We start from the raw sequence: 55,459 nt of genomic DNA on the forward strand, positions 1-55,459 counted from the left end.
AAGAACGTCGCGGCGGAGGCGAGCAACTTCCTGATGGGCCGGACCTTCCTCGACATCGACATGGCGCGCGCCGCCGACCTGCTCGGCATGGAGCGCCGCCAGGCCGAATCGATTCGCGATCTCTCACGCGGCACGTTCCTTGGCCTCGGCCCCGCCATCGCGCGCCGGCCGGTGATGGTGAAGATCGGCGCGGTCGAGACCAGCGCGCGCAGCTCGAGCCCGGTGCTGACCCCGCTGCCCCAGGCCCCGTCCGACGACATGATGACCTTCCTGCGCGAAGGCATCGAGGAGCCGCCCAGCACGCTGTTCCCGCTGTTGCCGCCCGGCGTGTCGCCCGCGCCGCGCACGCCGCCGGCCGCGCAACTGTTGCAGGATCTCGCCGCGACGCCGCCGCGCGAACATGACAGCGCGCCGGAACAGTCGCTCGAGGAGTTGGAGGAGGTGATCGTCCAGGTGCTTCGCGCGATCATGGACGATCCCGAGGCGACGCTGCGCACGGCCGCCGTGCTGTTCCAGGATTTCCAGGTCCGCTGCCGCATGGCGGGGGTGAAGCGTTCACCGCTTGACCCGTCGGCCTTCGCTCGCCGCCTCGCCGCGGCGCGCGCGGGCATTTTCGACCGGCTCGACGAGGAATGGCAACAGGCGCTCGAACAGGCGAACGACCTGCCTGATGACATGCTCGGCGCGTTCCTGCTGGTCGCCCGCGCAGCGCGCGAGGGCGAACCCTGCCCAAGCGATGAGGATGTGGCGCGCACTTACGGCACGAGCTCGCTGGGCCGTGCGCGACGGGTGATGAGCTATATCGAGGGGCGCAATATCTTCGTCACGCGGGTGGATCTGTCGGGGAAACGCTCGATCACCATCCCCGGCCTTGGCTGGACGACCGCCGCGGCCGAGGTGGGGTGAGGAGAGTTTCGTCGAGCCGCTCTTGAAGGGCGAGATCGGCAGCCCCGCGCACCAGTCGCTGGCGTATCAGGTATCAGATGCCGGCACGACATATTCGTTCGTTCCGAATAGCCATCGTGCCTGCCGAGATGGCGTATCGAGCGACGCAGGTTTCGCGCACTGCCTCTGCTCCGATATTGGCCGCCGATCCGGCTTGTCTGCTTGGTCACGACTGTTTGCGGACGACGGCTGATGGTGCCGATTCCAGTCGTGCTGCTTTGAAAATCCTGCCAGCATCACGCGCTCTCCTGCTCTCGCATCATGACATTTTTGTCATGTTGCCGTCACCGCCGCGGCGAGCCCCTCCGCATAGCCTCCCCTGCAGCCGACTGTATCGGCGGGAGAAAATGCCATGATCCGTACATCGTTGTTTGCCCTTGCCTCGCTCGCATTGCTCACTGGCACGCCGGGCCTCGCCGCGTCCTGCAAGGATGCCAAGGGCAAGTTCGTGAAATGTCCGACCGCCGTCGCCGCACCGGCCGTCGTCGCCGCCGGCGTGACCAAGGACGCGAAGGGCAAATGCCACATCGCATCGGGTCCGAAAAAGGGCCAGTTCACCAAGTGCAAATAAGCGGGGCGGTTTAAAGCCCTTCGCGCGCCACGCCCGGGTTGGCCCCGGTGCGTGGCGTTTTCGCGTCTATCGCTTCTTCTTCTCCGTGCAGCGCACCACGGTATAGTCCATCTTCAGCCGGCTCGGCCCGTTCGCGCAATCGGGCGGGCTGTCGAGGTGGAGCAGCATCACTCCCTTGTCGGCCGGCAACGGTGCGGCGCCGGGTGCGAGCAGCTTGCGCAGCGCCGCGCGGCCCTCAGGCGTGGCGACATAGGTGCTGTGCCCGATCGGCGTTCCCGGAATGTCGGTCCCGTCGATCACGGTCAACTCGCCGGGTGCGCCGCGCGGGACGGGATAGCAGCGTGGCTGGGCGATGGCCGGGCCCCTGCGGCGCTGCAGGCGGAAGGCACAGCCGACATCGCCCGCGCGGGGATTGCCGTGCACCGCCCAGCTGCTGCGCAATGCCAGATCATGCCCGGAGGCGAACAATGCGATACGCCGCCCCGGCCGGACGATATCGGGCGACACGTCGCGATCGAACAATTCCCGGTCCATGTCGGGCGCGGCGAGCACGACGGTGCGGACCCGCGCCGCCAGATCGGGCGCGCTCGCCTGGAGGTGGCGCAGCCCGTCGATCGCAATGCGGCCGCCCATCGAGTGCGACACCAGCACGACATCCGGCGCGATCCGCGCCAGATCGGCCAGCGCCGCGTCGAATGATGGCTGGGTCCAGCGGGCATTCTCCTCGTCCCAGCCATATTTGGCCAGGGCATGCTGCGACGGCCAGAGGAACGCGACCACCGGCCCGTCGAAATGCGCCGCCATGGCGACCTGGTCAGCCATCGACAGCGCACGCGCGGGCGTGGTGTTGTAGCCATGGACGTAAAGCAGCACCCGGCCCTTTGCACCATTCCCTGCCGTCTGCAGATCGCGCCGCAGCCGATCCTGCCACGCAGTCGCGGTCGACAGGGCAAGCACTGGCAGAGTCGGGGTGCCGTGGGTCGCCACGCCGTAGCGGACGGGATCGGGCGGTGTCTCGCCATAGGGGTGGAAACTGCCCCGCAGAACGCTCAGCGACAGGGGCGTGTCGGCGGCGCAATCGGGCATGCCGGTGGCGACGAAATAGACCGGGTCCTTCGTCGCCGCGGGATCATTGGTCTGCCCGGCGCAGGTGCCGGCGGCCGGGCCATAGGCCGGCGGGATGGTGATGCAGGCGGAAAGGGGCAGGGCGCCGAGGATCGTCGCCAGCGTCAGAAATCGCTTCGTCATGTCTTCGTTCTCACCGCGCACGCCGTCCGGCCGTGCTTTGACATTCATTCGCCCCTCGGTGAAGGGGCCCCGGGGAGGAGAAGGCGCCGATCCCGCCATCATGGCTGCGCCACACGCTGACGGCGGACTGGACAGGATCGAGTGCTGCTCTCATCTTCCGATCCATGTCGGATATGGGCGAAGTGGTTGGCTTTGTGGTGGAGGTTGCGGGTGAGGCCGTTGTTGACTTCTGCACGGACCCGTCTGTCGATCGAAAGCGAAAGCGCGGTGACCTGTTCCCCGCATTGCTTGCGGTATTTGCCGTCGTCGCGGTGGTGATCGTGCTGGCGGTGTGGTGGTATAGGTAGACGAAAACCTCTGATCTGGTTGCATCCGTTGCCAGCGCAGCTCAGCTCTTGAAGCAGTGCTCGCGATGCCACTGCAGGAAATGTGGGTGCGGCCGATCGGCCGGGCGAAGCGGCGGCAGGGCATGGCCGCTCTTGTTGATCATCGCATTCACGCCGTCCGGATCGTTTATCTGGCGGGAGACGAGGATCTTCAGGTCATCGTCCAGGCCGATCAGCCCGCGATCGAACATCCAGTGCACGGTGCCGGAAAGGGCGAGCCCGTTGTTGATGATGTCCGGCCCGCTCGCCTCGACCGGCCGGATATGCGCCGCTTGCACCTCGGCACGGCCGCCGCCGTTGATCAGCTTCAGGCCGGTGATGGCACAACGCTCGTCATAGGCGCGCAGCACGACGCGGCGGAAGATTTGCTTCCGCACGATGCGCGATCCGTAATAGCTGATGCGATCGCGTTCCTGCTCGAACGGGAAGGGCGCCCGTTCATCCTGCACGAAATTGTCGGAAGGTGGGGAAAGGGCGGCATCGTCGTCGCGCGGCAGCAGCCTGTCGTCCCCGCCAAGCCCAAGCTCGATGATGCGATTGAAATCGGCCGCGGAGAGCGGCCGAACCGCCGATTGCGCGCGGCCGGATATGGCGCCGGCCTCGTTCAACAGGCCGCGCTCGACCGGATCGCCGGGGCTGCCGAAGGGCACGGGATCGGCGAAATCGAGGTAGCTGCCCGGCTCGATCAGCGCGATGTACATGCCCGGCGCACCGGGGTCCGGAATGATCTGCTTGACCTTGGCGACAGCGAAATAGCCGCGTGTCCCCCGCACCTTGCGCGGCTCGTAATAGACAATCCAGTCGCCGACGGTCTGCTGGGCGCGGGTCAGATAGGGGCGGGGGAATTGATAGCGTTCTGCGGGGCTGTCTTCGTAGATCGAGTCTGCTCGGTGGATGAAGACGCCGAAGGCCATCCCCGAGCTATAGAGTGGAACTTCGCGAGACCAAGCGTTCGCTGGTTTCCACGGTGAAATCTCCGCGAGATCGGCATCTCCGTGCATATGATATGTACGTTTGTGCACGTTGACTCGGCAAAATATGCACGATAGTGCGCGTTTATGACGATAGAGGTTCCACTCGCCCGCAGAGATGATATCGCGGCCCGGCTCGCCGCCGGGCAGCCGGTGTCGGCTCAGGCGCTCGCCGTTGAGTTCGACGTTTCGGAGGACGCCGTCCGACGCGATCTTCGGGCGCTCGCCGCCCAGGGCCTGTGCCGGCGCGTATATGGCGGCGCATTGCCGATATCCCCAGGCGCTGTGCCGATGTCCGCCCGTGCTGTCGCTGACCAGGAAGTAAAACGGCTTCTCGCGGGCGCGGCGGCGAAAACGGTTCAGCCCGGCGAGTTTCTCTTCCTCGACAGCGGGAGCACCAACCTCGCGCTGGTCGAGTTCCTGCCCGAGGATGCGGACCTTACCGTCGCGACCAATTCAGTGGACATCGCCGCCGCGATTCTCCGTCGCCAGGATATCCGCCTCATCGTGATCGGCGGCATGGCCGACCCGGTGGTGGGCGGATGTATCGACGCTGTCGCCGTGCAGGCGCTTGTCCGGATGAGGTTCGACCGCGCCTTCATCGGCGCCTGCGCCATTTCGGACGATGGCGTCGGTGCCGAGCATTTCGAGGACGCCAGCTTCAAGCGGGTTGTCCTCGCGTCGTCGGCACGCTCGCTCATATTGGTTACGAACGACAAGATCGGCAAAGTCGCGGCGCACCTTGTCACTTCCGCTGAACAGATCGACATGGTGGTCATCGAATCCAGCGCGACACCCGGGCAACGCGCTGCACTCGATGCCGCCGGCTGCCGCAACATCCTTGTCGCTGGCCGAGCCTGATCCGGGCCGGGAGCGATGTCGATGATTTCTGCCGATCGACCGGCCACTCGGCTGGCAACCCGCCTTGCTTTCCTGGTGGCTGGCTTCGGCATCGCCTGCTGGGCGCCACTGGTGCCGTTCGCGAAGCAGCGACTGGCGGTGGATGACGCGACGCTCGGGCTGCTCCTTCTTTGCATCGGGGCAGGCTCGGTCGCGGCGATGATCGCCACTGGTCCGCTCAGCGCCCGGTACGGCAGCAAGCCGGTGATCGTCGGTAGTGGAATGGCGCTTGCCTGTGTCCTGCCGTTCCTCTCGGTCGCGGCAACGCCATTGGAACTCGGCGTCGTCCTGCTGCTGTTCGGCGGCGCGCTCGGCTCACTCGACGTGGCAATGAACATTCATGCGGTCGAAGTGGAAAGCGCCGCGCAGCGACCCCTCATGTCGGGCTTCCACTCACTGTTCAGCATCGGCGGCTTCGCTGGTTCAGCGACGATGACATTGTTGCTGTCATTGAAGATCGCGGCGCTGGTCGGCAGCCTGATCTGCTCGGCCCTGATGGCCGTCGCGATGCTGATTGCCTGGCCGCGCCTGCTCTCGTCCGCCCGTGTCGACGAAGGGCCGCTGTTCGTGCGCCCTCACGGCATCGTGCTGTTGCTGGCGGTGCTTGCGATGGTCACGTTCCTCGCCGAAGGGGCGATGCTCGATTGGAGTGCGTTGCTGATCACGCAGGCCTCGCTGGTCGACACCCGCATGGGCGGTGTCGGCTACATCCTGTTCTCGATCACGATGACGGCCGGCCGGCTGTTCGGCGATCGCCTGACCGCCCGGCTTGGCGACTATCGTACGCTGATGGGTGGCGGCTTGCTGGCCGCTCTGGGGTTGGTTCTGATTCTCGCTTCACCCGTCGCCCCCGCGGCGCTTGCGGGGTTCCTGCTGATCGGGTTGGGCGCGTCCAATATCGTGCCGGTCCTGTTCCGTCTCGCCGGCTCGCAAAAGAGCATGCCACCCGCACACGCGATCGGGGCGCTGACGACCTTGGGTTATGCGGGCATTCTTGTCGGGCCGGCCGCCATCGGGTTCGTCGCAAAGGCTGTTGGCCTGCCCGTCGCCTTCTGGGTCCTGGCCGTGCTCCTGCTTCTCGTGCCCGCGAACGCGCGACGCGTGACGCGGAAATAGCCTGCCTCATGCCGTGACCTTTGGGAGTTCGGCCGGAATAGGGCGGGCGGGATAAAGAAAGCGGCGCGGGGTGATCGTTCTTCCAGTGGATGGCCAATTGTTTGGACAAATCCTGACGTAAAAATCAACCGGTTCGGATGTTAAATACGGTATCAATATCACCGTGCTTGTCTAGATGGCCCTGCAACGGGAGGAGAGTGGTGCGCTGCGGCCAGTCAACTGCTGAAAGTGGTGCAACATTTCATAGCGAGTGAGTTTTCGATTGTTGTAATGGTGACGGCGCGCTGGTGAGTATCAATGTCGCCAACAGATGATCCATTTGACATGATGGAGAGAGTTTTCGGTTGGATAGCCGCATGCGCGGGGGCAGCCATTCTCGTTGCCATGTCGATCGGGTGCGCGTCGGCCCAGGCGCAGGAGGTGCCGCCCCCCAGTTCCGGCCATTCGGACATCATCGTCACAGGCCGCCGTCCGCCAAATGCGCCAGGCTCAGTCGAGGATCGATACGCCGCCGACAGCATCCGGACGTTGGGCGCCATGACGATCGGCGAGGTTATCGAACGCCTTGAGCGCCGCAACGGCGGACGCCCCTTTTCGATCATCGTGAACGGCCGCAGGCTTGCCGACATCTCGGATCTTCGCGACGTTCCCCCGGAGGCGCTGGCCGAGATTCAGATCCTCTCGAACAGGAGCGCCGGAAACTATGGCTTCACGCCGGAGAACAAGGTCCTGAACCTTGTCCTCAAGCCCCGTTTCGCCTCAACGACCGCCGACCTTGGAGTGCGCTTGCCCACGGAGGGTGGGGGCGACGACGTGACCGCTGCCCTGCGGCACATCAAGATCGACCAGGAGAGGCGTTTCAACGCTTCTGTATCCCTGCAGGGAAATACCGGACTGGACGGCCGCGACCGCATCGCCCTGCTCGAAGGTGGAGCGAACGATGCGTTGACCCCCTATCGCACCTTGCTGCCGTCGAGCAGAGCGGCCTCCCTAACAGGCGGGCTGGCGCTGCCCCTGGGTTCCACCAGCGTGACAATATCCGCGGCGCTTTCGGATTCGCTGTCGCGGCAGCTTGCCAGGTTCACGCTGGCGGAGCCCGGGGAAGGGAATGTCGGGACCGACGGCAATGCAGCGCAATCCATCACGGCACGCGGCGTGATCGATGCGTCGCGTACGCGTTTCTACCAGATCGGCCTCAGCGCCTCCGGTGCGCTGAAGCGCATCACCTGGACGGGCGAACTTACCGGCTCCGTCACGGTCTCCCGGACAGGCAGCCAGCTTTCCCGGCGGGAAATCCCCGGCCTTTCGGCTGATGGGGATCTGGCGGCTCTTCCTGGGAGCTATGTGCCGCTCGCCATCTCGTCCAGCAGCGGCACCCTGGGGGCCGCCCTGAGCGCGAATGCGCCCCTGGTGTCGCTGCCTGCCGGCGACCTGACCGCCAATATGAGGCTGAGCGGCTCGCTCCAGCGCCTCGTGTCGACGAACGGCGGGGGCCAGCCGTCACGGCAGGTAGCCGGACAGGGGCGGTATCGGGGGCATCTCGGGTTTGACGTGCCGGTCGTCGGCCCGGGCGTGCCCCTTGGCGGTTTCCTGGGGCGGGTCGCGCTGTCGGCGAGCGTCGATTCCGAATGGGTAAGTTCCGCCGGCCGATACCCGAGCTATGATGCCAGCGTCGAATGGCAACCGGCCGATTTCCTCTCGTTCAGCCTGGGCCGGAGCCGCGCCGAGACGCCGCCCGTCCTCAACCGGAGCCGGGATGCGGTTGTCTATACGCCCGGTGTGCTGGTGGTCGACACGCTGACCGGCGACTATGTTCTGGTGACGCGCATATCCGGGGGCGAAACCCGCCTGCGCGCCGTGTCGGAGGATATGTCGACGCTCCGCCTCAGCCTGAGCAAGGCCGTCGGGCCGACCAATATCTCCGCCACGACTGAATATATATCGTCAAGGATCGCCAACCCGGTCGTCTATACCGGCTATGCGAGCGCGCTGTTTCAGCGCGTATTCCCCGGCCGGTTCATAAGAGATGGTGCCGGTCAGCTCGTCTCCATAGATGTGCGCCCGTTCAACGCGTCCGAGGAACGGCGCAACATCCTGAAATCCAATCTGCACCTCACCGGCATCGTGGGCGCGACAGGTGGTGGCGCACCCGCTTTGGCGGACAATCGCGCAATCACCTGGGATTTCAGCGTCACGCACGAATGGACATTGCAGGACACGCTGAGCCCTTCCGCCGGCGCGGCTGGCATCGATCTGCTGAAGACCCCCCTTGATGGCGTCCAGGGCACGCCGCGACACAGGATCAACATCGAGGTCGATGCCTCTTATCGGGCCTTCACATTCCAGCTCGGTGCGCGGTGGAGATCGGGGGCTCGCGTGGAGGATATTTCGGCCTTGGCTCCCTATTCGATCCGATACGCTGCTTTTGGCACCGCGGATGCTGGGATGTCCTGGACGCTTCCGCAGAAGGATTCGAAGCCGGGCCACTCGAAACCGCTTCGTCTGTGGCTGACAGTCGAGAACCTGCTCGACAAGCGGTTCTCGGTGCGTGATTCCAACGGGCAAGTCCCTGCCGCATTCAGCCCTGCGTTCCTTGACCCGACAGGTCGTGTCATCGTCATTCGGGCAAGCCGGGCATTGTGACTGCGTGGCGGGGGCGTCATCCGGCCAGGGTGCGGCGCGGGTGGCAACCGGTCTTTTCGAATTGCTTCCGTAACAAGATTTCCGGGATTTCCATTTTCTCAAAGCATTATTCTGGACAATTTAGATCAGTTTTGGCCGTAAAAATTATTATCTCCACATTGGTTTATATAATTTCTGCAATATTTATCAGCGTTGACTCCAATTTGGTAGCGATATCCTCCACTGTCGTCCCAAAAAAATCGAAATGAGTGTTTTCAATGGAGATCGTCTCTGGCATTTATTTGGCTGCTATTGCAGCATAACCGAGAGGATATTCACCATGAAGACTTTGTCTGTCGTTGCCGGTATTGTCGCCCTGTTGTCGAGCGCGCCTGCATTCGCTTCGTCCGTGTCGATGACATTCCAGAATGTCGGGACGGCTACGATGGTGCCGAACGGCGTGAACACCTGTGGCGTCTTTGCGCCGACACCCGCGAACATCCTTGCTGGTGCTACCTCGCCCACCTCCAGCACGAATTGCGGCACTACCTCGGCCGCGCACGTGACCTACAATATCGGTACGAAGCAGTGCGTCTTCCATATCTCGACCATCTACACGCCGGCGAATCCGCTGACCGGCGCATCGGCCTACTGGACCCCGAACGCCTCGACGACGGCGAGCGGCAGCGCGACCTGCAAGGTCGTCAGCCAGGATATCTCGCAGATCTTCACGAACGGCAATTTCGCGGCGGTCTTTTCAATGAAGTAAGTCGAATGGGGCGTGCCGGCGCGCGCCCCATTCACTTCTTTTTATGGAGATCGGCTTAGTATTTTGTTTCGGTAATGGCCTATGGACAAGTGCAGGCGGAGGGCGCGTGAGTATTTCAACGACCGGCGTCGGATTCAATCGCTCAGGCATCGCGCTGGGTACGACCGCCGCCAAATACGCCGCGCTTGCGCCGTCGCCGTCGAGAACCGCCGACGCGGCGAAAACATCCGCCATGAATACCGGCGACGTCGTGCAGATCTCCGACGCTGCGAAGGCGGCCGCGGCGGCGCTTCAGAAACCCAGCCCGGCTGACAATGCAATTGCGGCCCGCAGCAAGCTGGATGCGTTGTACGCGGATGCCAAATCGGACGGCACCTTCATCACCTTCGACACGGCAAAGGGCGGTCGCCAGCTCGATATGAGCGCGCTCAGCGATGAGGAACTGGCAGCGATCGCTGTCGATCATGGCGGTTCCTTCTCGCAAGACGAATCGAACGATGCGGCCGGCTGGCTCAACCTGCGCCTGGCGAAGACCCTCCAGCCGTTCCAGAACGCTACGATGAACGGCGATCGCCGTGCTCATGCGATGACACTCAACGCGCTCTACGACAGTGCCAGCCAGGATGTGCGGGACGCGCTTGGCTGGACGCCGGCGATGCGCAGCGAGGGCGACACCCTGCTGTCCGGCGACACCGCGCGCTTCGGCAGGCTGGACTGGCCGTCGATCTTCAGCAATCTTCGGGACGCCTCGAACAACGGCGGCATGGCTTATAAAGGGTGAGCGTGCGGCCTGGACCGAGGCTTCATTCCAAAAAACTTCAGTTCCGGATGCACGGCCCGATATAAAAACGGCGCAGGGTCTCCCCTGCGCCGCTTCATCGATCAGCCCGTCGGCTTGATCAGTTCCTCCTCTTTTTCTTCTTGCCCGTGTCCGCCGGCTCGTCGGTGGGCGTGCTGGCGGTGGTTGCCGACGGATCGGTCGGCGCTGTGGCTGTCGTGCTGTCCGGTGCGGGCGCGGGCGTCGTCGCTTCGGGGGCCGGGTTCGCCGGCGGCTGGCTCATCGGATCGGCCGTTGGCGCGTTGGTCGTCGGCGGGCTGCTTGGTGGAACCTGCTGCGCGGTGGCGGGCAGGGCGATGGCAAGCGCGGCACCGGTGACGGCGGTACTCAAGATCCTGATATTCATGGCTGTTATCCTCTCGGTATAGGGCCCCTGTACCGATGGACATGGGGCAGGCCTTTACGCGTTTCGACCCTGAGTCGGTGGAGCGAGCCTCTTGCGGGGCGTGCGGAATTCACCGGATCGGTTCGTCCTGTACCTCGGCTCAGTTCGTCGCACGACGCCGCGGCGTCAGCGCAGGTCGCGGTAGAGGTCCTCCGCCGACTCCTCCGCCTCGCGCCGAATCCGGCGCAGATCCTCCCAGGCCTCCAGCTTCATCGACCGGAAATTCGCCAGGCACACCGCGTCGCCGGCATCGGGTGAACGGCCGAGCATCGCCTTCATCTCGTCCTTCGACCGTACCAGGATGCCCCGTGCCGTCACGCTCCAGTGATAGGCCGCCAGGTCGGCGCGCAACGTCGTATCGTCGGGCAGCGCGATCGGGTCGGGCCCTTGCGGGTCGAGCGCCTCGCGCAGGCGCCACACCATCTCGGCGCGCATATTGGCGAATTTCAGGCGGCCGTCCGCTGTTCCGGTGGCGCTGGCGGCGGCGGCGTTGACCGCGACTGTCTGCACGCCATTCTCGGTGAGGAAATTGGCGGTGGTCAGGCCCCATCCGATCACGTCGACATGCACCACGGCCCGGTCGCGCCGGTGGCGGATGACATGGCCGGCGGTGACGGGCCCGCCAGCTTCCTGCGGGATCTCACGCCCCGGAATGCGGATCAGCGGGGCGAACCAGCCGCCATGCCGGCACGCGATGACGAAAGCGTCGCGGCCGCCCACCGCGACGTCGACGCCTATCGAGTCCATTGCCGGCATCGGGTCGCGTGGGCGCCAGCGCGCCATTGCAGCGTCGATCCAGGCGGTGGGGATGACCTGCCAGTCGTCATCCTCAACCCCGGCCGCGAAATCGCCGTTGAGCATCTGCGAGCGAAGCGGTTCGGGCATCGCCTGGAGCGTGTCGATGTAACCGGTACGCAGATAGAAGAAATTGTCCGTCACCCGGCTCGGCACGAAGGTGCGCGATCGCGGCGTGATGATCTTCTCCGCGCCGAAATCGGCCGGGTCGAAATCATAGAGCGGCTGGTGCCGGAAGATCACGAAGGGTTCGGCGCGCGGCATCTCCACGTCCCGCCCGCGGATGGTGGTGAACCAGCGAAGCTCGCCTGGTTCGGCCGGGTTGGAATGGTTCCTGTCGAGCCAGGGCCCGAAGAAATCGAGCACCCAACGGCCCTCCGCGCTGGTCGGCGGGTTGAACGTCATCAGCACCCGGGCGCGCTGGCCCGGGTCGCTGGTCCGTGCCCAGCCCATGGTGAAGCGCACCTGCGCCTCGCGCATCTCGGTCACCTCGTCATAGGCGATCAGGTCATGTGCGCGGCCCTGCCATTTGTGGTGATCGCCCGGATTGTCGAGCCCGCCGAACTCGATCAGGCGGCCGCCGTCTGGGGCCGGAATCTTCCACACCGATTTCTGCGCGGCATAGCCCCTGGTCGAGCCTAGGATCTCCCCGATGCGCTGGACGATGCCGTCGGTCTGCGCTTTCTCCCGCCGCAGGATCAGCGACCGGCGGTGCCGGGTGAGCGCCAGCCCGGCGACCAGATCGGATTTGCCGCCGCCCGCCGCGCCGCCATAGCCGGTGATGTCGGCCGCGCTCTCGAGCGCGCGCATCTGGGCGCCGGGCTGCGGCCGCCACGGGCAGGCCCGGGCATCGGCGGCGAGCAGTGTGGCGATCTCGGCCCGTTCCTCCGGTGTGGCGCGGGCGAGCAGGCCGTCGAGCGCGGCGGGATCAGTCGGGATCATCGATGTCGCCGCCATGTCCGATCAGGTCGGGCTCGCGCGCGCTGATGGTGGTGAGAAGCGAGGCGAGCCGCGCGGCGATCGCGACCGGCTCTGCCGCCGTCTGGCTGCCGCCTTCGCCGCCGCCGTCGCGCGCGGTCATTCCGGCGATGCCGCCGGCAGCCGCGCTCCCGGCCGCGCCATAGCGCCGGGGGTCCCAATGCGCGAGCACCCGCAAGCGCGTATCGATGCGCAGCTTGGACCGGGCGATACTGTCCGGGTTGCGGACCGGCGGGTCCTTCTCCTCGGCGTCAGCTCGCATCACCCAGTCGTTGCGGCTGTCATCGGCGATCTCGAGCATCTCCTCCGCGATCGCATCGAAGCCGATCGCGCGTGCCCAGGCCATGCGGTGCGCGAAATCCTCGTCCTTCATCCAGTCATAGACGGTGGACCGGCCCACCTGCAGTGCCCGGCACAGCTCCCGCAAGGTGCGGCCACCGGCGATGCCGGTCAGCAACTTCTCCTCCATGCTCGCGCTGCGCCTCGTCATCGCCCGTGGTTAGGGGAGGACGTCGCAGGATTGAATCGAGGGGCTTGCGAAACGTTGAGGGAAGTTGTTGCGATGGTCAGGCCATATCGCCTGGGTTAACGGACATGGTGGGCACGGGCAGGTGAGGTGCGTCGGGTTGCGGATCTCCGGTGCGGCGGCTTTCAGCGGAATCCCGGAAGTGCGCGTCGCACGAAGATCTTTTCGGTGCCGAAACCGGGGCCGCTCACTGACACACGATATTCCTGTCCCGCTTCCATCTTCGCCTTGACGAGCCTTGGTAGTGCGGAGGAATCTCGGGGTAGACGATCTTGCTTCTGCAATTCTCGGCATCTTCCACCTCGAGTTGTAGGGAGATCATCCAAACATCGGGGATGGCAAAACCGGATTTTCCGGGAGCTACGTGCGATTATCGATACTTTTGATACAGGGCGGGTGCTTGCTCCCATCGTCCGTTTCGATGCTTATCGGGCCATCGCCGAACTGCCGAACGACGATATCTACGGCAAGCTGGCAGGACGAAAGGCACAAAAGGCTGCTCCGGAAAGCAGCGAAAGCCCAGGATGTCTAAAAGCCATATATGCCCGACCCTTTCAGACGCGCTTCAAGCCGGCGCCGTTCAGCCAATGTTGATGGATTGTTGGCCGCGCGCAATGCCGCATAATCACCGGCCGTCTGGGCTTGCCCTCCGATGGTCTCCTTATCGATGACCCCGTCTCACGATCGTCGTGCCCGCACCGTAACTGGCACCGTAGATATCGATGACATATCGATGGCCGGGCACCAGTGCCTCGTCGGATTCGCCGTGATAATGAGCCGGGATTTCGGGGTAGATGATCTTATTTTTGCATTTGTCATCGTCCAGCCCCGAGTCGCGATTCACTGTCCAAATGTGCGGCGAGTCGATTTCGTCTTTTCCGTCTACAAGCTTGATGATGTTGACAGTGTAGATGCACGGCGGGTGGTCTGTCCCGTCGGCTGATGCGATTACGATGCGGCCATCGTCCAGTTGCGTGACGGTGATTTTCACCGCAAACTGGCAGGACGAAAGGCATAAAAGGGCTGCTCCGGAAAGCAGCGAAAGCCCAGGATGTCTAAAAGCCATATATGCCCGACCCTTTCAGACGCGCTTCAAGCCGGCGCCGTTCAGCCAATGTTGATGGATTGTTGGCCGCGCGCAATGCCGCATAATCACCGGCCGTCTGGGCTTGCTCTTCGATGGTCTCGTTGTCGAATGTACGGCTCCGCTTATCATATCTGTATACCGCATCCCGATCAAAACCCTGATCGAGGGATGGGCCGAACACCAGTTCATCGGTGACGTACCGATCGCCAAAATTCTTGAAGCCAAGGCGCTGATTTTGCGCGACATGGTAAAATTCGTGTATGAGGGTCTTTAGGCTTCGGTCAGTCTTTGAAAAATCGCTACGATAATGCCATAATAAAGCGCTTATTGCACGTGTCGCGTTACTTGTATTTCGCGGCTTCGATTCAGTCCATCAATGGAAAATAAAATAAACGATCTTAATTTGAAATATACTGATGCCTGGATATCGATTATTTATCACACAATCTGGTGTCGGAATAACGGTGTCGGGGGTGTTTAAATTCACCATTTTGTGCATTATTGTCGATTCGTCGTTGTCACTTGGTGAATCTGATAGGATCTGTGCCCGGGTCACTTGGTCCGGATTTGCGCGCAGAATCCGAACAGCGACGGTTCGCGATCGACTTCACGACATCGTCGACCCTAAGACCGCGTGGGGCGAGGATGCCGCTCTTCCTCACCACGCCCCACGGATGGGCTTCAGTCGCGATGCTGCCGTCTGCACGGGTTTCCAAGTCGGACGATTGTAACCACCAGGCATCCGCGGCGTCATAGCGGATCGGACGCAATAGCTTCTCGTAATCGGGGGGCGGGTTGAGATCGTCGGCCTCGGGGGGCGGAGCGAATGGCGCTGTCACCGGGATGACGAAGCTGCCATCCCTGCTACGCACGAGGCTATCGGACATCTCGACGATACGGTATCCGCCCGATCCGTCCGACTTGAGATAGAACAGGAAATATCGGATGCGGCTATTGTAGCGGGTATGCAGCCCCGTGTTGATGGTGACGGTCGATCCGGCCAACCGTCCGGCCATCACTTCTTCAACATCGAAAGTAATGCGAACCGGCGAGCGAAGAATGATGCCTTCCCCATCGGGGACTGGGAGCCAGTGGTATCGTGGCGCACTGGCAACCAGCGCCACGTCGAAGCATGGCAGGGTCCCTGCATCAGTGGACGGCGCTGCCCGCGGTTTGACGGGCTCGGATAGGCTAGCCTGCTGGAGCGCCTTGCCAGAAGCTTGGGGAGCTGCCCAGGCTGCCAGGGTCAACCCCAAGATAATCGCTATTCCCGCCGGCTTGCGCATCTTAATGTGTTTCCTGCTTCGCTTTCTTGACCTTCGGGGTGAGGTATTTCTCTTGGGCCGACGTCAGATTGTGCCGGATAGTCGAAGCTTGCGATTTGGTGGCTACCGCTAAGGGGCGCCGTGAAAATCAATTGACCGTCGATCATTTCATGTCACCCGTTGGTGCTATGATAAATCTTCGCCATCTGGATGCTATATCTTCACAGCGCCTTAGTATATCCCATCCCTCCCCAGCCGAAACATCGTCTAGCATCCCGTCGTTTCCTTTGGTCCCCTTTTCTCGGGTTACATATGACCGTGCATGCCAAAGATCGGAATGTCAGGTCCCGATGGCTGGCCCCGGCCCCGCCATCTGTCCGATCGGCGTGAGCAGTTCGCCGGGTATCGTAATGCCAGTGGTGAGCGTGTGGGATGACGGTGCCGGGGGCAACGGCCCCTGATCCCCGGGGGCCCATCCTTTGCCGCCCGCTCTCATCAGTGGTTAAAAACGGCGCGGCGGGCGCTTTTCGTCTTTTGCAAAGGATGACGGCCGCTCGATCGTCAGTTCCCGGATCATCCGGCGCATCTCATCGTCGAGCCGCTCCGCGCACCGCGGGACCGGGTAGGCCGTGCAATCCGCCGTGCGGATCGCCTCCCAGCGTCGGGTCGCCTCCCGCGTTGATATCAAGTTGCTGATCGACTCACGCAGATCCGGTGTCCGGTCGATCCAGTCGAACAGGCCCCGCTCGCCCCGAACGGGCTTGCGCGGCGGCGGCACTTTGGCAACGCTGGTCAATATCTCGGCACGGCGGCGCGCAAAATCGGCATAGGTGGAAACGGCGCCAACCACGTCCGCGCGGGAATAATTTGCGTAATAGGCACGGTCCGCATTCTGCGCTTCCTGAAAGGCAGGGATCATCGCGGCGAGGAAACTGTCGCGACGCGTGCCGGTACGAGCGCGCGGCAGGAGCTTGTTATAGGCGTCGATCGCAGTGTCATCGCACGCCTCGAAAAGTTGCGGCGAATAGCCGCGCGTCTTGCAGTCCCCCCGACGGGTACCGATAGCCGTGATGGCCCGCTTCGCGCGCGCTATCGAAGGTGCGCTGGCGATCCTTGCCTTCGCAGCGGAAGCCACCGCCGCGACGGGTGAGAGGGTGATCGACACTGCAGCGGCAATGGCGACACAAACAAGGGTTCGTGTCCCTCTCCAGCGCTTCATCGATCCCGCTCCCGACCTATATCGTCTCCACGACAAGTGATCTCTTTTTGTTCTGGTTGAGTCAATAGCCGGGCGAGCCGTTCCGACAGCGTGCCGCGACCCTATTTCGGCCGTCCGTACAAGTTGCTCGTCGGGGGAGTCGTCACCTTTTCCGGATCGTACATATAGTCCGTCACGTTGATGAGATCGTCGGTATATTTGTGCATGAAGGCACGGTACGCAGTGCTGAGATCCGGGCCGTAATAAGTGAGCCAATACTGCCTTTCGTCGGGCGGCACATTCTGCTTCCAGTGCGATGCGCTCAGCGGTTTGCCCTGAAGAAAGTCAGTCGCACCCTCCAATCCCTCATGATGGGCAAGATAGGCATAACGCGCGAGCGCAGCGGGGGATTCGTCCAGTAACACCCCTCGCTTTCTCAGCCTGGCGAGATTGAATGCGGCATAATCGGCAGAGGGCGTTGATGGAATGATCGGCGTCGAAGCGGAGAGCAAGAAACGCCTGCTCATGCGTCGCCGCGATCTTGCCTTTCTTGTCGAGATAGCCGAGCCCGGTTGCAAGGTTCCAGTGACAGTGCATTCATCTCGACTTGGGGTCGCCCACAGCCAGAGCTATGAAATGCACTGTTACCGGAAGTCCTTGTCACCGGAAGTCTTTGAATCGACTCTGCCCCGCGAGCCGTCCGATCGACGCCAGCAAATCGTCGCGCATCGCCATGCCGGTGGAGATAACGGCGACACCTGCAACAGTCCTAATTCTCCCCGCTCTCCCTCATCAAGAGGTCAATGCCTGTTCGGCCCCCCGATTGCCTTTTTCGTAGCGCCAGTTCTGCAAGCGCGGGGCTTGGTTTTGTCGAGTGATGCCAGTTTCTTCATCATCTCGCGCATCGCTTCGTCCATCCGTAGCGTCACTTTATCTCCTCGACGATCACAGGTCCGTCGTTACAGGCGAGATGGTCGAGCCTCCGCCATTTCTCCACCTCCATGTCGGCACGCGTGATCATTACATCCGCATACACATCCGTCTCGGTGGCAACGCCAGGACGGACAATAACCCACACCTCCCGGATATGCGCCATCCGGGGACAGCCACTATGGCGCGTATTTTCAAGCGCCTGCGTCAACCATTCGCGAGACCGGGGCCAATGCGGAAACAGATAGTTCATGGCCTGAAAGAAGGCGGGGGGAACCTCTACCCTAATCCTCGTCACTGCGTCCTCGGCGAAGTTGAACAGGATAGGATTCATCTCCATCCGATCGATTGGCGCTGGGGAGACTTCCGGCTCGATCTCGAAAATCAGGCAGTCCGGTCTTTGGTTCGTTCCATTGAGGCACGGGTTCATGCTTCGCAAAGCGGCATGCAACATGGTGGCTGGCCTGTCGATCCCGGGTGTCGCTGCGGCACTCTGTTTCGTCGGAACGAATGTCAAGGCGACGGACAACAGGGCAGCGCAAAGAGTCACAAAAATTGCAGGCTGGGTTGTGGAACGCATAAATCGTCTCGCTCGTCAGAATACACTAGGCGTAAGGTCGCCTCCGAATCCTTCAGTCACCAGGCGGCCTGATTGCGCGATGAGAAGCATGGTCTCTTTTTGTTCTCATTTGGTCAAGGAATATCTCTCAAATGCGAGCGGTGTCCTAAAAACCTTTCAGTCCGAAGGAGTGCCATCTCAACGGCGATATGAAAGCTTGGGGGATTTCTTTCCGTGTCTTCCACGCCTGTTCAGCTTCGCGGAACTCCTTTTTGCGCGCGTTGAAGTGCTGGACGAACAGCGCGAGGAGGTCATTGAAGCGCACCGGAGTACGTTGGCGAGGAGGATTCGTGATGGGCCCGGCATCGGGTGCTCCCTTGCCGCCTGAATAGTAACTATAGTCCTTTTCCGAATTCATCGGGATAGAAGCAAAAATCCTGGCAGCTATGCTGAAGGCGCCGCTCAGATTCCCCTTGAGGAGTTCGTCGATCGCTCCCTTCTGGGCAAGCTGCGTTATCGCGATGAGATCTTGGGTTGTCGGAGAAAAATCCTTGCGTGACCAAAGGTTGCCGCCAAAGTTCTCCCAATTGGGTTTCGTGATTTGATATCTGCCGATCGGTACGCGGCCATGGAATGTCGTGAGATCCGGTAGCTTTTCCTTGTTGGGGTAATGGGTCCGATAATACCCGTCGTCCTCCGTATCCTCGGTGCGAGCAAACACGTCGAGCAAAGCCTTCACTTCCGGAAGTGTATAAAGATAGCCAGCATTCTCTCTGATCTCTACCCTTACCTTGGACGAGGTTTGTTCGGCACCTGGCGACCCGTCGGGGTAGGCGATATCGGGGCCAGCGAGAGGCTTAGGCTCCATTAACCAGGCTCGTTCTTCCGGTGTCGTCCGATAGTCACCATTGACGCCCCGGCCCGGCCCGCCAAAGCCGGTGTCGTAGGTCGATAAATTGGTGCCGAGCGGTGCCGCCGGCCGGTCATCGGCCTGTTTGGCCGCCGGGCGCATACGCCTTGCGGCGGCGCGCGCGCCTGCTGATTCGTTTATCCTTATTGGTGTAAGGCCTGTCGTGAACCCGCCAATCGACCCGTCATCCTCAACCGGAGCGGCGGCATCGAACGGGGTTGGTTTCGTGGTGAAATGGACAGCCGGACTTGGCCGCGTCGAAGCATCGCCCCCATGATCGACCATGAACGCGGCGTTAGCAAGGTGCGGTGCACCCGCCGACCGCGTGCTACGGATATTCGCCTGCGCCGGATCGATCCCGTCGTCGATCGGCATCCCATTGAAATTGATGTCGGCGGACGATTCGGGCGTTATAGCACCTTGCGCTCCCGATACGTCGTCCGGGGTGGCATCGTTGGTCATCGATGTTGTGGCTGGTGCGCTCGCCGCCAGCGACGGTCCGGACACGCTTTCAGGTGACGATCCGAGCACCTTGCATCCACCCGATTTCCACCACCGGATCGCCTGGTCGGCGGTGTAGGTGAACGGCACCAGCCCCTCGGCGATCAGCGCATGGCCGAGATACTTATCGACCTCCTCATAGGTCGCGGCACGCTCGCCTTTGGTCACTTCATCGAGGTCGTCCATCGTGCGCGACATCAGCGCCATTGCCATATAGCCGCCCTTGGGATGCCGCATGCTCAGATGGTCGGGCACCTTCCAGGTCGAAGGCGGTCCGTCCCAGGGTGAGGGCGGCGGGGCAGGCGGGCGCTCCGGGCGCGGGCGGGCGAGGTGCGCGTTCTCCTCGATGAAGCGATGCATCCATTGCTCGTCCGTCTCCTCCTCCGGTGCTGGCGGAGCATCGGGCGGGCGGTTCAACTCCGCCTCGCCCGGCGCGGTAACGGCGTCGGATGTGGCTGTAGCAAGGTCGTCCTGCGGGTCGGTCGGGATCATGCGGTGCCTCCTGGAACGGGAGGTCAATTGCGCATGGTCGCGGCCGGTTTTGAATCGATCCTACCCCGCCAGCCGCCCGATCGACGCGAGGAGTTCGTCGCGCATCGCCATGCCGGTGGTCGGCGTGGGCAGGCCGGGGCCGGCCGCGAGCTTTGCGAACACCACTCGCCGCTTGGCCCCGCCGTCGGCCTTGTCCGCCCAGCCGACGAACCAGCCGAGCGGCTGAGTCCTGTCCTGATGCCCGTCCGGGGCGTTCAGCCAGCCGCTCCCGGTCTTGCCTTTGACGCGCCAGCCACCGCTGCCCTCGAACACCGGCAGGATCTCCTCGGTCAGCGCCGATTCCGGTGACAGTGCATTCATCTTGACTTGTGGTCGCTCACGGCCAGAGCTATTAAATGCACGGTCATCGAAAGTCCCCGGTGTGTTTGGCCCCATGGATAACGGGGGATGGCGGTGCACGCCAATCTTGCACCTGTCATCGTTTCCTGAATGTTGCGGGATATCACGGGCTTGAGATCAATTTTCTCTCGGGTCTTTCTTGTCTCGAACCAGCCCAGGATAGTGCATCTCCATATAGTCATCATCCAGGAACAGGCCGTTGTCTTTCTTGCACGCTGAAAGCGACCCCGCCCATGATCCCTTTTTGTAGATTCCCTTCAGCATCAGCCATTTGCCTTTCAGGTCGCGCCGCCTGTGCTGAAAGAAACGGGACGGGCCGATATTCAGGCAATTGGTGAGATCCTTGGGCGACTGCCGAACATGATCGCTCCACCAGTGCGACGTCGCCCAGACATAACCGCCGACATAGATGGTCTTGCCGTCATACAGATCCGGACTGGCGTCGAATGTCTCGGGCGTTTTCGCACGGTCCGGGCGATCGGCGTTCGCCAGATCATGCTGCCCCACGCAGCCCGCGGCGATCAGGCACAATGCGAGCAGGGCTGGTCTGTTCATGTCAATTTCTCCCGTCCGGCGGTGCCTCTGTCAAAAACAATTGCTGGGACCTATCAAGATTGCCCTGCAGTGACCGTCTTTGCTGAGCGGACACTATTTCTTGTGGCGCCGTGAAGATCAATTGCCCCTCGACCATTTCGTGCCAGCCGATCTTGCCGTTGTAGACGGTTGCCATCGGAATGCTGCGCTTGAACAGTGCATCGGTGTCGCCATAACCGTCATTTTCCGAGGGGGCATCGACCATGCCATCGGATCCGTCGCCGGACGGATGGCCGTGTATGCCGAAAAGCACCTTGCCTGGGCCGGATGGTCGGCCCCTATATGTCAGGTTGCCGGCCTTTCCCCTGGCCACACGTACTTCGATCCTGCCGTCAGGCATCAGATAGCCGAACGCTAGGATTTCTTCTTCGCCCGCATTGACTTTCAGATTCCCGATATTGGCCTCAGCGGCGGTTTTCATCTCGGGTGTGGCGACGATGGTCCTGCGCGCGAGACGAGGCAGGTCTTTGGCTTCGACCTTGGCTGCTATGACCCATTCGCCCCTCGTCCTGAGCGTGGTTTGAACGCGAGGGTAAGCGCGCGGGATCTCCGCTTTCGGCAACAATTTGTGGGAAGCCTGTTCTTCCAGATAGTCCTCAAGGTTGGTTCCTTGAACGACCCTCCGATAGGCATCGCTCCCTGCGCCGCCATCGCTCACAGGTGCCCGGTCGTTGTGCGGGATGGATGCCGCGTCAGTTTGCTGTGCGTTGCCTGTCGGGGCTCGTCCTTGCACCATATGCGTGTCGGGGGCGGCCTGTGCGGGATCGATCTGATCGTCGATTGCCATGCCATTGGCATTCATGTCGACCGACGATCCGGTCGCGCCGCCTTGAATGCTTGATACTTCGTCCAGCGCGGAATCGTTGGTCGTGATCGTCTCGCCGGACGCGCGCCTGAGGAACAGAGCCGGACTCGGCTGCGACACAGCCTGACCGTCCGGACCAACCATGAACGCGGCATTCGAAAGATGCGGCGCACCAGCGGGGCCGTCGTTGTGAAGATTGGGGTCAAGATTCTGACTAGCGTCCGATGGCATCGGCAGGGGGCTGACAGACGCGCCACCCAGCACCTTGTACCCGCCCGATTTCCACCAGTGGATCGCCTCGTCGGCGGTATAGGTGAACGGGACCAGCCCTTCGGCGATCAGCGCATGGCCGAAATACTTGTCCACCTCCTCATAGGTCGCGGCGCGTTCACCCTTGGTCACCTCGTCAAGGTCGGCCATCGTCCGGGACATCAGCGCCATCGCCATATAGCCGCCCTCGGGATGCCGCATGCTCAGCTGGTCGGGCACCTTCCAGCTTGAGACCGGCCCGTCCCAGGGTGAAGGCGGTGGGGCTGGTGGCCGTTCCGGGCGCGGGCGGGCGAGGTGCTGGTTCTCCTCCAGGAACCGCAGGATCCATTGCTCGTCCGTTTCCTTCTCCGGCGCTGGCTGCGTCTGCGCGTCGGGCGGGCGGTTCGGGTCCACCTCGTCCGGCGCGGCGATGGCGTCGGGCATGGCAGTGGCAAGGTCGTCCTGCGGGTCGGTCGGGATCATGTGGTGCCTCCTCGATCAGAAGGCCATCTGCGCAGGATCGCGCCGCTTTTGAATCGATCCTACCCCGCCAGCCGCCCGATCGACGCCAGCAGATCGTCGCGCATCGCCATGCCGGTGGTGGGCGTGGGCAGGCCGGGCCCCGCCGCGAGCTTTGCGAACACCACCCGGCGCTTGCCCCCGGGGCCGGCCTTGTCCGCCCAGCCGACGAACCAGCCGAGCGGCTGTGTCCTGTCCTGATGCCCGTCCGGGGCGTTCAACCAGCCGCTCCCCGTCTTGCCGTGTACGCGCCAGCCGCCGCTACCCTCGAACACCGGCAGGATCTCCTCGGTCAGCGTGCAGGCCTGCGCCGAGAGCAGTTTCCCCGCGAGCAGCCGCCGCAGCAAGGCGACCTGCTCGTCGGGCGAGATGGCGAGCGAGGACATCAGCCAGGCATTGATCAGCCCGTCCTGCTTGCCCGGATTGCCGCTGACGTCGCGATTGCCATAGCCCAGCCGGTCGACATAGGCCTTGAACCGCGCCGCCCCGAGCCGCTTGGTGATTTCGCGCGAATACCAGATCACTGAATTCAGCTCCCAGCTCGTCGGGTCGGTGCGCTGCTTTTCGACCGCGCGGCTCGCCTCGTGAATGGCCGGGTCATAGTCCCAGGCGGGGGTGCGCGCGTCCTTCAGGATGCCGGCGTCATACCCCATCAAGGCCAAGGGAATCTTGAAGGTCGAACAGGGCGAGAAACGTGTTCCACACTGGCCCGACCGGTGCAGCACCTTGCCCGTCGCCTCGTCGACCAGCAGGGTCGCGCGCGCCGGTTGCGTGATGATCGCCTCCGCAGCTACCGGGAATCCGACGATTCCGGCGCCCGCGCCAAGCAGCAATCGTGTCGTGAAGGTCCGCCGGTCGATCGCCATGTCCATTCTCCTCTGTCCCGATGACCTGCAGGCTAGGGTGGGCAGGGGCCCGCGCACAAAGGATCAAAGCTGGCACGAGCCCCTAGATTAACTTATGGCGCCGCGATGGTCCGCCCGCATCTGCCGCTCAATGCACTGCGCGCATTCGAAGCGTCCGCGCGGCATCTTTCCTTCACCCGCGCCGCGATCGAATTGTGCGTGACGCAGGCTGCGGTCAGCCACCAGGTGAAGGGGCTTGAGGCCCGCCTGGGCGTCCAGCTGTTCCGCCGCCTGCCGCGCGGCCTGGCGCTCACCGATGAAGGGCTGGCGCTGCTCCCCGCACTCGCCGACAGCTTCGATCGCATCGCCGAACTGGTCGAGGGCATCGGCGGCGGCATGACGGTTCAGGTCCTGTCGGTCGCCGCGGTCGGCACTTTCGCAACCGGCTGGCTGCTGCCGCGGCTGCCGATGTTTCGCGCGGCCCATCCGCGCATCGACCTGCGTCTGTTCACCAACAACAACCGGGTCGACATCGCGGGCGAAGGCCTGGATTTCGCGATCCGCTTCGGCGACGGCGCGTGGCACGGGACGGAGAGTGTCGCGCTGATGGAAACGCCGCTGACCCCGCTCTGTACTCCCGCCATCGCCCGCACCCTGGCCGAACCGCGCGACCTGCTCGCCGCCACCTTGCTCCGCTCCTATCGCGCCGACGAATGGCCGCGCTGGTTCGCCGCGGCCGGTGTGGCTGCGCCGCCGCTGCACGGCCCGGTCTTCGACAGTTCGGTGACGATGGCCGAGGCGGCGATGCAGGGTGTGGGCGTGGCGCTCGCCCCACCAGCGATGCTCGCCCGTCCGATCGAACATGGCGCGCTGGTCAGGCCTTTTGCACAGCAGGTTGCAACCGGGCGCTACTGGCTCACCTGGCTCAAGTCGCGCACGCCCAATCCGGCGATGCTGTCGTTCCGGGACTGGTTGCTGGCGACGGTGGCCGGTTAGGGCGGGCGGGTCGACGCAATGGGCATCGGCGCCGGATTCGTCATCCGGCACATCGCTTATCGGCGCGTCTGGCCCGCCCGGTAACCGCCCCGGCGACCTTTATCGTTTCGGCCTGCATCCGGATTGCCTCCTCGTTCGTAGCTGGCGCGCAGCGCCAAGCGGGAGGCAGGATGACCGAACTGGATAAAATCACCGACAGCATCGTGGTGCTGCGCGCATTACTGGTGCTCGACATGGATGCGCTGGACATTGCTGAAAGGCGTCTGTTGCGGGCTCATGTCGAACATTGCATCCTCGATCTGCAACGCCTGTTGTCGCGCCTCATCGCGGCGCCGGACGCCGTGCTCGACGGCGCCTGGGACAGGGAGGCGAGCGCCGGACACGATCAGCCCATAATGAACCATATAGGCGTAAAGCCTGAAGGCTAGGGAACCGGTCGCAATATTTCCTGGCACCGCGCGTCGAATGCCGTCGCCAGCGTCGCCAGGCTCACCATGCCCAGCCGGGCGATCAGCAGCGCCTCGGCCTCGTGCAGTGCATCGTCGAGGGCGGCATTGACCACCTGTTCGACCGCGCAGTCGGGATTGTCGCTCTCATTGCCGATCGCGAAGAGAGTGGGGCCGCCCACCGCGCGGTGAATGTCGAGCAGCGAGACTGAGCCCAGGTCGCACGCGATCGACCAGCCGCCGCCATGCCCCTTCTCCGACCGGACATAGCCGGCCTCGCGCAGGCCGGCCATCGTGCGGCGCACCACCACCGGGTTCGTCCCCAGCATCTTTGCGATCGTCTCCGACGTGGCGGGCCCTTCGTGCCGCGCCATGTGGAGCAGCACGTGGAGCATGCGCGAAAGGCGGCTGTCCTGTCTCATGCTCCCTGTGTCGTGATTGCGCGCGCCGATGGCAAGTCACGACAATACTCGACACATTATAAGTTGCGTGACATCAGGTGCACTCACCAAAAGCGGTGCCGTCCGCCGATCGCGAGGGAAGAATGATGAGCGCAAACCTGAACGACCCGGGTTTCTGGGACAGCCAGTCAGAATATCAGAAAATGGCTCATGCCTTCACCTCGGTCTATGCGAGGGAGGCGTGGCGGCAGGCGGGCCTGCCCGCCGGAGCGACGGTGCTCGACATCGCCTGCGGGGCCGGCGCGCTGGCCCTGGTGGCGGCGGGCGGCGGGGCGCAGGTGCTGGCGACCGATTTTTCGGCGGGCATGGTCTCCGCGGTGCTGTCGCATGGCCTGCCCAATATCGACGCGCTGGTGATGGACGGCCAGGCGCTCGATCTGCCCGATGCTTGCTTCGACGCCGCCTTCTCGATCTTCGGCATCATGCTCTTTCCGGACTGGCGCCGCGGGCTGGTGGAGATGGCGCGGGTGGTGCGGCCCGGCGGGCTCGGTTGCGTGGCGAGCTGGACTCATCCGGGCGGGGCCGCGTCGAACCTGTTGCTGGCTGATCGTGTCGCCGCATTGTTTCCCGATGTCGTTCAGCCCAGGCCGATCGAGGGCATGAACGAATTCAGCGACCCCGCCCGGTTCGAGGCGGCGATGGTCGCCGTTGGCTTTGCGGATGTGCGGATCGTCGAGACGACCAACGATTTCATGCTGGACATGGCGGCAATCGCCGAGCCCGGCCGGATATTCCAGTTCAGTCCCATCTGGGCGGTGCTCGACGAGGAGCAGCAAGGAATGGCGTTCGCCTCGATCCGCGCCAGCGTGGAGGAGGCAGGCGGCAGCTTGCCGATTCCATCACCGGCGTTGATCGCGACCGCACGGCGGATGTAGCGCGCCGCTACGGGGGGCAGGCGGACGGCGCGACCCGCCCCGCTGCCGCATTTCCGCGATTGGCCCGAAAGCCGCCCGCGTACGTTCTCGCGCCAGATGAACGGAACCAGCCCAGCCAACACGCCCCGGATCCGCAGCGCGGCGATGGTCGTCAACGCGCGGTCGCGCCGGGGCAAGGCGTTGTTCGACCGGGCCTGCGTGCGGTGCGCTGACCTGCCTTACCCGGTCGACGCGCACGCCGTGGATGATCCCGCGCAACTCGGCGCGGTAGTGAAACGGGCGTTGGCGAAGAAGCCTGACTTGCTGATCCTCGGGGGTGGAGACGGCACCATCAGCGGGCTGGTCGATTATCTGGTCGGCACGGAAACGGTGCTGGCGGTGCTGCCGCTCGGCACCGCGAACAGCTTCGTGCGCACGCTCGGCATTCCGGTCGACATCGACGGCGCACTTGACGTCATTGCTGGCGGACGGCGGCGACGCATCGACCTCGGCATGATCGACGATGATTATTTCGCGAACGGCGCCGCGATCGGCATCGCACCGCGCATCGCCCAGTCGGTGCCGCACGCGCTCAAGAAATATCTCGGCCGCGCCGGCTATCTCGGCTGGGCTGCCTGGGAATTCCTTCACTTCCGCCCTTTCACCCTGATCGTGGGCGAGGGCGCGGCGGCGGAACGGCTGGCGGTGGTCGAAGTGCGCATCTCGAACGGCCCTTATCATGGCGGGACGGAACTCAATGAGCAGGCCGCGGTGGATAATGGCGCGATCGTCGTCCAGGCTGTGACCGGGCACGCCAGGACCCGGCTGATCAGAAACTGGGTCACGAGCATCCTGCGCCTGGATGCGCGGCACGAGACGGTGCGGCATTTCTCCGGCACTGAACTCCGCATTGCGACTGAGCCGCCGATGGCGATCTCGATCGACGGCGAGCTTCTGGCCAGGACGCCGGTGACGGCGCGGGTCGCGGCAGGGGTGATTGAGGTGCTGGTGCCTTGATGCGCGATATTTTCTTCAGGATCTCGGGTTTGCAATACGCTTCGTCGACAGGTTGGTCGATCGCTCGCGTCACTGTTTGGTGCCGTTATCTCGTCACTATTGTCCCGCTCCCCCCCGCCCGATTTCCACCACCGGATCGCCTGGCCGGCGGTGTAGGTGAACGGCACCAGGCCCTCGGCGATCAGCGCATGGCCGAGATATTTGTCCACCTCCTCATAGGTCGCGGCGCGCTCGCCCCTGGTCACTTCATCGAGGTCGTCCATCGTGCGCGACATCAGTGCCATCGCATATAGCCGCCCTTGGGATGCCGCATGCTCAGATGGTCGGGCACCTTCCAGCTTGAGTGGGGTCCGTCCCAGGGCGAGGGCGGCGGGGCAGGCGGCCGCTCCGGGCGCGGACGGGCGGTTCAACTCCACATCGTCCGGCGCGGCGACGGCGTCGGGCTGCGGCATGTCGACCGTCGGCGGTCGGTTGGTATTCGGTGGCTAGAAGGGATCGATAGCGTCAACCATTGGGGGCTCTCCCTGATGTCGCACCCGCCCTGGCGCGGATGCGGGCAATGTTGAATCAAGCAGCGACGCCTCAGCGCAGCGCCGCCACCCGCGCTGCGAACGCCTCTTCGCGCGATTGCCAGCCGGCCCAGACCAGCTCGGCGACAAAATCATCCAGCCCCATTCCTTCGCGCCGCGCGGCCTTGATGATCGCCATCGTCATGTCGGGGTCGCGCGCCTTCAGCGCGTGCAGCGAGGCTGAAGGCATCCGGCCGGGCCGCTTCTTCGTGCGCCAGTGCGGTGTCTTGTTGGCCACGGGCGCGGTCGCCTTGCCGGTCGCCAGCACGGTGATGCGCCGGGTACGCTGATAGCGCTCGACCTGGATCAGTCCCTTGCGCTCCAGCCGCTGGACAAGGTTGACGGTGGTGCTGATGGAATCGCAGCCGCAGCGTTCCTGCAGCTCGTCGCCGGTCGGCGCGGTCCGCCCGGCCTCGGCCGCCTCGGTCACGCAGGCAAGCACTTCGCGCTCCCAGGGGGAAAGGGTGATGTCGTCCATATCGGTTTCCTTCAGGCGGAAAGCGGCGCGGTGATCAGCGCCAGGCGCGCGCGTTGTGCTGCGGTCAGGGGTTCGGTTGCGGGCGACGGGCCGCCGGGCTGCCAGTGGCGGTCGTGCGTCGCGATCAGCATGCGGATGCGCGACAATTCCCAGCGCCGCACCGCCATCCCGGTGCAACGCTCGCGGATCTCGGCGACCGCGGGGAAGAACCGGCATTCCCGCAGAGCTCGCGCGCAGGCGGCGCCCAATATGTCGGCGGGGATATCGCCCAGCCCCTCGGCATAGAGTTCAAGCCGGGCCTCGGCTTCAAGGTCGCTCGCCTTGCCGGCGGGAAAGCCAAGCGCGAGCTTGCCGATCATCCGCCTGATCTCGCGCGGCGCTGCCGGGGTCAGCGCAGCTTCGGTCGCTACCGCCAGTGCGGCCAGCCCGCTGCGCTCCTCGGGCGTGCAGACATGGCTAAAAGCCGGTGCCTCCGCCACCAGCGCCGCGAGCCTCGGATCGCAGCACGGCGCGGACGAGAGGGTTTTGCGGCTCGCCCGGGTCACGGGTGGTTGCGGATCGGGATGGGGGGCGGTTGCCATGGCGGCTGGCTCCTCTGGGGTCGTCACGGGGATCGAAGATCTGCGCCCAGCCCTTCTCGGCGGCATGGGCGAGCAGCCTGCCCGGCGGCCAGTCGTCGTCGGCCTGTGCCGCGAGATCGCGGATCAGCTTGCGGTACGCGGCATCGGTCATCGCCAGCCGCTTGGTCCGGCGATTGGCGAGCAGGTCGCGCCAGTCGTTCGGGTCGCAGCCGTCCGGGCAGGGAAACCGCCGGGCGGTGCCCGCCCCTCGCGCGGGTGCCCCCACGGGTACGCGGGGGTTGGGATTAATTTTTGGGGTCTGGGGGCTTTTATCAAGGGAAGGGGGGATGGTGCCCGTCACGGCCGACGGTGCGTCATGTGACGCGTTACCGGCGTTATCGTGTGGGGCCGCAATCTCCCTCTCCCCTCCGGGAAAAGGGTCGGGGAGAGGGGCAGTACAGCGCGGCGAGGCCAGCGTGTCCCACTGCCCCTCTCCCGCGCTTCGCTCCGCTCGCTTGCCCTCTCCTTTGGGGGGAGAAGGAAAAGAAGCCGCATCCCTCCCTTCCGTCACCCCGGACTTGTTCCGGGGTCCACCGTCCCTCGAACTCAACGGCGGTGAGGCTTGTGGAGCAGTGGATGCCGGAACAAGTCCGGCATGACGAAGGGGAGAGTCCGGCGAGCTGGTCCCGCAAGAATCTGCGCAATCGGAAGTCACATCGCCCCCGCCTGCCTCAACCGCGTCGAACAGATCGCCCGTCTCGTCCCCATGCAGCCGGTCGCGATAGCGTTGCTGCCGCCGGGCATTGCCGGCGCGCTGCGCTTCGCGCCGTGCATCCTCGCGCGCCGCATCGGCCTTCACCGCGGCGACGATCACCTCGGCCGAGGCGCCCGCCGCGAGCATCGCGTCCAGGATGGCGGAATCGATCATGCGCGCTCCCGCACCGGACGGGCGTCGCGGGCGGCGGAGGTGTCATGGTCGTCGCGGGGGTTCGCGAACGGGCACCCCGCCATCTGGCAGTTCCGCGCTTCCGGATGCCAATCCGATATGCCGCACGGCGCGCACCGCCCCGGATTCAACATGGCGCCCATGCGCATAGGATCCGGCAGGCTTGCTTGCTGGTTCACGACTCGCTCCCGCTGTTTGTTCCTTTTATGTTCTCATAGGAAATTTCCTACATTGCAAGCGCGCAATTGATTCAAGAGAGTCATCCGCCCGGTTAGCGCCTCCGGAACAGGAGGTACCGATGGCCATGACTATTCCGCCAATTGAGGATGCGAACGCCTTTCCGACGTCCGAACCCGCCCAAGGTCCGCCGATGCCGGATACCGCCCGGAATGCTGCCACCCCACCACAGGCACCGCAGCCAGCACCGGAGGAGGAGACGGACGAGCAATGGATGCATCGCTTCCTGGAGGAGAACGCGCACCTCGCCCGCCCGCGCCCGGAGCGGCCGCCTGCCCCGCCGCCCTCACCCTGGGACGGACCTCCCTCAAGCTGGAAGGTGCCGATCACCTGAGCATGCGGCATCCCAAGGGCGGCTATATGGCAATGGCACTGATGTCGCGGACGATGGACGATCTCGATGAAGTGACCAAAGGCGAGCGCGCCGCGACCTATGAAGAGGTGGACAAATATTTCGGCCATGCGCTGATCGCCGAGGGCCTGGTGCCGTTCACCTACACCGCCGACCAGGCGATCTGGTGGTGGAAGTCGGGTGGATACAAGGTGCTGGGGGGTGGCTCTGTCGATGCCCAGACGATGCCATCCGATACCACTTCGGCTCATTCGCCTGATCAGGACCTTGGCGCCAATCTTCACGACGAGGAGGAGCCCACGGGTGTACCGCACCCGAGCCCGGCTCCGCTGCTCAGGGGTGGCCCCGGCGAGTCGTTCACAACCAACGCTTCCGCGCTGGACGAGACGTGGGAGGCGCAACGCGACGCTCTGATGAGGTCGTCCGCCTACATCAATGCCAAGGGCATGGTGATCGACGATGGAGTCGACCCCCAGGGCAAGGCCGAAACGACGAGAAAGGCCCCGGCAGGCGAGCCGTCACAGGCCGCGACATCACCGACGAAGCCTGCCGATATGTTCAGGGATATCCAAGGCTGGGGCGCGCCCAAGTTGGCACCGGTCAAGGTCCCGCCTCAACCCGTCTCAGTTCCGACGCCGCGCCAGACCCCAGCCAAACCGGCCACCGTGGCGGGCGCTCGGCCCGGCGTCCTCAAAAGGGGCTGGCCGGTGCCCGGCGGCGGTTATACCGCGCAGAAAGGAAAAAGGGATTCGCGGGGCAAAGCCTATTCCGACGGCAGCTATGATCTTACCGGGCAGAAGAGAGGCGGCCGGAAGCACAAGGGATATGATTTGCCAGGCGAGATCGGCGCCCTCGTCAGTGCCGCCGCTGATGGCGTCGTGGCGGAACCGCCCCGAACCGAGTACGAGAAGATCTGGACGCGCGATGAGACCGGCGCGATCAAACGCGATAAAAATGGACAAAAACTCTTTACACACGGCAAGAAGGTGGTCGGCTGGGGAAATTATGTCATTATCCAACATCCAGATGGGTATCGAACGGTCTACGCGCATTTGCGGGAAGTGCCGCGGCTGAAGAAAAACGATCCGGTTCGCATGGGTCAGGAAATTGGCCGGCTGGGCGTTACCGGGAATGCCGCGACCAAGGGCAGCCACGTCCATTTCGAAGTTCGCAACGGCACGATGGCTAAAACCTACGATCCTGGTGATTGGCTTGCCGGGCGCCTGCCCGCACTCCGCCGCTGAAACGACGCATTCGGCCGACCATATTCTTCGATATGTCGGCGATGGATTGATCGGAACATTTGAAGTACAGATAAGTAGACTCGGACAGGGGGATTGTGCAGATGGGGAGCGGATGGATTGGTCTCGGCATGGTGGCGGCGCTACTCGCGCTTGCGGGGTGCGGTAACGACACGCCTTCACGCCCTGCGCCCGATGCCTCCCATGGTCCTGCATCGTCCGCCCCGGGCAAGGCGGTGAAAACCGCCACGGCGCGGCAGCTGGAAGCGGTGCCGGATGCGGCAAATGGTGTCGAGACGGGGCGAGTGAATGGAGAGGTGCAAGAGCCGCCGTTGCCGGCGCGGTCTATTCCCAAGGTCGGAGATATCGTGCCGAGCGATCGGGCACCGCTGAAGGGCGGCTGGTCCTATACCGGCGGTGCCTCCTGCAGTTCAGAAATCGATGATTGCTCCGCCGATACATATGACCAATTGGAGCCCGGCGATTCGAATATCGGCCACACTCTCTACGTGATCACTAAACCCACCGAACGAGACGCCTCGGGCGGTATCTCGAAAGGGCGCGTCACCCTTGTCTTCTACGCGCGTCTCAATGCGCTTGAGTCGATCTTCTGTTCCGTCGGCGGGCGTCACGCGGTCGTTGCGTTCGCCGATGAGAATTGGCGCAACGGCAGTGCTTACGTCACTGATGGCAAGACCCTGCAGGTCACGAAATGGCGCGACAAGGCTCCGCCGGATTGCCTGCCGCCTGATGAATCCGACGAACCAGAGGAATGAAGCGCGTCGATCGACCCGGAGGCATCTTATACGATATAGTCTACAACGTCATGCCGACGTTCGATCGGGCTAGATTTTTAAATGAAGATCTTGAATAAAATGACATATAAAGAAGTGTTTGATAAGTTTTGGCTGTGAGATTTCAGTCCATTAATCAGGAAGTCATTGAAGTATACAAGCTGCGGCGCGCCGATGTCCTTGCAGGCCTTTTGTCGGGAGATCTCGATGCCGTGCTCTCCAGGGCATCGAGGACATGGGCATCCATTCCGGTAAGTCCGGGTGGCACAAGCAGATACGAATATAGTGGGGAAGCCGCAGTCCTCTAAGAATTTCGAAGCACTGAAGTCGCTTTATCTCACGCGTCTGGAGTTCTATCGGGCAAAGGAGAAGAAGGACCCATATGTCAGTCCGTTCTAGGGGGAGTATGCGCAATGAGATTGCAGGCGAGATGCTTGCACCTGCCGCTTGGTGCCATGCTTCTGATCCTGTTGCCGTGTGGCACCGGTTACGCCACCGGGGGTGGGGCGGCCCAGCATGCTGGCATCGATCGTAAATCCGAAGACGTGATGCGGACCTTGCGGACGATCCTGCGCTGTATTCCTGAGAAGGATGCGAACAATATATGCGTTGCCCATAATTCGGGCCTTCAGGTCGTTTTTGTGAACACTCGTCCCGGAACGGGTGAGGTGACCTCGGTGGAGACGTTGGTCAGGACGGGCGGTGAGAATCTCAGGGATATCCGGCGTGCGACCCCGAGCGTCACGCGCCTCGTCTCGTTTCTGGTGCCGGACGCCAATCGAGCGGTAAAATCCGCTCTTTCCGCCATCGCCCGGACGAAGAAGACCGAGTGCGTGCAACTATTGCGATATGCGCACTACGAGATTGAGATCGAGCGAGTCATGCCCGCCGATGTCGAGGGCCTGTTCGCAGCGCTGATCGTTAGAAAATTACCATCCGGACGTTCAGGATCGGCCGCTACCAGCGGCGGGTGGAAGCAATGGATCGCCACCGAAAAATGTCATGCCCGGTAGCAGCATTGGAAATGATGCGCGCGATGAGAGTGACTTGCGTCGGAACTGCGTGAACGGGCGAGGGAATCGAGATGAAGCTTCGGAGGGAGGGGGATAACGAGACCGTTGAAGGGCAAGCCAAAATCGCTGGAGACTATGCCGAAGTGCGCGCCGCGAATAGACCGGGCGATATAGCGAAGAGGCGTGCTCTCGAAAAGCGCCTGAAGGGGACGGGCATCTATGGGCTATAAATGGTGCGGATCGGTCCTTTTCGCCGGTGGGGCGGCGATGCTTTCCTCGTGTCAGCTTCCCGTGAACATCGATATTCGGCAACTCGACAACGGACGTATTTCCATCAAGTCGAACGACGGGACTGACAACCCGCCGTGCATCGAGAGCATTCACATCACGCAACTGGAGGAGGGTAAGGCGCCGATCGATTCTCCCATCATATGGTGGGTCGATAGCAAACTCGGTGCGAAGGAGTGTTTCAGCGAGATCGTCTACCCCAAGGTGCCGGAGAGCTATTCGGGCGAGTTTGTGGCGGATCTGCAGCCAGGCCGGCAATATCTTGTTGAGGTCTCCGGGATTAGTTGGTCCGCATCCGAAACGATCGTGAGACAGGCACCGCGATAGGCGGCCGCCTATCGGACAACAGGGGGTGGTCAGTATGATTGACGTTCGCGAGGAATGCTCGTCATACGACCCCGGCTGATCCGATATTTTTGGCGAAGCCGTCGGGATGATATCCGATCACAGCCACGCCGGGTTGGGGCCGACTGGATGCGGTGCCGGACTAGGCCGCCTTTCATTCCCTTCCGGCCGGGCCGGGAAAACGCACCGTCGCATGCATCCGCAGAACCTACGGTCCTGGGGGACTGGCTTGCCGGACGCCTGCCCGCACTCCGCCGCTGAGACACAGTTCGACCAGACGTATTGCGGGAGTCCGGATGATGGATCGTCTGGAACATTTGTAGTACGGATGAGGCGAATCGGGCGCAGGATGGGGTGCAGATGGTGCGCGGATGGATCAGTCTTGGCTTGGTCGTGGCACTGTTGGCCTGTTCGGCATGCGGTAACGACAAGGCTCTGCGTTCCGCCCCGGGAAAGGGGTCGAAGGCCGCGGCGGCGCGCCAGGTGGCAACAGTGCCGGATGAGGCAAAGAATACAAGGGCGGATCGAGTAGTTGAAGAAGCCGTGCCGGAGCCGCCATTGTCGGCACGGTCTTTTCCTAAGGTTGGGGATATCGTACCGAACGACCGGGCGCCGCTGAAAGGTGGCTGGTCCTATACCGGCGGCGGCTTCTACGGCTCACGACCCAATGATTGCTGCTACGACCACTACGATTATTTCGACCAGCTAGAGCCTGGGGATCCTCATATCGGCCACTCTCTCTATGTGGTCACTAAATCCACCGAACGAGACGCCTCGGGCGGTATCTCGAAAGGGCGCGTCACCCTTGTCTTCTACGCGCGTCTCAATGCGCTTGAGTCGATCTTCTGTTCCGTCGGCGGGCGCCATGCGGTCGTTGCGTTCGCCGATGAGAATTGGCGCAACGGCAGCGCTTACGTCACTGATGGCAAGACCCTGCAGGTCACGAAATGGCGCGACAAGGCTCCGCCGGATTGCCTGCCGCCTGATGAATCCGACGAGCCGGATGAATAGGGCGCGACCTGGACTGACTGTATTTGGCGCTTTTCGTATTGAACCTGAGATATGATCGAGCGCTTTCGTCCGTATCCTTATGCTGCGATCGAGAAGATGATGCGGAAGATCGACGCTCATCCGGGATGAGGAACGCCCGCCAGCCCGTGGACCGTCCCCTGCCGGCCGTCCTGGAAAAACGCGCCGTCGCGCCCGTCCGCAGAACCGCCTTGATCCCGCCGCCACCGCCCGTCTAAGGCCGGGGCAATGGCCGACAATTACGCGCTTCGCATGCTCGCTCTTTCCATGGCTCAAATCCGTCAGCGGATGCGTGACGATCTCGGTATCGCGGGGATGGTGGAAAGCGGCGACCTCACGATCAGGATGAAGAAGGGCTCGCTGTTCGGGCGCGATGCCAGCGGCGATTTCGGCACCGATCTGCGCCGCCGCATCCTCGAGGCGCAGGAATTCCTTGAACGCGCCGCCTTCGCCGTCACTGACGAGGCGCTGGTCGAGGCCTATGAGTTCACTGGCGGCACCGGCGCTGACGCTGACCTGCTGTGGCGTGAGATCAGGCACCGCGGCCTGATCGACTGAGTCGACGGATCCTCAGGTCCCGGCAAGCCGTTCGAGCCGGTCGAGCAGGGGGCGCTGGCTCGCCAGCATCTTCGCCCGGGCCGTATCGATCGTGAACCAGTCGGCGCGGTCGACCTCAGGGATGAAGATCGTCTTCCCGCTGCGCGGCGGCCATTCCATCTCGCTCTGGTTGCTGACGATGCCGGCCGGGTCCAGGTCGCCCGCCAGCGCATAGGCTTCGACCCATTTGCCGCCCGATTGCCGGATACGGCCGAGCGGTTCCAGCTGACCTTCCGCCTCGCTGCCCAGTTCCTCGCGGAATTCGCGCCGTGCCGCCTCGGGCGGTTGTTCGCCTGGTTCAACCGCACCTTTGGGGATCTGCCACGCGCCAAGATCCCGCGCAGCCCAAAAGGGCCCGCCGGGATGGACGAGGAACACCTGCAACGCACCACGGCGCCTGCGGTAGAGCAGGATGCCGGCACTCAAACGAAAGGGCGGCATGCGTCGTCCCCGCTTTCCGGCCGCTCGAAGCCGCCATTATGGCGATATCGGGTGTTCGGCCCGCGGAGGCAAGATGCGGTTCTGCCTCTTCTACGGTGTCACCCCGCCACCCCCTAATCCGTTCCGGCCCCCAGCACGCCGTTTCGCTCAAGCAACAAAGTCCGCAGCCGCTTGGCATGCACCCGCCCGGCGGCGATGCGTGTGCCGCCTTGCAGGATCACCTCGCGCCGGCCGGTCGGGGTGCGCCGCACCTCGGCGATGCGCGACAGGCGAACAAGCGCGGCGCGGTGGACCCGGATGAACTGGGCGGGATCGACGCGCGCTTCGAACGCGCGAATCGACAGGCGCAGCAGGTGCGAGGTCGTGCGGGTATGCAGTCGCACATAATCGTCCTCGCTGCTCACCCAGTCGACCAGATCGAGCGGCACGCGCGTCAGGCTGCCTGTCGCGCCGCGGATCCAAAGCTCGGTCTCATAGGGGGAGCGGGCGCGGTCGTGAAATTCGGCGCGCAGATCCTCGATGATCGCCCGCATCTCCTGAACCTGGCTGGCCGAAGCGTCCACGGCCAGTCGCGCGCGGGCTCGGTCGATCGCCTCGTGCAGCCGGGGCGGATCGATCGGCTTCAACACATAGTCGACGGCGGAGACCTCGAAGGCGCGGATCGCGAAATGGTCGAACGCGGTGATGAAGATCACCGCCGGCGTCACGCCTTGGGGCAGCCGGTCGAGGATGTCGAAGCCGGTGCCGTCGCGCAGGCGGATGTCGAGCAGCACGATATCGGGCCGGCGTTCGGAGATCATTGCAACGGCCTCGTCACAGCTCGACGCCGATCCAAGCAGCCGCGCGTTCGGGATGCCGTTCAGCACGATCTCCAACCGGCGCAGCGCGAGCGGCTCATCGTCGACCGCGACGATGCTGAACACGCTCACCGGACGAAGCCTAACGGAATAGTGATGCTCGCCTCGAAACTCCCGGCGCCGGGCGCGATCGCAAGTCCCTGCGCCGGGCCGAAATGCTCGGCCAGCCGCTCGCGGACATTGGCGAGGCCGATGCCGTCGGTCCAGGCCCTCGGCGTGGCGGGCCCGACCCGGCCGGTATTGGCGACCGTCACCACCAGCGCGTCGCCGTCGCGCCTCGCCGTGATGCGGACCGAGGTGGGCGGCAGGGACTTGGCGACACCATGCTTGATCGCATTCTCGACCAGCGGCTGGAGGATCAGCGCCGGCAGCGCGGCCGTGCGAAGCTCCTCCGGGAGGAAGAATTCCACCGTCAGGTCGGGGTAGCGCATCTGCTCGATCGCCAGATAGCGCCGGTGCAGGTCGAATTCATGCTCGAGCGACGCGTCGATCAGCGGATCGATCGAGAGGGTGGAGCGGAAGAAGGTCGACAAGCCGGTCAGCATCTTCTCCGCATCGGCGCTCTTCCCGTCGAGAATCAGCGCCGAGATCGAATTCAGGCTGTTGAACAGGAAATGCGGGTTGATCTGGTTGGAGAGCGCGCGGAGCTTCGCGCTGTGCGCGAGGTTGCGGAGTTCGGCCGATCGCCGCGCTTCCTCCTTCGCGTCGAAATTATATTCGATCGCCAGGTACAATCCGGTCCAGGCGATGAAGAACCAGGTCCATAGCGACAATACGGATATCGCCGCGTTCCAGTCGACGATGGTGAGGTGGATCGTCCGCCCGTCAAACGCGGCGAAGGCGAAATAATTGAACCAGGCGAAGGTCTCCGCCGCGAACGGCGCGGTCAGCGCGAGGGCGAGGGCGCGGGTGCGGAAGCTGCGGTGCGACAGCCGTCGCAACAGCCGGTGCAGCGCGTAGCAAAAGGCGAGCCCGATGCCGTACACCAATATCCGCACCACCGCCAAAGCAAGCAGATGCGGGGTGCCCGCCAGCGCGGCGCCAAGCGCGAACATGGCTAGGCTCGCGCCCCACATGCTGAGCGTCAGGATCAGCTTCGCACGGGTTTCCGGCCAGGTCTCCCTGCGACCATCGCGTCCGGTCGATTCTTCGACATAGAAAGGCTCGCGCCCGGCGTTCGACCCAATGTTCGACAGGGGCTCGCGCGCGGCAAGGGGAGTCGGCGCCTGCATCGGTCCGATGTCGCAAATCATCGCTTGTGTGTCGACAGACGCTCGACCCCTGGAAATCGCCGTTCGCCCGCTCAGGTGTTTGTGATCGACTCTTCCAGCGCCCGGCGGATCGACCGGGCCGTGATATAAGCCATCGGAATCCCTACGCAGACGATATGCGAGAACAGGGCGCTCGCCATCCGGAGCGGGGCGACTGGCGGGAAGGTCGACGGCCAGCGCAGCGGCACTACGATCCAGTTCATGACGAGATAAAGAGCGAAGCCATAGGTGATGCCCGAGATCAGCGGCCGGGCCGCGATGAAGGGCAGACGGCCCGCCGCCACGACGAACACGCCGGCCATCGCTGACATGATCGTGAAATGGACGATCAGGCCAGCCAGCGCGGCGGAAATGCCGCCGGCCAGCATGCCATCCCCGAACGGCCCGCTGGCGACGGTCTGAAGGACCTGGACCGGGCCCGTGCCGCGCAGTCCGGAGAACAGGAAGGCGCTGGCAAGGTCGAGCGTGCCGCAGGCCAGGGTCGCTGTCAGGATGGTCCTGCCGGCTGAGTGCATGATCGATCCTCCCCTATGCTTCTCGGGACGTCGCTGCGCCCCGGCGATGCGGCTTGCCACGGGGTTGCCCGCCAACGGACGGAATAGGCCGCCGAACGTCCGGTTCCGGCTGGGCGGGCTCTCTCCGCCCTCGATCGGCGACTTCCCGGTGGCGCGCCCGCGCGCCCGGCGGCATGATCGCTCCATGACCGATCATATGACCCTCCGCCCTGCCCACGCCGCCGATGCCGGCACGATCCGCGCGCTGGTGCGCGAGGCCTATGCGAAATGGGTGCCTGTGATCGGCCGCGAGCCACGACCGATGACCGCCGATTACGACAAGGCCGTGCGCGATCACCGCATCGACCTGCTCTACATGGACGGAACGCTGGCCGCGCTGATCGAGACGGTAGGGGAGGCCGATTGCCTGCTGATCGAGAATGTAGCGGTCGCCACGGCTTTTCAGGGCAGGGGCCTTGGCCGGCATCTGCTCGCGCATGCCGAGGCTCTGGCCGCCGCGGCTGGTCATCGCCGGATCAGGCTCTTCACCAATGCGCTGATGGCGGCGAACCGCCGTCTCTATGCCCGGCTCGGCTACGGGCTGGATGGCGAGGAGGAATTTCCCGGCGCGATCGTCGTGCATATGAGCAAGGCGATCGGCTGAGCGCTATTGCCGGTCGGCCTTGATCGCCACGGAGACAGTCACGCCTGCCTTCACATTGGTGGTCGCCGTCCATTCCCCCTGGCCGACCCCGAAACTGATGCGGTCGATCGTCGTGCTGCCCGTCATGGTCGCGACGTCGCCGTCGATCTTCAGCGTGAACGGCAGGGTCAGCGGCCGCGATACGCCGCGCAGCGACAGGGTGCCGATCGCGTCGTAGCGGTCGCCGGAACGGTGGCGGAAACGGGTGGCGGCGAAGGTCGCGCTCGGATGGGTGGCGACCGCGAACCAGTCATCGTCGGGCAGGGCGCCCTCGGTATCGGCATTTCCCGTCCTGGCCGACGCCATGTCGATCGTCACCTTGACTGACGATGCGTCGAGCGCGGCAGGATCGAACAGGATCGTCGCATCCCATGTGCCGAAGCGGCCGTCGACCGGCCCCTCCGACCAGCTTGCCTTGAACGACAGCGAGGAGGTGGCGCGGCGTACCGTCCAGCGCGATGGGGCGACCTGCGTCGGCGTGGCCTCGGGCGTTGGGCTTGGCGTGGGTGTCGGCGCAGCACTGGGTGCGGCCGCGGGCGGTGGCACGGCGGCGGGCGCGGTTTCTGAAACCGGCGACAGGGCGACGGTGGCGGGTGCCGGGGTGGCGGCCGGGGTCAGGCGGACGACGCTCGCAATCGCGGTGAGCCCGGCAACGGCCAGAATCGCCCCCAGCGTGGCGGCGGCCAGCGCGCGGGGCGGCACGGGGATCATCCGCGCGATGTCGTCGCCGCGATCGAGGAACTGGTGCTTCAGCGCGCCCGCGATGTGCAGCGCGATGACCAGATAGGAAATATAGACCAGCACCTGGTGGCCAAGCTCGGCCGCTTCCTCGACCCCGGCCCTGGCGCCGGGGGCAAGCCCCGGCACACCGGGCACGTGCGGCCAGGGGATCGTACCGAACAGGATAGTCGGAATCGCCGTCCTGCTTGCCGATACAAGCAGCCAGCCGGTCAGCGGCAGGCCAAGCAGCAGGACGTAGAAACCGATATGGACTGCATGGGCCAACCACCTTTCCCAGACTTTCATCGTCGCCGGAAAGGGCGGCGGGGGATTGGCGATCCGCCAGCCGAGCCGGATCAGGGTCAGCAACAGGATGGTGATGCCGATGGATTTGTGGAGCTGGAAGACGGCGAAGGTCTCGGCCCCGCGCGGTCCGTCCATCCGCCAGCCGAGTCCGATCTGGAAAGCGAAGCAGGCCGCGATCGCCCAGTGGAGCAGGATGGCGCCGCGCGCATAGCGAGTCGGCGCCGCCGATGGAGCCGTCTCGTTTGGGATGTCGGTCATTGGAGGACTCCACGGTAAAGGGCGCCGTCGGGTCACGATACCGGCGTCCCCGCGCCGGGCAAGCCGCAGCCGCTTGCGGCATAAAAATGCCCCGCGCAGAGGGAAGTGCCCGACTATTCATCGCCGGTGCATTGGGGCATCTCTATCGTCATGAGCATGCGCCACGCCGTCTTTCGCGCCGCCACCGTCGCCATCCTGGCAATCCTCTCCGCTATGCCCGCCGTCGCGCAGGTCGCGGCCCCGGTTCCCGCCCAGACGCCGCCGCCGCCGCTGTCAGTGCCGGCGCAGATCGTGCCACCCGTCATACCGGTCCAGACCCCAGCCGAAGCGCTCGCGCAGGATGCCGCTGATTATGCGAAGCAGAACGGCGTGCCGCTTGAGGAGGCGATCTTCCGCCTGCGTGCCCAGCAGGATTCGATCGCGGCGACCGACCGGCTTGCGCTACTCTACAAGGATCGCCTCGCTGGTATCTCGATCGAGCATCATCCGGACTATCGCATTGTCGTGCTGCTGACCGGCAACCAGCCGGTCGCTTACGAGACGGTGGCCGCGGGCGGGCGCACTGTCGGCATCACCTTCCATACCGGCGCACCGGCGACGCGCGACCAGATCCTCGCCGCGATCGGGAAGCACCAGGCGGATATCCGCGCCGCGCTGCCGCACCCGCCGGGCATGGGCGTCGATCCGCGCACCGGCGAGCTGGTGGTGATCCTCAACGGGGCCGATGCCGCCGCCGTCGATCAGGTCGCCATGACGACGAAGCTGACCGCGCTGGCCGGCGTGCCGGTCAGGCTCCGGGCGCTTGGCCGGGACGCCAATGCTGTTGGCACCATGGATGTCGGCGGCGGATCGCGCGTGGTCGGGATCAATCCGGTCGACGGGCGCCGCTATGCCTGCACCACCGGTTTCGTCGTGACCGACGGTACGCGCACCGGGGTGGTCACCGCGGCGCATTGCCCGGATACCCTGTCCTACGTCGATCGCGACCGGCACGAGACGCCGCTCGACTTTGTCGGCCAATGGGGCTGGGGCTATCAGGACGTGCAGGTCAATGTCAGTCCCGAAACGCTGCGCCCGCTCTTCTATGCCGATACCGCCAAGACCGTGGCGCGGCCGGTGACCACCTGGCGCAACCGCACCAGCACGCGCGCGGGCGATGTCGTCTGCCATCGCGGCGAGACGACCGGGTACAGTTGCTCGCAGGTCGAGCTGGTCGATTTCGCGCCGGCGGGGGATTTGTGCGGTGGCGCCTGCACGCCGACCTGGGTCGTGGCCAACGGCCCGGTCTGCCGTGGCGGGGACAGCGGCGCCCCGGTGTTCAGCGGCAGCATCGCCTTCGGCATCGTCAAGGGCGCGAGCTATCGCGCCGACGGGAGCTGCATCTTCTACTATTATATGTCGACTGATTATCTGCCGCCCGGCTGGTCGCTGCTGCACGGCAACGCGGTGGGCGAGGTCCCGAAATTGAACGACCCCGCCAGCAAGGGGGGAGGAGCTGGCGGGGCGTTCTAGATCTGAAGCGGCGCGAGGGGGGGGACACGATGCCGCTTCGGAAAGGAAAACACGCCAGCGGGAGACCGGTTCCGTCCCTAGTCGAAAAAATCTTCCCGTGCTCGATTGAACGCTCCTGTCGCCTCGGGGCCGAAGCAGACGAACAGGATCAGGTCGAACGTGCGCGGTGCTGAATCGAGGAAGGCGGCTACCGTCTGAGTCGCGACCCGGGCGGCCGCATCGAGGGGATAGCCGTAGATGCCGGTCGAGATGGCGGGGAAGGCGATGGTCCTCAACCCGTTGTCGTGCGCGACCCGCAGGGATCCGCGATAGCAACTCGCCAGCAAGGCCGGCTCGCCATTGCCGCCGCCGCGCCAGACCGGGCCGACGGTGTGGATGATATGGCGCGCCCGCAGCTTATATCCCCGGGTGATCTTCGCCTCGCCCGTGCGGCACCCGCCGAGCAGCCGGCATTCGTGGAGGAGCTCGCGCCCCGCCGCCCGGTGGATCGCGCCATCCACCCCGCCGCCGCCGAGCAGCGACGAATTCGCCGCGTTGACGATCGCATCGACATCGAGCGTGGTGATGTCGCCGGCCAGGATATCCCAGTCGGTTTCGCCGTATCGCATTGCCCCCTCCTGTCTATCCGCCGGGATTTATCCCGCCTCGCCGGACTCCTCCACCGAAAGCGCCAGCATCAGCACGACCAGCCGGTCGTCCAGACCTTCGTCATCCTGCTGCCTGTAGCTGGAACGCAGCACTGCCCCGACATGCGCGATCGCCTCGCCGTCCGGTGGACCGGTATGGACGCTCGAGGGCAATCCGGCATCACGGCCGCGCCTTGGGACGATGAGCCGCCACATTGGCTTATCGGGGTGTCGCGGTCGTTGGGCAGACCCCGCCGCCGACACGGCGCGCGGCGGCGATCGTCAGTCCCTTGCCACGCATGTCCATCGCCGAGCCTCCCGGTTCGGGGCTGAAAACGACCGGTGGTTCGGCCCGTTCCCCGCATCGGGTGTGACGGTCATGGAGTGGGACGGGCCGAACCTCGCGCGGATCGGCCGCAGGGGCAGCGTGTCAGGCGGCCTCGGTCGAGGCCCCTTCCTCGGGATCATTGGCGCGGTCGAGATAGGATTCGGCAATCAGATAATGCGCGCGCACCACCGCCGGATGTTCGGCGCGTTGCGCCAGTTCAAGTTCCTGTTCGGCACGCTGGACATACCAGGATTCCTCATGTTCCTCAGCCGGCACCGCCGGCGCCTTACCGCGCATTGCTTGATGATCTCCAGGATATCCCACATGTCCTCAGACGTTTGGCCTGTGCTATCGGTTCCGGCGGAAGCGACGAAATGTGAAGCGTCGCGACGGGCGGATTGTTCGTCGCTGGCGGGCCCAATCATGAACGCTACCCAGCTTCGTCCCGCTCCGGCACGCCTTGAATCAGCGGCTGGAAATCCTCGTGGATTCGCGCGATCAGCGCCCGATGAAGATGCGCGTAGGGACCATCAACCGGCAGACGGCCCTCTGGATCGGGGCGATGTTCCTCGCCCCGTGCGCGATCGCCGGGGGCTATGTGGTCGGCGCGCAGGATGCGCCGCGGCCCGTAACGCCCCGGAGCCTGCCGAAGCTGACGCCGGCCCCCGCGCGCGCCGTGGCCGCGCTGAAGGCGGCGCCCGCCGTGGCGCCCGAGCCCGACCCTGCCGCCTATGTCGTGAAGAGCATCCTGCCGATCGACCATGCGATGAAGCAGGGCGAATATTATTGGGATGAATCCGCCGCGCCGAAGACCGGCCAGATCGTCGTGACGGTCGATCTCGCCGCGCAGGTGCTGTCAGTGTTCCGCGACGGGCATGAGATCGGTACCGCCGTCATCATCTTCGGCGGAGAGGACAAGCCGACCCCGCTCGGCGTGTTCAACATCACCCAGAAGGATGCCGACCACGTCTCCAACCTATACGATGCGCCGATGCCGTACATGCTGCGGCTGACCAATGACGGCATCTCGATCCATGGCAGCGAGGTCGGCGACGGCTATGTCACGCACGGCTGTGTCGGCACCCCGCACAAATTCGCCAGGCTGTTGTTCAATGCGGTGAAGCTGGGCGACCGGGTGATCGTGTCGCGTGGCGAGACGCTCGGCCTGGGCCAGCCAATCCCGGCCGCCTGAGCGCGCGCCGCGCACCGACAAAAAAAGCCCGGACCGCGAACGATCCGGGCGTTGAGTTTTACGCAATCCTGCGCTGACATCCATCGAGGGAATCGGCTGAACGTCAGCGCAGGGTGAGGTTGCCCTCCTGCGCATCGCGACCGCATCGGCTGTTCCAACCAGTCCCCGGGAAGGAGCCGAGACGATCGTGATCCGAACCGGAAGCGGAGGATGCCTGCCGGCACCGCCCGCTTCCGGAAACCATTAGAGATCCACCTTCGCGCCGACGCGGAAGGCACGGCCGATGATGCCGGATTCACCCACGACCGGGTTGTAGAGGTACGCACCATAGGTCGCGCCGTCGATCGGCGGCTTGCGATCGGCCACGTTCATCACATCGGCATAGAGCGTGAAGCGATCGGCGACCTTCACCTGGCCGTGCATGTCGACCGAGATGAACGATTTGACGTTGCATGGCTGGTACGGCACGCCTGCATTGGTCGGCACCAGGCCGCAATCGCCTGCTACCCCGCCCGGCTGGTCCTCCGCCGAATAGTTATAGCCGCTGGTGTAATAGGCAGTCGCGGTCAGCGACCACGGTCCGACATCCAGCGTGTTTTGCCAGTTGCCGCGCCAGCGCTGCGTGCCGGTGCCCGAGGTCAGGTTGAAGTTGCCGAGCGTGCCGGCATAGTGCTGGACCGTCCCGTTCGGGAAAGTGGTGTCAAGATTGATGATATAGGTCGCCTCGATATTCGAGGTCAGCTTCACCTTGCTGCCGAGATTAAACGTGCCGCGCGCGCCGAAATCGAGGCCCGAGGTGTTGATCTTGTTGGCGTTGATGAAGCTGCCCTGGGCGAAGGCAACGCGGCGCGTCGCGTTGGGATGATCGGGATCGGGCTCGTCCGGCGTGATGGTCACGCCGTTGAAGCTGGTCTGGCCGGTCGCATAATAATTGGCGATGGCTGATCCGAAGTCCACGCTGGTGATCGCGTTGGTCTTCTCGATGTTATAATAATCGACGGTGAAGCTGATGTTGTGGACCGGCTGGAACACCGCGCCGGCAGTGAAGTTGCGTGATTTCTCCGGCTTCAGATTGGGATTGCCCACGGTCGTCTCACCGACGCAGACATTGGTCAGGCACTGGGTGATGTAGAGGTTGGGCAGGCCACCGGCGGTCAGATGCTGCGCGATATAGTCAGGCGGCAGCGAGGACAGGGGCGCCGTCACATAGCCCGTGGTGGGCAGCGCGCCCGCCTCGGCGAAGCTCGGGATACGGAAGCCCTTCGAGAAGGTGCCGCGGATCGCGAGCTGCTTGATCGGCGTGAACTTGGCGCCGATCTTCGGCGAGAAATTGCTCTGCCCGCTCGAATAATGGTCGTATCGGCCCGAACCGTTGATCTCGAGCATGTCCAGCACTGGCGCGTTGATCTCGAAATAGGCCGATTCGACCTCGCGCTTGCCGGTCGCGCCAAAGGCATTCAGGCGGAAATAGCGCTCGGTCGGCCCGTTATAGTCCGGGTTGCCGCTGGGATCGTACAGCGATTCATGCCGGAACGCGCCGCCCACCGCGACCTGCAGCGGACCCCCGGGGAGCTGGAAGAAGTCGCGCGAGATGCTGCCCTGCACCTGGTAGAGATGCGAGTTCTGGTGGTTGATCTGGGTCGGCGTCAGATAGTCGAGCGCCGCCTGGCTGGTCTGCTGCGGATTGACGAAATTATACGATCCGTCGGCGATCTCGTCGAGCAGGTGCTGGATATAGACATAGCCCTTGGCGACGGTGGTCAGCTTGCTGATCATCGCGGTGCCGTCGATCGCATAGTTCCAGTCGCCGAAATTGCCATGCAGGCCGAGCGCCGCGCGGAAGACGTCGCTCTGCGATGAATTGAACTCGGTGCTGGTGGGCAGGCGGCCGGTGATGCGCGCGAGCTGGCCCTGTGCCGCGAACGGATTGTTCGGGTTAAGCGTGCCGTTCGTCGCGGTACAGGCGACAGTGGTGCCGCGCGGACAGATATAGACCGGCAGGGTCAGGATGGTCGCATTGGCGGCAGTGGTATAGGCCGGGAAGTCGATGCCGGCCGGCGCCGCTGCACGGATGATGCTGGCCAGGCCGGTATAGGAGGATTCGCTCCGTTCATAGTTGAACTCGCCGGTCAGCTGCGCATTGCCGATGTTCGCGGTGAGATGGGCGGACGCGCCCCAGCGCTGCATCTTCGGCTCGATCTGGCCGTAGTCATGCGTGACGTCCTGCTGGCAGACGGTGCGCGGCGCGGTCGGGTTGCCGGCATAGTCGGAATCGCTCAGCGTATAGGGCGTCAGGCCCTGGCAGCCGTTGAGCAGCTGATAGCGGCCGAGCGGGGTGGTGTTGGTCGCGTCAAAGGGCCGCACCATGAAGGCGGTCGTTCGTGACGAGAGACCGTTGAAGACGCCGTTGGTGGCGCCGTTCTCGATATTGTTCGGGCCGCAGACGCCGAGCTGGCCGGTCGTGCCGGTGCGCGAGCAGAGGCCGGTCAGGTCGTCCGTGTTGTACGGATAGCCCCGGTCCTTGTTGTAGAGCGCGGCGCTGTTGAGATAATGTCCGCTGACATAGACATTGTAGCCCTGCTCGCTGAGGTCGCCATAGCCGAAGGTGGCGCTCAGCCGGTGGTTGGCCGCGTCGCCGCGCTGGCTGATGCCCGCCTCCGCCGTGGCGTGAAGGCCCTTGATCTCCTTCTTGGTGATGACGTTGACCACACCGGCGACGGCGTCGGCGCCATAGGTCGAGGAGGCGCCGTCCTTCAGCACTTCGACCCGCTCGACGATTTCGTCGGGGATGGTGTTGAGATCGACGAAGTTGCGCACGCCGTCGTCGGCCAGCGGATAATAAGCGGCGCGCAGGCCGTCGAACAAGACCAGCGTCGACGAGGTGGTGAGGCCCCGCAGCGAGATCGCCGAGGCGCCACCGGCGAACGCGCCGTTGGCGGTGGCGCTGTTGACCAGGGCCGGGCCGTTATTGGCGGAAAGCGTCTGGATCGCCCCCTGCACCGTGGTGATGCCGCGCTTCCCGATATCGTCAGCGGTGAGGACCGTGATGGGCGAGGGCGTCTCGGTATCGGTGCGACGGAACAGCGTGCCGGTGACGACGATATCGCCGCCGCCTGAATCGGCAGCATGATCGGCTGGTGTCGCGGTGTCGCCGGCGCCCGGCGCCTGCTGCGCGAAGGCGGGTGTCGCGGCGAGCGACAGGAAGGTGGCGGCCGTCGCCACGCCTGCGAGCAGGCGAGCCTTTCGGACTGACGGGATGGTAATATTCACAGAGACGCTCCTCACTGACCCGTGGGCGGCGCGCGATCGCGCCGACCTTGCGGATTATGTTTTCAGTCTCGGGGATCATGCATCCCGGCCCCCCGAGACATGATGGAGGGCGAATGAAACCGGCCCCGGGGCGCTGTAAAGAAGCTGCGTCGGCTCTCATGATTTTCAGATGACGACGTGCCGGAAAAGTCACGAAATCCGTTAGATGGGCCGAAATGGTCCCATAAAAGGCCTGATCGGAAGATCATTTCGAGCGAAATGAAATACGTTGCGATCCTCGCGTAATTCGATCGGTGGCGTCCGGCGGGACTGGTGATATCGATAAAGAACGGAGCAGTTGCGGAGACCTCCCCTTAAAAAGGTCCGGGAAGATTGCGGCATGCGAGACTTTGGCACGAGATCTAGCTGGCCCAATGCTTGATCTAGATCAGCTCGCCCGGAATTTAAGGCGACGCGCCGACGCCTTTGCCGGAATTAGGCGACGTACGCGCTTCTCGCGCCCCGAATTGTCCGTTGGCATGGCCCGACCGATCGATCGCGAGCCAGGCTTCGAGGGCTTTCGCTGGAAATCGAGCCCGGATCGCGCCGGAAACTGCTTGATCACCGCGCATGTTTCGCCGCGACGCGGCGTTATGCGGCTCTGTTCATGTAGGAGAAAGGTAAAAATGTCCGGATCGGTACTTGATTCGTCGATAGTGCCGACAATGGTGCCATTATGGCCATAAGGTTTCGCCGTCGCGGATGACACAATTATGAAATAATTGTCACAGTCGTTTGAGAACGCACGGTAAAAACACTGGATGGTCGTTTCCAGAACGCCGGTGCCCGATGCTGCCGCGCGGGGCGGTGCCGTATCGAGGGGTTGCCGGCACGCCGCTCGACTCGTCGCGCTGCCGCCCCGGCCGACCATGCAACTCCATCGCAGGATCAGTGAACGATCATCGGTGGCGGTTCGGGTTGACGGTCCGCACGCTATACGCCATACACTGTGTATCACATAGTGTATGGCAGGCAGTGCAATCATGACCCTCGACACCGAATTGTTCGAATCCATGCGGCTTGAACTGCGCCGTGGATCGCTGGTCCTGGCGGTGCTCGCCCGGCTCACCGAGGAGCGGTACGGCTATACGCTGCGCCAGGCGCTTGCCGCCGACGGGCTCGAGATGGAGGAAAGCACCCTCTATCCGCTGCTGCGCCGGCTTGAGACGCAGGGCCTTCTCCACAGCGAATGGCGCGAGGAGGAGAAGCGGAAGAAGCGCTTCTACCGCCTGTCGCCCATGGGCGTTGCGATGCTCGCGGCGCTCACCGTCGAATGGCGCGGCATCAACGCCTCGCTCGACAAGATCCTTTGACCCCGAATTCGGCGAAAGGCCCTGATATGGACATGCTCGACATCTATCTCGACGCGGTGGCGGCGCAATTGCCGCGCGATACCGCTGACGACATCATCGCCGAATTGCGCGACACATTGCTCTCGCAGATCGAGGAGCGCGAGGAGGCGCTTGGCCGCCCCCTGACCGACGACGAGCGGGAGGCGGTGCTGCGCGCGATGGGGCATCCGCTCGTGGTGGCGGCGCGGTACCGCAAGGGGCCGCAGATGCTGATCGGGCCCGAACTCTTCCCCTATTGGATATTCGCCGTGAAGGCCGGGCTTCTGATCATGGCGGTGATATTCGTGCTGACCCTGATGCTGCGCCTGAGCGGCAATCCGGCGGCAGCGCCCGAGGCGTTCGCCCAGTCGATCGGCGGCCTGTTCGGCGCCGGCCTGAGCGTGATCGGCGCGGTGACGCTGGCGGGCGCGATCTGCGAGCATCTCGGGCTTCGGCCGGGCTATCTCGATAGCTGGCGGGTCAAGGACCTGGAACTGCTCAAATATGGCGATCCCGCACGCTGGGCAGCGCATCTGGGCGTCGACCTCCGTGGCAAGAGCCAGCCGCGAAATCAGGAGCGGGACCACGCCGGGACCGGGACCGGGGCCGAGGCCTCGGGCGCCACGCGGGCACGCGGCATGTCATGGGCGTCATGGGCGTCGTCAGCGCCGCCGCGGGTGAAACGGGCCAGGTCCTGGCCGGGGTCGGACGCGCTGTTCTCGCTGATCGGCGGCCTCGTCGTCGCGGCGTGGTGGGCGGGGCTGCTGCATATTCCCGGCCTCGGTCAGTTCGACGTCGATGGCGGCGCGGTGACGGCGGCCCCGTCGCCGATCTGGACGACGCTCCACCTGCCGATCCTCGTCTATATCCTGGCGCAGGTCGCGGTTGACGCGGTCGGCGTGGTTCAGCCCGCGGCGATCAGATTGCGCGCCGCATTGCAGATTCCGGTCGCGGTCGCCGGCATTGCCCTGACCTGGGCGATCCTGAATGCCGGCGCTCTGTTCGTGCTTGGGCAGGGCGGCGGGCAGGCTATCATTGGCGGCGACACCGCGCTGTTCAGCCTTGAGGCGCTGCAGGGCATGCACGCGATTGGCCGCAGCCTGCAGGGCACCGCGGCCGGCATCAGCGTGATCCTGACCTGGATGTTGGGCGTCACGCTCATCGTCCTGGGGCTGACGGTGGCGACCAATCTCTGGCGGCTGTTCGGTCCCGGCCGCGCCGTCCACGGCTGACCTCGCCGCGATATCGTAAAGCCACCGAAACGGTTATTGCGGGCCGGGCGCCGATGTCATAGCCTCGTCACATAAGGGCGGGCCATGGTCCATCGGCGCTTCGGTGTGCCGGACAATCGACCATGGCCGATCAAGCCCCCGCACGGGTCGCGAACGGGCACCCATGGAGAGGCATTCACCGGCTAGAGGGGGAAGCCGTGGCTGATGCCGTTCTGAAACTCGCTTATGAGGTTTCGCGCGTCACCGAGGAAAAGGTCGCGCTGATCGAGGGGGTGATGCGGCGCACCGGCGTGCTGGCGCTGAACGCCCGGCTTGAGGCGGCGCGGGCCGGCGAGGCTGGCATGGCCTTCTCCGTCGTCGCGCAGGAAATGAACGGCGTCGCCACCGACATCCGCAACATCGCGCGCCAGCTGCGCGAGGCGGTCGCCGCCAATATCGAGCAGCTGCGCCGCGCCGGGTCAGAGATGCATTTCGAACTGCGCGGCGAACGGCTCGCCGATCTCGCGCTCAACGCGGTCGAGATCATGGATCGCAATCTCTACGAACGCTCCTGCGACATCCGCTGGTGGGCGACCGACAATGCCCTGGTCGAGGCGCTGGCCGCGCCCGGTCCGGATGCCGCCGCCTATGCGCAGGAACGGCTGGCGACGATCCTTCGCTCCTACACCGTCTATCTCGACCTGTGGATCGCCGACCGCGACGGGCGGATCGTGGCAACCGGCCGGCCCGATCTCTATCGCGGCGCGGCGGGCGCGAACATGGCTGATGCCGAATGGTTCAGGCGTGGCATGGGGTGTGCCAGCGGCGACGAGTTCGCGGTGTGCGACATCGCGCGCAATCCCCATCTCGGTAACGCGGCGGTCGCGACCTATTCGACGGCGATCCGTAGCGGTGGGCGCCGCGATGGTGAACGGATCGGGGTGATGGGCATCTTCTTCGACTGGGCGCCCCAGGCGGCCGCGATCGTCCAAGGCCTTGGCCTCTCGGAGGAGGAGCGCAAGACCTCGCGGGTGATGCTGCTTGGCGCCGACCATCTCGTGCTGGCGGCGTCCGACGGGCGCGACATCCTGTCGAAGCGGTTCGAGATCGATGCGGGCGCGCAGAACCGGGGCTGGTATCGCCAGGGCGACAGCATCGTCGCCTATGCCCGGACGCCCGGATACGAGACCTATCAGGGGCTCGGCTGGTATGGCTGCATCGAGAGTCACGTCGATTCTGAATGGGACAAGGACAAAGACTGAGTCGGCCGCGTGGACTCAGCGCCGAATATCGGGAACAAGCTGGTCCGGGCAGTTCAACAGCGGTGTTCCCTATCCAATGCCTGGCAGCAAAAGAGGCGGCGGCCCGGTGCTCGCTGACGCGGCACTCCCCCTCATCGGACTGATCTTCGCGCTCTTCATCGCATGGGGTGTCGGCTATCTGGGCGGTTCCGGGCAGGAGCGTGGGCGGAATATCCCCCGCGCTTATCAGCAGGGCGCCGAGCAAGCCATGCAGCGCGACTGCGCCGGTCGGGATCGGGGCGCGATGGTCCGCTGCGTTCGTGATCACGTGCAGGCGGCCGCCCAGACAGCGCATGACGAACAGGATCTGAGCGCGCAGAAACGTGCCGCTGACAGTGCCCTTGCCGCCGCGATTGCCGCCTTCGCCACGCTGGTCGTTTCCGTGACGGGCGTCGTTTATGTGAAGCGCACGCTGGACGCGACGCTAAGGGCGGTGGAGGACACCAGCCGGGCGACCGAAGCGATGCTCGAGGCCAATGCGCTGGCCAAGGACACGGCGCAGCGACAATTGCGCGCCTATGTCGGGGTCCAGGCCGCCTGGCTCGAATTCAGCGACGAGGGCGAGCCGGTGGCGCACGTCAAATGGAAGAATTTCGGACAGACGCCGGCATTGGAGACCGCAAGCTGGACTCACAGCTGGACGGCGGAATTCCCGCTCCGATCCAGTCTTCCCGAGCCCCCTGAGAGTTTCAGAAAAGGGGTCAATGTCATCAGCCCCGGCAATTTTACGGAGACCGTGACACCGGACGGAGCGCCTCTGGCGGATCGCAACAGGAAGTCGATCGAAGCTGAAGAAGCCGCATTCTACGTCTACGGAAAGTCACGGTACGACGACGTCTTCGGGCAGCGCCACGAAACGTCGTTCGTCTATTTCTGCAAGGGAAAGAGCAGTCTGGAAAGGGGCAGGCTGGCCGGCTATCTCGTCGGCAACGTCCAGACCTGACGCCTCTCCCCAACGGTGTTGGCCGGAAGGCCGGGCTTCCCAGCGGGTACAAAAAGCCGCCCGGTCATTTCTGGCCGGGCGGCAGGAAGTCAACGCGTGCAGGCGTCGAATCCGGTGTGATGCGTGCCTTAGCGGCGATACCCGTAGCCGCCGCGGTCATACCCGTAATGGCCATACCCGCCGCGATAATAGCCACCGCGATCGTCGTAGCGGCGATAGTCGCGCCGGTCGTAATAGCGGCGGTCGTAATAGACGCGGGGCGGCGCACGGTAATAACCGTCATAGGCGTAAGCGGGGCCATAATAGCCGCCATCATAATAGCCCTGGTCGTAATAGCCGTTGTCGTAATAACGGTCGCGATGCGCGCTCGAGGCGATGGCGGCGCCGATCGCCAGGCCGGCAACCCCGGCGACGATCGCCGTGCCGGTATTGTCATGGCCGCGGTGGCCCCAGTAACGCTGCGCCTGGGCCGGAACGGCGGCGGTCAGGGCGGTGGCGCCCAATGCGAGCGCGAGACCCGCCTTTGCGAACATGGTCTTCATTGGTGGACTCCTCGGGGCCGGGCGCGAAGACGTCCGGAATGAACGTCGGCCCGTGCCGGCTTGGGTCCTATATGGGGATGCGGTGGTGAATGTGCACGGAACGCGGCTTGCAGCGCCCGTTCATCTGGCAGCCCATCTGTTCGGTGCCGTGTCCATCCTATTTCACGCGCGCATCATACCAGGCCAGCCAGCGTTCCATCCGGTCCTTCAGGAAGCTTGGCCGTTTAAGCCGGTGATATTCCCCCGGATAGATCACCAGTTCAGTCTCCACGCCGCGGCTCTTCAGCGCCTGGTATAGCTGCTTGGAATTGAGCACCGGAACATTGGCGTCCTTTTCGCCGCCCATGAACAGCGTCGGCGTCACGATCCGGTCGTTCTGGTAGAAGGGATAGCTGTTCTTTAGCCATGTCGACATATTCTTCCACGGTACGCCGAGCTCCGTTTCATAGTCGCGAACATATTCGTCGGTGCCGTATCCGGCGAGGATGTTTCCGATCGACGCGCCGCTCACCGCCGCGCGGAACCGTGTGTCGGAAGCGATCAGATAGTTGGTGAGCATACCGCCATAGCTCCACCCGCCGACGCCGAGCCGCTTCGGGTCGGCTACGCCGTGCGCCACCGCGTCGTCGATGGCGCCAAGCGCGTCGGGCACCGCGGGGCCTCCCCAATCGGCGTAGAGCGCCCTGGCATAGGACTCGCCCCGCCCCGTGCTGCCGCGCGGGTTGGAGGAGGCGACCGCATAGCCATGGCCGGCGAAGATCTGCCAGCTGATGTTGAAGCCCGCCGCGAACTGCGACTGCGGCCCGCCATGATTGAACAGGATCGTCGGCAACGGCCCGGCAGGCGCCTTGGGAGGCGTGATGAGGAAGCCGTGCACCTCAGTCCCGTCCTTGCTCTTGTAGCTGGTGCGGACGACGGGGGCGACCGCGACTTCGCCGAGCCAGGCGGCATTGTGGCGGCTGAGCGGCCGCAGCGTGCCGCGATCGAGCGCATAGACTTCGGCCGGGGCGGCCGGCGTGTCGACCAGCACGGCCATGTGGCCGTTCGGCGCCTGGGTCGGGGCGGAGACGACCTGGAAGCCGCCGACGACGTCCCTGACCGGACCGCCGGCCGCTGGCACCTCGGCCACCCGCTCGACCCCGTCATCCTCCACGGTGAAGCGGATGCTGCGCCCGTCGGCCGACCAGAGCGGGTGGGTGACGTTGCGGTCGAGCGCTGGCGTCAGGATCCGCGCCGGCCCACCCGCCGCCGGCACTACCGCCAGCGTGCGGACACCATAGGAGAAAAGGTCGACCGGCCCGCCCTGCAGATAGGCGATGCTGCGCCCGTCCGGGCTCCAGGCGGGATAGCTTTGCCAGTCAGCGTCGTTGTCGGCGCCCTTGAACGCCGTGACCGCGCGCGGCTCGGCCGCCGCCGGCCCGACCGCCACGACGAAGACGTTGCTGTCATAGGTCCGGTCGGGGTCGAGCACTCGCTTCGAGGTGAAGGCGATGCTCCGGCCGTCCGGAGACCAGGCCGGCAGTGCCTCGTCATAATCGCCGGTGGTCAGCCGCCGCGCGGTACGGCTGGCGAGATCGTAGAGCCAGAGCCGTTTGCGCTGAGTGCGCAGATAGCCGTCAATGTCACGCTCGAACTGGAAGCGATCGATCACGATCGGCCGGGGACGCTCCTTGTCCTTCTTGCCGCCGGCACCCTTGTCGTCGCTATCCGCTTCGGCGGCGGGCGCGACGGGGTCGGGTTTGGGGGCAGTCGACGCGCCCGGCCCGGTCGCGGCCGGAATGGCGGCGGTGGCCGCGGCATTGGCTTTCCTGTCGGGGTCCGGGTCCTCGACGATCAGCGCGATCGTCTTCGAATCCGGCGACCAGGCGATATCCACGACCGATCCCGTGATGCCGGGCAGCGCCGCGCCCTCGCCGCCGGCACGGTCCATCAGCCAGAGGCGATCGTCGTCACGGTCGTCCCCGCGCGACGACACGAAGGCGAGCCAATGGCCGTCGGGGCTGAAGCGCGGCGTGCTTTCACTTTCGCCCTTGCGGCTGGTGAGCTGAACGCTGCGCGTGCCGTCCCAGCGCGCCATCCACAAATGCGTGAATTGCTTGTCCGCCGCGACGTCGGTGGTGCCGACGGTATAGGCGACCCATTCGCCCTTGGAGTCGATCTGCGGATCGCCGACCACCGCCAGACGCGCGATATCGTCCGGGCCGATCGCGCGCTGCTGCGCGGTTGCGGGGGCCGTCGCCAGCACCGCTGCCGAGAAGACAAGAACCGACCGAATATCCATGCGTCACCCCGTTTGATCCCGGGATCATCATCGACCGGCGACGGGAAGGCAATCGCGATATCGCCGGGCGCGATATCTCCGGTTTCAAATCGACAGGGCGCTCCGGTCTCGCTAGTCACGCCGCCGTGACCGCCCTGCGCCGCCATTTCCTGCGTCATCGCCTTCTGGCGGCATGGATCGTTGCGGCCGGTCTGCTGATGAAGGTGC

The 55,459-nt window shown here is 64.3% G+C and carries 60 protein-coding genes (2 of these 60 only partly in view); 29 read left to right on the plus strand and 31 right to left on the minus strand.

The genetic code is table 11. The features are described 5' to 3' along the window. Together NDN01_RS24905 and NDN01_RS24910 are read left to right on the plus strand one after the other, a co-directional pair. On the plus strand, window positions 1–906 hold the 3' portion of the coding sequence (locus NDN01_RS24905) for an ATP-binding protein (protein ID WP_272624907.1). Its footprint begins 564 nt before the window's first position; only the last 906 of its 1,470 coding nucleotides appear in the window; its start codon lies beyond the left edge, outside the window; the stop codon is at window positions 904–906. A 391-nt stretch (window positions 907–1,297) separates the two neighbouring features. After that, a complete protein-coding gene (locus NDN01_RS24910; protein ID WP_272624908.1) occupies window positions 1,298–1,516 on the plus strand; it encodes a hypothetical protein in 219 nt (72 codons plus the stop codon). 66 nt (window positions 1,517–1,582) lie between these two features. Here the strand turns inward: NDN01_RS24910 and NDN01_RS24915 are convergent, their stop codons facing one another. Beyond that, window positions 1,583–2,764, minus strand: a complete 1,182-nt coding sequence (locus NDN01_RS24915) for an alpha/beta hydrolase (RefSeq protein WP_272624909.1) — start codon at window positions 2,762–2,764, stop codon at window positions 1,583–1,585. Between the two features lie 164 nt (window positions 2,765–2,928). On the opposite strand from NDN01_RS24915, the gene NDN01_RS24920 reads away from it, so the two are divergent. Continuing rightward, window positions 2,929–3,111: a hypothetical protein gene (locus NDN01_RS24920; RefSeq protein ID WP_272624910.1), complete on the plus strand. Its 183-nt coding sequence runs from the start codon at window positions 2,929–2,931 to the stop codon at window positions 3,109–3,111. 41 nt (window positions 3,112–3,152) lie between these two features. Here NDN01_RS24920 and NDN01_RS24925 read toward each other — a convergent pair whose 3' ends face one another. Beyond that, window positions 3,153–4,064, minus strand: coding sequence for an HNH endonuclease (locus NDN01_RS24925; RefSeq protein ID WP_272624911.1), 912 nt, complete (start codon window positions 4,062–4,064; stop codon window positions 3,153–3,155). 144 nt (window positions 4,065–4,208) lie between these two features. On the opposite strand from NDN01_RS24925, the gene NDN01_RS24930 reads away from it, so the two are divergent. The 5 genes from NDN01_RS24930 (at window position 4,209) to NDN01_RS24950 (ending at window position 10,309) form a co-directional block, all read left to right on the plus strand. After that, a complete protein-coding gene (locus NDN01_RS24930) occupies window positions 4,209–4,982 on the plus strand; it encodes a DeoR/GlpR family DNA-binding transcription regulator (protein WP_272624912.1) in 774 nt (257 codons plus the stop codon). A gap of 21 nt (window positions 4,983–5,003) precedes the next feature. Beyond that, a complete protein-coding gene (locus tag NDN01_RS24935) occupies window positions 5,004–6,137 on the plus strand; it encodes an MFS transporter (RefSeq protein ID WP_272624913.1) in 1,134 nt (377 codons plus the stop codon). A gap of 384 nt (window positions 6,138–6,521) precedes the next feature. Then, the gene (locus NDN01_RS24940) at window positions 6,522–8,780 is read left to right on the plus strand and encodes a hypothetical protein (protein WP_272624914.1); all 2,259 of its coding nucleotides are present in this window, start codon (window positions 6,522–6,524) and stop codon (window positions 8,778–8,780) included. A gap of 319 nt (window positions 8,781–9,099) precedes the next feature. After that, window positions 9,100–9,528 (plus strand): hypothetical protein, encoded by a 429-nt coding sequence (locus tag NDN01_RS24945; protein ID WP_272624915.1) that lies wholly within the window; start codon window positions 9,100–9,102, stop codon window positions 9,526–9,528. A gap of 106 nt (window positions 9,529–9,634) precedes the next feature. Then, a complete protein-coding gene (locus tag NDN01_RS24950) occupies window positions 9,635–10,309 on the plus strand; it encodes a hypothetical protein (RefSeq protein WP_272624916.1) in 675 nt (224 codons plus the stop codon). Between the two features lie 118 nt (window positions 10,310–10,427). On the opposite strand, the gene NDN01_RS24955 is transcribed toward NDN01_RS24950, so the two are convergent. The 3 genes from NDN01_RS24955 to NDN01_RS24965 all read right to left on the minus strand — a co-directional run bounded on the left by NDN01_RS24955 (window position 10,428) and on the right by NDN01_RS24965 (window position 13,014). Beyond that, the gene (locus NDN01_RS24955; protein WP_272624917.1) at window positions 10,428–10,712 is read right to left on the minus strand and encodes a hypothetical protein; all 285 of its coding nucleotides are present in this window, start codon (window positions 10,710–10,712) and stop codon (window positions 10,428–10,430) included. Window positions 10,713–10,877: 165 nt separating this feature from the next. Beyond that, the gene (locus NDN01_RS24960; protein WP_272624918.1) at window positions 10,878–12,503 is read right to left on the minus strand and encodes a terminase large subunit domain-containing protein; all 1,626 of its coding nucleotides are present in this window, start codon (window positions 12,501–12,503) and stop codon (window positions 10,878–10,880) included. Beyond that, entirely contained in the window at window positions 12,475–13,014 is a 540-nt protein-coding gene (locus tag NDN01_RS24965; RefSeq protein ID WP_272624919.1) for a hypothetical protein, read from the minus strand. Before NDN01_RS24965 ends, NDN01_RS24960 begins: the two co-directional genes overlap by 29 nt. A 432-nt stretch (window positions 13,015–13,446) precedes the next feature. Between NDN01_RS24965 and NDN01_RS24970 the strand changes: the two genes are divergently transcribed. After that, window positions 13,447–13,644, plus strand: coding sequence for a hypothetical protein (locus NDN01_RS24970; RefSeq protein ID WP_272624920.1), 198 nt, complete (start codon window positions 13,447–13,449; stop codon window positions 13,642–13,644). 67 nt (window positions 13,645–13,711) lie between these two features. Here the strand turns inward: NDN01_RS24970 and NDN01_RS24975 are convergent, their stop codons facing one another. After that, window positions 13,712–14,041: a hypothetical protein gene (locus tag NDN01_RS24975; protein ID WP_272624921.1), complete on the minus strand. Its 330-nt coding sequence runs from the start codon at window positions 14,039–14,041 to the stop codon at window positions 13,712–13,714. 178 nt (window positions 14,042–14,219) lie between these two features. Here NDN01_RS24975 and NDN01_RS24980 point away from each other — a divergent pair, with 178 nt between their 5' ends. After that, window positions 14,220–14,411: a hypothetical protein gene (locus NDN01_RS24980; protein WP_272624922.1), complete on the plus strand. Its 192-nt coding sequence runs from the start codon at window positions 14,220–14,222 to the stop codon at window positions 14,409–14,411. A gap of 244 nt (window positions 14,412–14,655) precedes the next feature. On the opposite strand, the gene NDN01_RS24985 is transcribed toward NDN01_RS24980, so the two are convergent. The 9 genes from NDN01_RS24985 to blaOXA all read right to left on the minus strand — a co-directional run bounded on the left by NDN01_RS24985 (window position 14,656) and on the right by blaOXA (window position 23,424). Continuing rightward, window positions 14,656–15,423: a hypothetical protein gene (locus tag NDN01_RS24985; RefSeq protein WP_272624923.1), complete on the minus strand. Its 768-nt coding sequence runs from the start codon at window positions 15,421–15,423 to the stop codon at window positions 14,656–14,658. A gap of 481 nt (window positions 15,424–15,904) precedes the next feature. Beyond that, window positions 15,905–16,567 carry a hypothetical protein gene (locus NDN01_RS24990; protein WP_272624924.1) on the minus strand — a complete coding sequence of 221 codons (663 nt, stop codon included), beginning with the start codon at window positions 16,565–16,567 and terminating at the stop codon, window positions 15,905–15,907. Window positions 16,568–16,722: 155 nt separating this feature from the next. Beyond that, window positions 16,723–17,127: a hypothetical protein gene (locus tag NDN01_RS24995; protein WP_272624925.1), complete on the minus strand. Its 405-nt coding sequence runs from the start codon at window positions 17,125–17,127 to the stop codon at window positions 16,723–16,725. A gap of 398 nt (window positions 17,128–17,525) precedes the next feature. Then, window positions 17,526–18,110 carry a hypothetical protein gene (locus NDN01_RS25000; RefSeq protein WP_272624926.1) on the minus strand — a complete coding sequence of 195 codons (585 nt, stop codon included), beginning with the start codon at window positions 18,108–18,110 and terminating at the stop codon, window positions 17,526–17,528. Between the two features lie 145 nt (window positions 18,111–18,255). After that, entirely contained in the window at window positions 18,256–19,992 is a 1,737-nt protein-coding gene (locus tag NDN01_RS25005; RefSeq protein ID WP_272624927.1) for a hypothetical protein, read from the minus strand. A 60-nt stretch (window positions 19,993–20,052) separates the two neighbouring features. After that, the gene (locus tag NDN01_RS25010; RefSeq protein WP_272624928.1) at window positions 20,053–20,352 is read right to left on the minus strand and encodes a penicillin-binding transpeptidase domain-containing protein; all 300 of its coding nucleotides are present in this window, start codon (window positions 20,350–20,352) and stop codon (window positions 20,053–20,055) included. A gap of 156 nt (window positions 20,353–20,508) precedes the next feature. Further along, on the minus strand, window positions 20,509–20,946 hold the full coding sequence (locus NDN01_RS25015) for a hypothetical protein (protein WP_272624929.1): 438 nt from the start codon (window positions 20,944–20,946) through the stop codon (window positions 20,509–20,511). A gap of 1 nt (window position 20,947) precedes the next feature. Beyond that, window positions 20,948–22,522, minus strand: a complete 1,575-nt coding sequence (locus NDN01_RS25020) for a hypothetical protein (RefSeq protein WP_272624930.1) — start codon at window positions 22,520–22,522, stop codon at window positions 20,948–20,950. A 59-nt stretch (window positions 22,523–22,581) separates the two neighbouring features. Beyond that, a complete protein-coding gene (blaOXA, locus tag NDN01_RS25025) occupies window positions 22,582–23,424 on the minus strand; it encodes a class D beta-lactamase (protein ID WP_272624931.1) in 843 nt (280 codons plus the stop codon). A gap of 105 nt (window positions 23,425–23,529) precedes the next feature. Here blaOXA and NDN01_RS25030 point away from each other — a divergent pair, with 105 nt between their 5' ends. After that, window positions 23,530–24,399: a LysR family transcriptional regulator gene (locus tag NDN01_RS25030; protein WP_272624932.1), complete on the plus strand. Its 870-nt coding sequence runs from the start codon at window positions 23,530–23,532 to the stop codon at window positions 24,397–24,399. 170 nt (window positions 24,400–24,569) lie between these two features. Then, window positions 24,570–24,827, plus strand: coding sequence for a hypothetical protein (locus NDN01_RS25035; RefSeq protein WP_272624933.1), 258 nt, complete (start codon window positions 24,570–24,572; stop codon window positions 24,825–24,827). Here the strand turns inward: NDN01_RS25035 and NDN01_RS25040 are convergent. Continuing rightward, window positions 24,824–25,267: an Rrf2 family transcriptional regulator gene (locus tag NDN01_RS25040; protein WP_272624934.1), complete on the minus strand. Its 444-nt coding sequence runs from the start codon at window positions 25,265–25,267 to the stop codon at window positions 24,824–24,826. The two genes, NDN01_RS25035 and NDN01_RS25040, sit on opposite strands and share 4 nt — an antisense overlap. 122 nt (window positions 25,268–25,389) lie before the next feature. On the opposite strand from NDN01_RS25040, the gene NDN01_RS25045 reads away from it, so the two are divergent. Further along, window positions 25,390–26,181, plus strand: coding sequence for a class I SAM-dependent methyltransferase (locus NDN01_RS25045; protein WP_272624935.1), 792 nt, complete (start codon window positions 25,390–25,392; stop codon window positions 26,179–26,181). A 96-nt stretch (window positions 26,182–26,277) separates the two neighbouring features. Next, on the plus strand, window positions 26,278–27,177 hold the full coding sequence (locus NDN01_RS25050; protein ID WP_272624936.1) for a diacylglycerol/lipid kinase family protein: 900 nt from the start codon (window positions 26,278–26,280) through the stop codon (window positions 27,175–27,177). A gap of 582 nt (window positions 27,178–27,759) precedes the next feature. Here NDN01_RS25050 and NDN01_RS25055 read toward each other — a convergent pair. The 3 genes from NDN01_RS25055 to NDN01_RS25065 are packed head-to-tail and all read right to left on the minus strand — an operon-like array spanning window position 27,760 to window position 29,070. After that, window positions 27,760–28,224, minus strand: a complete 465-nt coding sequence (locus NDN01_RS25055; RefSeq protein WP_272624937.1) for a hypothetical protein — start codon at window positions 28,222–28,224, stop codon at window positions 27,760–27,762. Window positions 28,225–28,235: 11 nt separating this feature from the next. After that, on the minus strand, window positions 28,236–28,703 hold the full coding sequence (locus NDN01_RS25060; protein WP_272624938.1) for a hypothetical protein: 468 nt from the start codon (window positions 28,701–28,703) through the stop codon (window positions 28,236–28,238). Continuing rightward, entirely contained in the window at window positions 28,681–29,070 is a 390-nt protein-coding gene (locus tag NDN01_RS25065) for a hypothetical protein (protein ID WP_272624939.1), read from the minus strand. Before NDN01_RS25065 ends, NDN01_RS25060 begins: the two co-directional genes overlap by 23 nt. 958 nt (window positions 29,071–30,028) lie before the next feature. Here NDN01_RS25065 and NDN01_RS25070 point away from each other — a divergent pair. The 7 genes from NDN01_RS25070 (at window position 30,029) to NDN01_RS25100 (ending at window position 35,587) form a co-directional block, all read left to right on the plus strand. Next, a complete protein-coding gene (locus NDN01_RS25070; RefSeq protein WP_272624940.1) occupies window positions 30,029–30,301 on the plus strand; it encodes a hypothetical protein in 273 nt (90 codons plus the stop codon). 2 nt (window positions 30,302–30,303) lie between these two features. Beyond that, entirely contained in the window at window positions 30,304–31,563 is a 1,260-nt protein-coding gene (locus NDN01_RS25075; RefSeq protein WP_272624941.1) for a M23 family metallopeptidase, read from the plus strand. 233 nt (window positions 31,564–31,796) lie between these two features. Then, window positions 31,797–32,336, plus strand: coding sequence for a hypothetical protein (locus NDN01_RS25080; RefSeq protein ID WP_272624942.1), 540 nt, complete (start codon window positions 31,797–31,799; stop codon window positions 32,334–32,336). A gap of 452 nt (window positions 32,337–32,788) precedes the next feature. Next, on the plus strand, window positions 32,789–33,367 hold the full coding sequence (locus NDN01_RS25085; protein WP_272624943.1) for a hypothetical protein: 579 nt from the start codon (window positions 32,789–32,791) through the stop codon (window positions 33,365–33,367). 219 nt (window positions 33,368–33,586) lie between these two features. Beyond that, the gene (locus NDN01_RS25090) at window positions 33,587–33,982 is read left to right on the plus strand and encodes a hypothetical protein (protein WP_272624944.1); all 396 of its coding nucleotides are present in this window, start codon (window positions 33,587–33,589) and stop codon (window positions 33,980–33,982) included. A 378-nt stretch (window positions 33,983–34,360) separates the two neighbouring features. Then, on the plus strand, window positions 34,361–35,011 hold the full coding sequence (locus NDN01_RS25095) for a hypothetical protein (protein ID WP_272624945.1): 651 nt from the start codon (window positions 34,361–34,363) through the stop codon (window positions 35,009–35,011). A gap of 246 nt (window positions 35,012–35,257) precedes the next feature. Continuing rightward, on the plus strand, window positions 35,258–35,587 hold the full coding sequence (locus NDN01_RS25100) for a hypothetical protein (protein ID WP_272624946.1): 330 nt from the start codon (window positions 35,258–35,260) through the stop codon (window positions 35,585–35,587). 12 nt (window positions 35,588–35,599) lie between these two features. Here the strand turns inward: NDN01_RS25100 and NDN01_RS25105 are convergent, their stop codons facing one another. The 4 genes from NDN01_RS25105 to NDN01_RS25120 all read right to left on the minus strand — a co-directional run bounded on the left by NDN01_RS25105 (window position 35,600) and on the right by NDN01_RS25120 (window position 38,710). Continuing rightward, window positions 35,600–36,067 (minus strand): NUDIX domain-containing protein, encoded by a 468-nt coding sequence (locus tag NDN01_RS25105; RefSeq protein WP_272624947.1) that lies wholly within the window; start codon window positions 36,065–36,067, stop codon window positions 35,600–35,602. A 113-nt stretch (window positions 36,068–36,180) separates the two neighbouring features. After that, a complete protein-coding gene (locus NDN01_RS25110; protein ID WP_272624948.1) occupies window positions 36,181–36,996 on the minus strand; it encodes a LytR/AlgR family response regulator transcription factor in 816 nt (271 codons plus the stop codon). Then, window positions 36,993–38,156 carry a sensor histidine kinase gene (locus tag NDN01_RS25115; protein ID WP_272624949.1) on the minus strand — a complete coding sequence of 388 codons (1,164 nt, stop codon included), beginning with the start codon at window positions 38,154–38,156 and terminating at the stop codon, window positions 36,993–36,995. Before NDN01_RS25115 ends, NDN01_RS25110 begins: the two co-directional genes overlap by 4 nt. A gap of 71 nt (window positions 38,157–38,227) precedes the next feature. Next, window positions 38,228–38,710: a hypothetical protein gene (locus NDN01_RS25120; protein WP_272624950.1), complete on the minus strand. Its 483-nt coding sequence runs from the start codon at window positions 38,708–38,710 to the stop codon at window positions 38,228–38,230. Between the two features lie 184 nt (window positions 38,711–38,894). On the opposite strand from NDN01_RS25120, the gene NDN01_RS25125 reads away from it, so the two are divergent. Further along, window positions 38,895–39,353: a GNAT family N-acetyltransferase gene (locus NDN01_RS25125; protein WP_272624951.1), complete on the plus strand. Its 459-nt coding sequence runs from the start codon at window positions 38,895–38,897 to the stop codon at window positions 39,351–39,353. Window positions 39,354–39,356: 3 nt separating this feature from the next. Here NDN01_RS25125 and NDN01_RS25130 read toward each other — a convergent pair whose 3' ends face one another. Beyond that, window positions 39,357–40,676 carry a YceI family protein gene (locus NDN01_RS25130; RefSeq protein WP_272624952.1) on the minus strand — a complete coding sequence of 440 codons (1,320 nt, stop codon included), beginning with the start codon at window positions 40,674–40,676 and terminating at the stop codon, window positions 39,357–39,359. A 156-nt stretch (window positions 40,677–40,832) separates the two neighbouring features. On the opposite strand from NDN01_RS25130, the gene NDN01_RS25135 reads away from it, so the two are divergent. Beyond that, complete coding sequence (locus NDN01_RS25135; protein WP_272624953.1) at window positions 40,833–42,188, plus strand: hypothetical protein; 1,356 nt, start codon at window positions 40,833–40,835, stop codon at window positions 42,186–42,188. A gap of 77 nt (window positions 42,189–42,265) precedes the next feature. Here NDN01_RS25135 and NDN01_RS25140 read toward each other — a convergent pair whose 3' ends face one another. The 3 genes from NDN01_RS25140 to NDN01_RS25150 form a co-directional block, all read right to left on the minus strand. Continuing rightward, on the minus strand, window positions 42,266–42,796 hold the full coding sequence (locus tag NDN01_RS25140; protein WP_272624954.1) for an O-acetyl-ADP-ribose deacetylase: 531 nt from the start codon (window positions 42,794–42,796) through the stop codon (window positions 42,266–42,268). A 27-nt stretch (window positions 42,797–42,823) separates the two neighbouring features. Next, complete coding sequence (locus NDN01_RS25145) at window positions 42,824–43,030, minus strand: hypothetical protein (RefSeq protein WP_272624955.1); 207 nt, start codon at window positions 43,028–43,030, stop codon at window positions 42,824–42,826. A 214-nt stretch (window positions 43,031–43,244) separates the two neighbouring features. Beyond that, entirely contained in the window at window positions 43,245–43,439 is a 195-nt protein-coding gene (locus NDN01_RS25150; RefSeq protein ID WP_272624956.1) for a hypothetical protein, read from the minus strand. Window positions 43,440–43,650: 211 nt separating this feature from the next. On the opposite strand from NDN01_RS25150, the gene NDN01_RS25155 reads away from it, so the two are divergent. Continuing rightward, a complete protein-coding gene (locus NDN01_RS25155) occupies window positions 43,651–44,334 on the plus strand; it encodes a L,D-transpeptidase family protein (RefSeq protein ID WP_272624957.1) in 684 nt (227 codons plus the stop codon). 243 nt (window positions 44,335–44,577) lie between these two features. Here the strand turns inward: NDN01_RS25155 and NDN01_RS25160 are convergent, their stop codons facing one another. Both NDN01_RS25160 and NDN01_RS25165 read right to left on the minus strand, forming a co-directional pair. Continuing rightward, window positions 44,578–47,604 carry a TonB-dependent receptor plug domain-containing protein gene (locus tag NDN01_RS25160; RefSeq protein WP_272624958.1) on the minus strand — a complete coding sequence of 1,009 codons (3,027 nt, stop codon included), beginning with the start codon at window positions 47,602–47,604 and terminating at the stop codon, window positions 44,578–44,580. Window positions 47,605–48,031: 427 nt separating this feature from the next. Next, complete coding sequence (locus tag NDN01_RS25165) at window positions 48,032–48,514, minus strand: hypothetical protein (RefSeq protein ID WP_272624959.1); 483 nt, start codon at window positions 48,512–48,514, stop codon at window positions 48,032–48,034. 112 nt (window positions 48,515–48,626) lie between these two features. Between NDN01_RS25165 and NDN01_RS25170 the strand changes: the two genes are divergently transcribed. The 4 genes from NDN01_RS25170 (at window position 48,627) to NDN01_RS25185 (ending at window position 52,429) form a co-directional block, all read left to right on the plus strand. Continuing rightward, a complete protein-coding gene (locus NDN01_RS25170) occupies window positions 48,627–48,956 on the plus strand; it encodes a PadR family transcriptional regulator (RefSeq protein WP_272624960.1) in 330 nt (109 codons plus the stop codon). Between the two features lie 26 nt (window positions 48,957–48,982). After that, window positions 48,983–50,206, plus strand: a complete 1,224-nt coding sequence (locus tag NDN01_RS25175) for a hypothetical protein (protein WP_272624961.1) — start codon at window positions 48,983–48,985, stop codon at window positions 50,204–50,206. 197 nt (window positions 50,207–50,403) lie between these two features. Continuing rightward, window positions 50,404–51,447: a methyl-accepting chemotaxis protein gene (locus NDN01_RS25180; protein WP_272624962.1), complete on the plus strand. Its 1,044-nt coding sequence runs from the start codon at window positions 50,404–50,406 to the stop codon at window positions 51,445–51,447. A gap of 106 nt (window positions 51,448–51,553) precedes the next feature. Then, window positions 51,554–52,429: a hypothetical protein gene (locus NDN01_RS25185; protein WP_272624963.1), complete on the plus strand. Its 876-nt coding sequence runs from the start codon at window positions 51,554–51,556 to the stop codon at window positions 52,427–52,429. Window positions 52,430–52,557: 128 nt separating this feature from the next. Here NDN01_RS25185 and NDN01_RS25190 read toward each other — a convergent pair whose 3' ends face one another. After that, entirely contained in the window at window positions 52,558–52,971 is a 414-nt protein-coding gene (locus tag NDN01_RS25190; RefSeq protein ID WP_272624964.1) for a hypothetical protein, read from the minus strand. 157 nt (window positions 52,972–53,128) lie between these two features. Further along, on the minus strand, window positions 53,129–55,252 hold the full coding sequence (locus NDN01_RS25195) for a S9 family peptidase (protein ID WP_272624965.1): 2,124 nt from the start codon (window positions 55,250–55,252) through the stop codon (window positions 53,129–53,131). 125 nt (window positions 55,253–55,377) lie between these two features. On the opposite strand from NDN01_RS25195, the gene NDN01_RS25200 reads away from it, so the two are divergent. Beyond that, window positions 55,378–55,459, plus strand: partial view of a DUF2946 family protein gene (locus NDN01_RS25200; protein ID WP_272624966.1) — the 5' portion only. It continues 323 nt past the right edge of the window; the window shows 82 of its 405 coding nt (coding positions 1–82); the start codon lies at window positions 55,378–55,380; its stop codon lies off the right edge, out of view.

The sequence above is a fragment of the Sphingomonas sp. QA11 genome (assembly GCF_028473665.1).
Lineage (GTDB): Bacteria > Pseudomonadota > Alphaproteobacteria > Sphingomonadales > Sphingomonadaceae > Sphingomonas > Sphingomonas phytovorans.

Excerpts from the sequence above, each read along its gene's own strand:
- NDN01_RS25100 (WP_272624946.1), top strand. The coding sequence starts at position 35,258 with ATGGCCGACAATTACGCGCTTCGCATGCTCGCTCTTTCCATGGCTCAA.
- NDN01_RS24925 (WP_272624911.1), bottom strand. The coding sequence starts at position 4,064 with ATGGCCTTCGGCGTCTTCATCCACCGAGCAGACTCGATCTACGAAGAC.
- NDN01_RS25045 (WP_272624935.1), top strand. The coding sequence starts at position 25,390 with ATGATGAGCGCAAACCTGAACGACCCGGGTTTCTGGGACAGCCAGTCA.
- NDN01_RS25020 (WP_272624930.1), bottom strand. The coding sequence starts at position 22,522 with ATGATCCCGACCGACCCGCAGGACGACCTTGCCACTGCCATGCCCGAC.
- NDN01_RS25055 (WP_272624937.1), bottom strand. The coding sequence starts at position 28,224 with ATGGACGACATCACCCTTTCCCCCTGGGAGCGCGAAGTGCTTGCCTGC.
- NDN01_RS25050 (WP_272624936.1), top strand. The coding sequence starts at position 26,278 with ATGAACGGAACCAGCCCAGCCAACACGCCCCGGATCCGCAGCGCGGCG.
- NDN01_RS24965 (WP_272624919.1), bottom strand. The coding sequence starts at position 13,014 with ATGACGAGGCGCAGCGCGAGCATGGAGGAGAAGTTGCTGACCGGCATC.
- NDN01_RS25040 (WP_272624934.1), bottom strand. The coding sequence starts at position 25,267 with ATGAGACAGGACAGCCGCCTTTCGCGCATGCTCCACGTGCTGCTCCAC.
- NDN01_RS25090 (WP_272624944.1), top strand. The coding sequence starts at position 33,587 with ATGGGCTATAAATGGTGCGGATCGGTCCTTTTCGCCGGTGGGGCGGCG.
- NDN01_RS25145 (WP_272624955.1), bottom strand. The coding sequence starts at position 43,030 with ATGTGGCGGCTCATCGTCCCAAGGCGCGGCCGTGATGCCGGATTGCCC.
- NDN01_RS24995 (WP_272624925.1), bottom strand. The coding sequence starts at position 17,127 with ATGAGCAGGCGTTTCTTGCTCTCCGCTTCGACGCCGATCATTCCATCA.
- NDN01_RS25170 (WP_272624960.1), top strand. The coding sequence starts at position 48,627 with ATGACCCTCGACACCGAATTGTTCGAATCCATGCGGCTTGAACTGCGC.
- NDN01_RS25095 (WP_272624945.1), top strand. The coding sequence starts at position 34,361 with ATGGTGCGCGGATGGATCAGTCTTGGCTTGGTCGTGGCACTGTTGGCC.
- NDN01_RS25175 (WP_272624961.1), top strand. The coding sequence starts at position 48,983 with ATGGACATGCTCGACATCTATCTCGACGCGGTGGCGGCGCAATTGCCG.
- NDN01_RS25000 (WP_272624926.1), bottom strand. The coding sequence starts at position 18,110 with ATGCGTTCCACAACCCAGCCTGCAATTTTTGTGACTCTTTGCGCTGCC.
- NDN01_RS24910 (WP_272624908.1), top strand. The coding sequence starts at position 1,298 with ATGATCCGTACATCGTTGTTTGCCCTTGCCTCGCTCGCATTGCTCACT.
- NDN01_RS25150 (WP_272624956.1), bottom strand. The coding sequence starts at position 43,439 with ATGCGCGGTAAGGCGCCGGCGGTGCCGGCTGAGGAACATGAGGAATCC.
- NDN01_RS24940 (WP_272624914.1), top strand. The coding sequence starts at position 6,522 with ATGTCGATCGGGTGCGCGTCGGCCCAGGCGCAGGAGGTGCCGCCCCCC.
- NDN01_RS25125 (WP_272624951.1), top strand. The coding sequence starts at position 38,895 with ATGACCGATCATATGACCCTCCGCCCTGCCCACGCCGCCGATGCCGGC.
- NDN01_RS25140 (WP_272624954.1), bottom strand. The coding sequence starts at position 42,796 with ATGCGATACGGCGAAACCGACTGGGATATCCTGGCCGGCGACATCACC.
- NDN01_RS24920 (WP_272624910.1), top strand. The coding sequence starts at position 2,929 with ATGTCGGATATGGGCGAAGTGGTTGGCTTTGTGGTGGAGGTTGCGGGT.
- NDN01_RS25165 (WP_272624959.1), bottom strand. The coding sequence starts at position 48,514 with ATGGTCGGCCGGGGCGGCAGCGCGACGAGTCGAGCGGCGTGCCGGCAA.
- NDN01_RS24930 (WP_272624912.1), top strand. The coding sequence starts at position 4,209 with ATGACGATAGAGGTTCCACTCGCCCGCAGAGATGATATCGCGGCCCGG.
- NDN01_RS25195 (WP_272624965.1), bottom strand. The coding sequence starts at position 55,252 with ATGGATATTCGGTCGGTTCTTGTCTTCTCGGCAGCGGTGCTGGCGACG.
- NDN01_RS25190 (WP_272624964.1), bottom strand. The coding sequence starts at position 52,971 with ATGAAGACCATGTTCGCAAAGGCGGGTCTCGCGCTCGCATTGGGCGCC.
- NDN01_RS25005 (WP_272624927.1), bottom strand. The coding sequence starts at position 19,992 with ATGATCCCGACCGACCCGCAGGACGACCTTGCTACAGCCACATCCGAC.
- NDN01_RS25130 (WP_272624952.1), bottom strand. The coding sequence starts at position 40,676 with ATGACCGACATCCCAAACGAGACGGCTCCATCGGCGGCGCCGACTCGC.
- NDN01_RS25155 (WP_272624957.1), top strand. The coding sequence starts at position 43,651 with ATGAAGATGCGCGTAGGGACCATCAACCGGCAGACGGCCCTCTGGATC.
- NDN01_RS25015 (WP_272624929.1), bottom strand. The coding sequence starts at position 20,946 with ATGAACAGACCAGCCCTGCTCGCATTGTGCCTGATCGCCGCGGGCTGC.
- NDN01_RS24945 (WP_272624915.1), top strand. The coding sequence starts at position 9,100 with ATGAAGACTTTGTCTGTCGTTGCCGGTATTGTCGCCCTGTTGTCGAGC.
- NDN01_RS24960 (WP_272624918.1), bottom strand. The coding sequence starts at position 12,503 with ATGGCGGCGACATCGATGATCCCGACTGATCCCGCCGCGCTCGACGGC.
- NDN01_RS25120 (WP_272624950.1), bottom strand. The coding sequence starts at position 38,710 with ATGCACTCAGCCGGCAGGACCATCCTGACAGCGACCCTGGCCTGCGGC.
- NDN01_RS25010 (WP_272624928.1), bottom strand. The coding sequence starts at position 20,352 with ATGAATGCACTGTCACCGGAATCGGCGCTGACCGAGGAGATCCTGCCG.
- NDN01_RS24915 (WP_272624909.1), bottom strand. The coding sequence starts at position 2,764 with ATGACGAAGCGATTTCTGACGCTGGCGACGATCCTCGGCGCCCTGCCC.
- NDN01_RS25115 (WP_272624949.1), bottom strand. The coding sequence starts at position 38,156 with ATGCAGGCGCCGACTCCCCTTGCCGCGCGCGAGCCCCTGTCGAACATT.
- NDN01_RS24985 (WP_272624923.1), bottom strand. The coding sequence starts at position 15,423 with ATGCGCAAGCCGGCGGGAATAGCGATTATCTTGGGGTTGACCCTGGCA.
- NDN01_RS25030 (WP_272624932.1), top strand. The coding sequence starts at position 23,530 with ATGGTCCGCCCGCATCTGCCGCTCAATGCACTGCGCGCATTCGAAGCG.
- NDN01_RS25105 (WP_272624947.1), bottom strand. The coding sequence starts at position 36,067 with ATGCCGCCCTTTCGTTTGAGTGCCGGCATCCTGCTCTACCGCAGGCGC.
- NDN01_RS25075 (WP_272624941.1), top strand. The coding sequence starts at position 30,304 with ATGCGGCATCCCAAGGGCGGCTATATGGCAATGGCACTGATGTCGCGG.
- NDN01_RS25070 (WP_272624940.1), top strand. The coding sequence starts at position 30,029 with ATGGCCATGACTATTCCGCCAATTGAGGATGCGAACGCCTTTCCGACG.
- NDN01_RS24955 (WP_272624917.1), bottom strand. The coding sequence starts at position 10,712 with ATGAATATCAGGATCTTGAGTACCGCCGTCACCGGTGCCGCGCTTGCC.
- NDN01_RS25135 (WP_272624953.1), top strand. The coding sequence starts at position 40,833 with ATGCGCCACGCCGTCTTTCGCGCCGCCACCGTCGCCATCCTGGCAATC.
- blaOXA (WP_272624931.1), bottom strand. The coding sequence starts at position 23,424 with ATGGCGATCGACCGGCGGACCTTCACGACACGATTGCTGCTTGGCGCG.
- NDN01_RS24935 (WP_272624913.1), top strand. The coding sequence starts at position 5,004 with ATGATTTCTGCCGATCGACCGGCCACTCGGCTGGCAACCCGCCTTGCT.
- NDN01_RS25035 (WP_272624933.1), top strand. The coding sequence starts at position 24,570 with ATGACCGAACTGGATAAAATCACCGACAGCATCGTGGTGCTGCGCGCA.